Below are 56,621 nucleotides of genomic sequence, written 5' to 3'. Positions count from 1 at the left end.
GAAATCCCATTTTTAACAACGCATCAACCATACCAAGTGCACTTTCTTGAGTTATCCCTAATTCGTTTCCTATTTCGTATGTTTCTTGAATTAACTCTGTGTAGTCTATGCCCTCATAAGCTTGAGATATAACGGCTGCTCCTTTGGCAATTGCTGCATTCGTTTCGTCGCTTACATCTTTATTTAAAGCCCATTGTCTACGTACACCCTCTAAAGATGCTGCTGTATCAACTCCATACGCTTCTACACTTCTAACTGCTGCTTCCACAGATTTCTTTGATTCTTCCGGGACATTAAAAGTTATATCAATCTTTGTCTTTAATTTAGAAGTATCAAGTGCGGTTTCTAGTGTTTTACCTATACCAGCACCAGCTGCACCAGCTGCTAACACGTTTTCTATTTCAATCTTTAAATCATTAACTTCATTTCCTGCTTTTTTTGCTTCTTTCGCGACGTTATTTAGTTCTTGTTTTACAGATTTTAAAGAAGCCCCATCATCCACAGATGACAGAGCTTTTTTCATTTTATCTATATCAGCACTAGCGCCAAGTGCTTCTTTGCCGATTTTACTTATAGCATCATCAAGTTGTTTACTTGTGGCTGTTCCACTTATAATTGCATTCACAAGACGATTCCCTAATGCTCCTGCAAAATCGTCAACACTTTTTCCTGTAGCATGGAATAAAGTTTCTAACTGTCTGGTTGATCTTGCTACATTTTCTTGCTCAGCTTTCATGTTTCCGAGTTTGTTTTTTAAGCCATTAAGTGACCCTTCTGTAAATTCAATTTCACGCCTAAATGCTCGATACTGTTCTTCTGAAATTTTTCCGTTTTGGAATTGCGCTTGAACTTGTTGTTCTGCTGCCTTTAATTTATCTAGTTTTTGAGTGGTATTTTCAATTTGCTGCGTGAGTAATTTTTGTTTTTGAGCTAAAGCTTCAACATTACCTGGATTGAACTTCAAGAGTCGTTCAACATCTTTTAACTCTTTAGCTACGGCCTCACTTTGTTTGTTAACATCTTTTAAGGCATTTTGTAACGGTTGAGTATTTCCGCCGATTTCAATCGTAATTCCTTTAATTCTTCCTCCTGCCATAATCTCACCTCTCTTTCTTAGAAGGCGTTAAAGTCTTCTTGAGTAGCTTTTCTTGATTTTTTATCTTCTTTATCTGGATTATTAATCTGAACAAATTCTTCGATATAATCTATACAGTCACCAATCGTCATTACTTCTAGATCTTCACTCGTTAATTTAGATAAATAACAAAGAGCAAGAAACGTATCAGTAGAAAACTCGCCATCAACGTCTTGCTCTTGTCCATCTTCATTTATTTTTTTTTTGATTGAACAGTACTTTTAATTAAGTCTTGAATTTCATTAATAATTTCAGCAATTGGGAACTCCTCAAATGTATCAAGCCATGTTAATGGATCCGGAATCTCTTTATCTGCTGTTTTAGCAAATACCCAAACTAAATCGTAAATAACTTCGAAATCTAATTTACTTAGATCACTGTTAGAAAAGTCTACTTGGTCGCTTTCAGATGAAATAACAGCAGAAAGTACTCCTAAACCTAGCATATCCGCTAATAAATCACGCTTAAATTGAGATTTATATCTTTTAGCTGTACCGCCAGTACTTTTTAAACGAACGTCTTTCCCATCAATTACAATTGTTTTTTCCATCTAATTATGCCCCCACAACTTTCTCATATACTTTTGTATACCAATCATCATAAGTTTTCGCTGGTGTACCAACTGTTGTTGATGTCTTAACTTTATAATTAACCGGATGTTGTGCTGCTACGAATGATAATTCTGTTGTATTTGGTTCAGTTTTATCACTCTTTGTGGAAGAGTTAGCACCAGGACGTGATACGGATACGTTATAAAGTACATGACGTGTTGCCTTCACATCGCCATCAAACTCAAACATAAGGGCGATTTTCTTGAATTTCGCATTTGAAACCTCTGTAAGAACTTTGTCTACTTCATCTAAAACTTCACCTAAAACTTCAGTGCGGAATGCTTCGGTAATATTGGCAATAGTTAGTGTACCTTCATAACCTTGGTTGCTTGATTCAGTGTAGTAGTTGCTATCGTCTGCGTAAAAATCTGTTTGTTCACCTTTAGGCTCTAACTTCATTTCAACCGCACCAGGTAGCTTAGCTGGTGTACCATATGTGATTTTTCCAGTCTCATCTTCAGAAATGACACTATAATGTACTTTCTTTAGACCAAAAACAACTTTATTCTCAGGCATTTATATCAACCTCGTTTCATATATTTTTTGATACATTTTTTCGGATTCAATAGGCCCCTCTATTTGCGATTCATAAGGAATTTCACAATCATCTAGGACTTTTTCGAGTTTGGCTTCTGCAGCTAAATCTTTTTTAGTTGTGTAAAGCTCTATACTTAAATCATTTATCTTGTGATATACCATGTTGTCAGCCATTAAATTCGCTGAACCATCAGCAATAAAACAAATATATGGCGGTTTCGGTACTGGATTATTTGGTAAGGCTGTGAAATGCGAATACGCCACAGGATAACCTGTAGCATCAAGGATTTTCTTTAATTCAATTAAATTCATTGTTGAATCGCCCTTTCAACTCGCTCTACAAATTCATTTATTGCTTTTTCTTCAGCTGGAGCAATATGGACTTGAGCCGGTACACGTCCGCCATTTTCTTTTGCATGTCCTTTTTCTAACAAGTGTGTAAGTTGCGGTTTTAACGCATTATGAACAACAATTGCATTACCAACTTTCTTCTTACGCCATCCTTTACGATACTTACCTGTATTCTTTGGGCTTTTTCGTTGTAACTCATCCACAAGATTCTTTGAAACTTCTTCTTTAGCCACTTCAAGGTCCTCTTCTACTAAATGAGTGTATCTTTGTAATTCCCTTGTAATTTCACTAGTAAAATCGTTAATACTAGCCACCAGCTTTCACCTCACAATAAAGCTCGATTTTTTCATCATCTCTTTCATACATGCGGTAAATGCTGTATTCTTTATCTCGATACTTTACTTTTCGTTCATCTTGGTAATCCAAGATATGAACAATCAATACATGACTAGCTTTGATATTACTTTGCCCAGCCTGAAAGAATTCTGATTGCGGGACAGATTTCTTTTTACAAAATACTTGTCTACTAAACGTTTCTTTTTCTTCTTTTTGCCCTAATTCATCCTCAACAATTGTAACGATTGGAAAAAATAGAATATCGTTCATTTGTAATCACCTGCTAATGTTAGGTGATTTTTGAGCATGTTATAAGATAATTGAAAGCGTTCTGCTTCTTTTGCATCTAGAATAAAATTAGCTTTTACATAAGTGATAATTGCTCGTTTAATAAGTGGATCAGTATCCACACTCGCTTTTATAGAAGAAACGCCCGACAACATTAAATCATGCCAGGCCGCTTCTATTAAATCTGAAATTTCATTATCAAGAGCGTTATGTGAAATACGCAATGCTTTCTTTACAACATCAAGCATCTTTTTTCACCGTTTTCTTAGGTGGTGGACTTAAATGTCCTTCTTTAACTAAAAAGGCGATACGTTTAGAATAAACTGATTCGTACATATCACCTTCTGAATAGCCTGTTTGTGTATCTTTATCGATAAATGGCTTAATAACTAAGCTTTTCATCTGTTATCAGCTCCTTAAACTGCCGCTGCTTTCTTAAGAACTACAAGAGAGTTCACATTAACTGCTTTACCATCAACAACCATAATTGCTTTTGTAACCATGTCGTCAGTTTCGTTATCTTCATATTTTTTAACACCCATTTGATAATTAGTGTTAAGAAGATAATCACTGAAGTTGAATAAGAAAGCAAATGGTTTGCCAGTTGCTGCAGTAGTGAAACTATCAATATAGTTGCAAAGTACAACTTGACGTCCTAATAAAACTCGTTCTGCTTTACCATTAATACCGTAATTCGTTCTCGCAATAGGCTGTCCGCTTGTATCTACCATCCCAGCAAACGACATAAACGTTTTCTTTGTCATGCACCAAACAGCACCATCTTCATATTCAAGTGGTAATGCTGCTTCTGCATCAACCAATGTTTTATACTCAACTTTAGCAACATCTAATGCTTGTCCTACAACAGGTGTTTCAGCCAAGATGCCTTTTGGTTGTCCAGTTCCAGTGCCATTGATAATTGATTGTTCAATTGCTTTTGTCATTGCTTCCACAACGTTATTGATTAAAGTAGATTCAAATACCGCTAGAGCCATAGTGTCAACCTCTAATGATACTGCTACTGCACAACGAAGTTTATTGTAGTTAAATGTGATAGCACCTGTTGTTTTCTTTTGCTTATCACTTCCAGCACTTTCAGCTACCCATGAAGCTACTGGTTTAACAGAAGAAATCGGAACACTTACTCCGCCTTTAATAGCTGTACGAGTAACTAATGGAAGAATCATTCCTACAGCTTCGATTTTTTCCACAATCTTATCTAATACAGTTTGTGGAATAACAGAACCAACATCGCCTGTTTTTGTAACAGCACTTGCACGTAGTTCATTTGGAATATTTTCACCGTTTAATACGTAATTCATGAAAGCATTACGATATTCAAGAGAATTCGTACCAAGTTCACGCTGCTCATTTAGTGGATCTGTATTAAAAGTTTCAATTTTATGAGTACCAGGTGCATTTCCCTCATTAATAGACCTTGCTTCCTTTAACAGTTGTTCACGTTTTTCAATTGCGGCTAATTGCTCATTGATTTCTCTTAATTCTTTTTCGATATCATTTAAATTATCGATAGAACGAGTTTCATCACCTAGCAACTCACTAATTTCAGATTTACGTTTTAATAATTGTTCTTTATTCATTTTAAGTTTCCACCTTTTTATAATAATGTTTGTAAATAAAGTCTTTTACGCTTTTCCGAGCGGTTTCTTTCTTCTGTAAAATGTTTATAAGGATCATATCCCCTGGCACTTACCTCTGAATCTGGATAGGCTGGAAAAGCAACAGCACTTACTTCTAATAGCTTTGCTTTCGTAACAGTTCGTAGCATGAGATCATCATCTGGTTCTTCAATATCCTGGTTTATCATGCTAAATCCAAAGGAAACACCATCGACATCTCCACGTTTAATAGATTCATAGGTATCATTGGCTAATGTTGTGTTCGGTAAATCCAATTCGAATCGTAAACCAACCGCATCCTCGCTTAAACGCAAGGTATTATTTTTAGTTCTGCCTAGAACCTTTGATGTATCATGGGACCATAAAAAACGTTGGTCATCATTTTGCAATGACTCTGTAAATGCTCCATTTTTGAATTGTTCACGGAACTTACGATAATAACCCATTACTAAAGATTTCTTTTCCCACTTCACAGCGTAACCAGTTAGAGTTCGATTACCGTTGTCATCTTCTCTAATTTCAATCTTCTGTGTTACTATTTCCCTCATTTCCGTCTTGTCCATTCTTCTCACCTCTTCCACCAGTAACATTTCCATCTTTAACTAATGCTGTATCTAATCTTCTTATTGGCTTATCCCCACCTTCAATCGGGCCCAATGAAAGAATAGAACGCCATTCATTTGGTAACATTGCTCCCCTATCGACCATTTGAACTAAATTCATTTTTGTTGACATGGAAGCGTATTGAAGACTTGCTGCTTCAAAGATTATCTTGTTACCAAATCCACGTTCACGACGTGAAAAAAGCTTCCTGGTAAATTCTCCAGCAAGCTGCATCGCCAATGGCTCAATTTCAGATTCATAGTAAGCATTCCATTCATCCTCTGTGTACTTACTTTGTATAATTTTTTCATTTGTATTAAAGAAGTTATAAATCCTTTGTGTCGTTTCATGCATTTGCTTAGAATCTGGAACAAAAGCTTCTGGTTTGACCTGCTCTAAATCATAACGAGGATCGGATGAAGCCGCTCCACCATTCTCATTATCAATACTCAAGTAATTCTTTTTGAAATTTTGAACTTGCATATCAATGTCTTCTTGCTTTAAAACTGATTTAAATTTTAATATCCATTTCACTACCGCACTATTTTTAATTGCTTTCACAATTCCTTGATCAGTAGTTGTAACAATGTCCATTAATGAAGATAATGATTTACCTGGATGTTCACCAAAAAAATCATCTTTGTTAAAATCTTTTCTAAGATGGATAACATCGACATAAGGAACAGTCATTCTCTTGCCGTTTTTAAAGTAGAAAGTTAGAAAAATATCACCTTCTACCCCTTCTACAACTTCCACAGTTACACATGGTATAGGATAAATTTCTGCTGGAAAACCAAGCTCATCACGCTTTATATAAGCGAATGCATTATGATTTAATTCTAATTGTACAGTCATTTTTTCTTGAAATATTTGACCCGTCATTAACGGATTTGGCTCTTCTAAAATAAATCTAATATACGGCTCTGGATTTACTTTAAATTCATTTGAATTGTCCCTTATATGCTTAGCAACTAATTTACCAACAGCCTTCGCTTTTGGACGTATACATGCTCTGATAATATCACTCTGATAGATATCTCCATTCCACGCAAAAAAGCCCCCTCCATTGTCGTTTATCATTTCAAAACGAGTTGTAGTAGGCGGTTGTTTCTTTCCGAATACCTTGTTAAATAACCCCAATTTCTCACCTCCCTTAAATCATATTTAGATAATCATTTCGTTTCTCTTGAAGTACCACATATGCATTTAAAAGTGCTGCGGTTCCATCAATCCTTCTACGTTGATTATTTGTTTTGTTCGGCTGTATATTAAGGTTCTTATCAACATCAATGGCTGTATTCGATAAACACCATTTATCAATGCTGTTATTGTTGTAATTTACTAATTTAGACTCTAAATCTGCTCCTAATAATTTCATAGGACTAGAAAGGGTTTGTTTGCCCTGGGCAACTGGAATCATTGCTTCTTTGCCAAAGTAGCCTTCCATTTCCTCCACCCAATATTTTGCGGACCATCTATCATAACCGATCCACGGAATATAAATACCGTATTCATCACGTATTTCTAAAAACCATTCAGTCACAAATTTATAATGCACTGAGTTGCCTGGTGTCGTTCTTAATAATCCTTGTTCCTCCCATAAGTTATAGGGGATTTTATCCTCTTTACTTCTTTGCTCAAGCAAATCTTCAGGAAGCCAATACATTTGTAAGACATAGACATGTGGATCGTTTGGAAGCATAAAAATAACCTTCGCTGCGGTTAAATCGGTTGTTGAAGATAAATCACAACCACCAATCCCATAAGAAGGCTTTAATTTTTCTATATCAAAGATAGCTTTATTATTTAATTGTTCAAATGTTAACCAAGCTTCTGTACTTGTTTCACGAATATTAAAATCTTTTGTTAATAAGTTTTTAGCTAATAACGAATTTGCTTTTGCTTTATTTACTTTTGTTTCAAGTTGATCCGTCTTTTTTATCGTACCTAAACCAGGATTAGCTTTTGCCCATTTAGTATTATCAGTCCATTCATCTCTTTTATCCAATTCATATATAATCGGCAAGAAACGATCATCTTTATAACCATCTGGATCATCTAAACCATTTAAAAGCATCTCTGCTTCTTCATATTTCATATCATAAACAGATTCACGAATGGTTCCAGCTGTTGTAATCATAAATATCATTGGTTGTTCCCTTGAAGAAGTACCATCCACTATAACGTCATATAGATTCTTATCTTTCCAAGCATGTATTTCATCCATCATCGCTCCATGAACATTAAGACCATCAAGTGTTTCTGAATCACTTCCCAAAGGTTTAAACGTACTATCATTAAAATCTGCGTTCAATTCACGAACAAGAGGTTTAATTCGCTTTAATAATACGGGAGATTTCTTAACCATCCTTTTGGCATCTAACCAAACTAATTTTGCTTGGTCTAATTTAGTAGCAACTGCATAAATTTCTGCACCAGGTTCTCCATCGGCTACTTGTAAGTACAATCCAATCCCAGAAGCAATAGTTGATTTTCCGTTTTTACGCGCCACAATTAAAAGCACTTCTCTATACTTTCTTGTACCGTCAATCTTATGAACAAATCCAAATGAAGCTGCTAAAAATGCTTTTTGCCAAATCTCCAATTCAATTGGCTTGCCGCCCCATCTACCTTTTGAGTGTTTGCAAAAATTCTCAATGAATTCTATTACATGATTCGCTTTCTTAGCATCATACTCAAATACAGAAGAAGTATCATACACATCGTCAACAAGCTTCTTATATATTTGCCTAACTTTATTAGATACAATTACTTCTCCAGATTCGATTTGATTGTAATACTCAATGATTGGATTATAAGTTAACGGGTATTGCTTTCTTACTCGTTTACTCATTTATCAGCCACGAATTCATCAAATCCATCATCCTCTTCTTTAGGTTGCTCTTTTGGTAACAAATCTGTTAATTGCTTCATGACCTGGACATGATTTTTTATCATAGTATTGTATACTTCTACTGCTGAGGATTTCTTAATACCATATTGATTCGCTCCATTTTGATATTGTTCCGTAACACCATTCTTATTAATTTCTTCTTGTAAATCCTCTAAAGTGACAGCCATAAAAGCAGCATTTTTTATGAGTGAAGAAACAGCCCTTTTTTTCTTCGGATCTAAATTCTTCAATAAACTGTTTAATCGCGTCATTTCTCTCTTAATTCGTTTTTCTTTTTCTATATCTAGATTATCACTCATAAAATTCCACTCCTTTCATGACCACACCCCCTATAGAAATAGCTCGTGTGTTACGTGAAGCTCCCCTCTCGGACCCCTATAGACTCTTTATTTATTTTTGAAAAGGGGGGGATTGGTTCCTTTTGTTCCTGATTCTTTTCTGCTAATAGTTCTTTAGTTAACGCTTGACCATTACTCAGCATCCTATTCCCTCCTAATCAAATCACCATTCTCATCAAACATTACATCTTCTCTAATCAATACAGCTTTACCAAACGTCTTAGTGTTATGACAAGGTAAGCATAAGTATTGTAGGTTCTCATGATTCAATGTGATATCTGGATTGTCTATAGTCTCTGGCGTTATCTCAATAATATGGTCAACGATGTATCCAGGTTCTTCAGTACAATGCTCACACATACCATCTAATGTTGTAGCTATGTATGATTCTCTACACTTTTTCCATGCTGTAGACTTATAAAACTTCTTTGCGTATTCTTTTGCCATCTTTCACCCCTTATCATTTCTTAACCATTGCCATAACACTTGATAAACAAAAAAACATCCATGCAATAAACCATGTAGTTAAAAAAGGCTGCTCATAAATTATCTCCATTATTGTCCTCATTTCTTCTTGATTTCGTTATAATATAATAAAAGGAGGTGAACCACTATGGAAATTAACGTAATCCCAAAATTTCTTGATGAAGCAGTTACACCAATTGCTCAGTCAGTCGGAAATACACTATCCTCTATATGGACAATTGTATTCGGAGGAATAGATAATTACGCGCAAAAAACTCAGCACAAACGAGTAGTTGCGCTTAATAAATTCAAAGAAGAACTAGAACAAAAGACTTCTTCTGTTCCAGAAGAAAATATTGTTGAACCACCACTACATATTGTTGGTCCTAGTTTAGAAGCATCTAAGTATTATTTTGAAAGTGATGAGCTAAGAACAATGTTCGCAAATCTTATAGCTGCATCTATTAACCGTGATACAATCGCTAAAGCCCATCCATCATTTGTAGAAATAATTAAACAGCTTTCTCCATTAGATGCAATAAATTTAAAATTATTTAAAACTACTAATAGATATCCTATAGTAAGATATGATTTCCTTAATACTAATAACAATGGAAGCTTTCCATATAAAACAAATGTATTTCTGGAGAATGCAGAGACTATGGATGTCGACTTAAATGCAACATCTATTTCAAATTTAGATCGTTTAGGCTTGGTTTCGATTACTTATAAGACGTATCTATCAGATGATACTTTTTATAAAAAATATCTTGATAATCCGTTTTTCCAAAAAACTAAACAAGAATTCGAACAGTACAATTTAACTTTGAATCCTGCATCCATAAAATTTAATGATGTGAATATTCGAAAAGGAATAGTTGACATTACACCACTTGGAGAAAGTTTTATTGAAATATGCATTTAACAAATCTAAAAATCCTCTTTTTATTAAAGGGGATTTTTTATATACAGAAGTTTGTTTTCAGTCACTTCCATCCCCCTTCCTATTCGAATGCCCTTTTTTTACATAATAAAAAGCAACTATACATCAGTTGCCCTTTCGTCAAAATCTACCTTACCTTAATTTATCAATCTAATTCTTTAACTTCCTTTGCTTTGAGGAATTGAATCATAATTATTAAGCAGACTATGAAGCCTGTTCCACATCCAAGAAAATAACTAAACCAATTCATGCCATCACTCCCTCCTCCAAAATAAAAAGCATCCACTATGTGAACACTTCATGTTATTATGGTTAAGCTATATTAATTCAAATTGATATGTAGGTGAAACAAATGGAAAATGGAGAACCTGAACAAAAATACGATTTAAGTAAAATATACACATACAAAGAGTTCCCTGATAAAATTAGCGGTCGCTGTGATAATTGCGGCAATACCGCATTCAAAAGTTCCGTTAAAGATTTCATCTTCTTAAGAGAATGTCGTCAATGTGGTATGAAGAAAATCATCTAGCCCTATCACGGGCTTTTTTCTTTGCATAATAAAAAGCACCCGAATGGATGCTTTGAAATAGGTTATTAATTTACATTTCAATTACGGTACGTGAAGTTTCAAACTTCTTCCAATCACCTAATGATGCTCTGCTGATATGTATCAACAATATTAAGTAACTGGAAGAAGAGCAAAAGCTCTCCGACGGTAACATTCAATCAGTACCATCTGCTGGTTTCGGATTTTATGTGCCGCTATAATGAAGCCGTTTAGAAATTTAGAAACAACATAGTGAGTTGTGTTTTCCGCCACTTCTCACAATACAAATATATCACGTTGATTCCAAAACAACCGGCACATTTCCTGCCAAAAAGCGGTCACGACTCTGCCATATTTTTAAAGTTCAGCATCCTTTATCTTAAAGTATCTTAATACCAAGGTGGATTTGAGTAATTGGAATAACTTTAATACTTCTTCCTTGGTGATAGAGTCATAATCATGGAATCCATGCGCTATTGAATTTCGATTAAGTTCTTGACATAATTCCTTCGGAACACTTACAAAGGTTTTTCCTAACATCCGAAGAACAGATAGTGAAAAAACTTTAATATATTGTTCTTGTTCTATATCAATATATTCTTCAGGTTTAATCCTCGCGACCCTATACCTTTCTGGCTTTTGTCTGACTGATACCAGATTAGTATTTATTTTACCATCACTCCAAGTTGCAAGAACATGTTCAAATGCAGCAAATAACGGCATAACACATAATTTATATAATCCTCCTTTATACGCTTCATAAGTCTCCTTAATTAAAGTTTCATGAAGTTCATACATAGGATCTTGTGTTATAACTTCTACATAAGATTCGAGATTCTGACTTATATATTCTAATATATCTTCATCAGTTACCTCTTTGCCTTCAAGCGCATCAATGATTTCCATATCTAGACACAAAAACTCCTTTTCTAGTTCCTGCAATAAATTATCAATCCCTTTTATTCTTGTTGCTATTTTATCATCAAGTAATTCCCAATCAATGCTGTCCACTATTCCTTTTAAATGTGCGTTAAACTCTTTAAAAATGTGCGTATTATCTATACTCTGTTTTAATGCATGCTGAGCAATTTTTTGCATTTCTACTATATTATTTCTATATGCACTCTGAATATTTTTGAGCGCTTTATCTACAGATTCCTTCATTGCAAGTGTAACTTGCACAGGGTTCATCATGTTTTGTTGTAGTTCCTTAAACTCAAAGCTATTATTTTTGAACTCTTCTAACACCATTTTCTTTTTGTTTTCAAGTTCTTTTTTTCTATATTCCTCTTCCATTTATGGCACTCCCTTCTATATTTAATATTCTATCATTAAAATAAAACAAGGTAGACACCCTTTCTTTGCAAGTTACCCATATCTTATATTGTGTGTAACTGACCCTATCACGAAATCCCTTGCTATCATTGACTTCATAAAACTTTCTCTTTTGAGTTACACAGTACGAAATTTATGAGTAACTGTATAAATTTAAAAAAGAAAAAGCAATGATTAGATTTTAAACCTAGTCATTGCTTTATCCATTGCATCTTGGTTTACACCTATATAACGTAGCGTGACCTTCTCTGACGAGTGATTGAATATCTCCATAAGTAATGCTATGTTTTTTGTTTGCATGTACATGTGATACCCGTACGTCTTTCTCAACGTATGTGTTCCTATTTCATCTAATCCAAACTCTGCCGCTGCTCCACTGAGTATCTTATATGCCATGCTACGACCGATAGGACGGTTCTTACCTTGTCTACTCTGTAATAGATACTCGTTGTCTTCTCTTTCTTCAATAAACCATTTTAGTTCTCTTTTCAGTGCTACTGTAATTTGTATTCGTTTTTGTTTCCCTGTTTTCTTTTCCCTCATAGAGATATGACTCCCTTTGACATCTCCTATCTTCAATTTCAAGATATCAGAGATTCTCAGGCCTGTATTGATTCCCATAATGAATAAAATATAATTACGTACACTCTTTTCCCTAAAATACTCTTTTAGCTGCTGTATTTGTTCTGGATCACGTATTGGCTGAACAAAATTCATTATTCATTACCTCCAGTCTCTTCTGTCTCGTAAACTTCTAATCCAAGTGCAAAAGCAAGTTTATAAAACGCTTTAGACTTCCAACGTCGATAAGTGCGCTCCGACATTCCTATTTCGTTATAAACCATGTAATCACATACATCCTCTTCTTCTAAATAACGTTTATAAATAATATCTCTTTGGATAATTCCTGCACGTCCGTTTCCTAATCGATTTAGAAACTGATCAATACGTAATGATATTCTTTCGAGCCACTCTTCTCGTTTGCTTTGTTGAATATTCGCTATAGCAACATCTTCTAACGGCTTTCCAACTACATGTGTAGGACCGTGCTCACGCATTTCATAAGAAGGAGTGACTTTCATTTCTTTACGCATCATCCCAAATTGCCTATGTATACGTACGCTTTCCAACACACCTTCTAATTCCTCTTGTGTTGCTGTTCTATCGATTTTTGGTAAAAAAGATAATTGTTTAGTCATGTAAGACCACTCCTTTTTATTTTTAAATTACTTTTGTCTCAAAGCCCCACGTCTACGTTCATAACGAGGGCCACGAATTCCCATTAAATCTTCAATATCACGCGTGCTTAACTTCTCTTTTCGTTTTTTCTTATGGTTCTTTTTCGCTTGCTTAGATTGCTTTTTCCATTCACGTAATTGATCTTTTAGTGCCTTCATTCCCCACATCCCCTTTCAAAATAAAGAGGACACCATTTCTTAAAACAGCTTGATTGCCGCTCTAAAAATTGGTGTCCTCTAGTTTTCTAGCCGGACTATATTTTGTTATCATTTACTTTAAAAAAACAGTTCGCACAAAAATGTTTCTCCAAGCATTATCCACCCTATATTTTTCAAAAGCTTTTGCACGCCGAGCAATAGCCATTCTTGTTTTCCTTTTCTTTAAATTAGCCATTCTCCTAACCTCACTTTCTTCTAAAAGGATTATTTTGTTTGGTTTTCTTAATAAGGACCAATAATAAACATGTCTATTACCCTGTTTACTTGTTTTTTATCCATCCGATTCAAGATATTTTTTAAAGATATCGCTGTCATTTCAGCAGATATACATTCACCTTTATCATCAAATAACTGTAATCCCAATTCCTCGAACATTCGCATATTGTGTGAATTCTTTGTTTCCTGTGTATAAATTACAATTTCTTTTAGATTGATTTGAAAAGATATCATTCTCATTTCCCTCTCCCCCCCGAATAAAAATCAATATTCCGTTAATACTGTAGATACATGGTAATCTTTTCTCCGTTTTCCTTGGGTGAGCAGTTAGCTTTTGCTATCTGCTCTTTTTATGTTTACGCGAATAAAATTCTAAATATTGTCTAACACTGTACATAAGACTTTAAAAAGTCGATTTCTCCCACTCTAGCTTTCTTGGCTGAGAACCGAGCAGTTAGCTTTTGCTATCTGCTCTTTTATTTCGTTCCTGCTCCTGTTTCTTAAAGAATTCTTTAACTGCATTTTCCCAATAAGTACACATTCTCCATCCCTCCTTGAATAAATCCCCAAATCTTGTCCATGCTATAAATACACTTAATTATTGAACTTCCTTCTTAGTTTTCTTAAGAGAGAGCAGTTAACTTTTACTAACTGCTCTTTTAATTGTAAGGATGTCCGCTCCCGTAGTATGTTACCTTTTCACTTTCCACTTCACTCGCCATTCTTTTTAAAGCGATTAATACATCATCCAATGTCTTTTGATCTCCTAAAACTTTTCTATTTGTTTCGATATGCCAAACCACATTTTCAAGCTGTTTTTTCACATCCATATCCATTCCCCCTTTTCTACAAAATGAAATTTTTATTAAGTTTCCTTCATTCCACATAATATTTCCAAACCCGTTTATACTAAAACTGTAACTTTAAGTTACAGTTCATGAAACATTGCTTGTAGGGCCTAGTTTCTTTTGTACAACGAGTAGTTAGCTAATTGAGCTAGCTACTTTGTTGTGCCAAATGAAGTTTTTGTTAATTTTTTTCACAATTACATAACATGAACATATAATGTAAAAAACTCATAGGCATTTTTACCTTTCTAAAGAGCACTTATATGGTGCTCTTTTTATTTGCTACTAAAATAGCGTTTTTGTTTAGTTTCACTCTAAAAGTAAAATTTTCATTTTTTCATTCAACCAAGTTCATAACATATTCTTTTCCCCCGATAAAATAATGATTAGGTGTCCCATGCGCATTTTATCCACTGGAAATAATACCTTTCACGTACTTACGTATTAGAAACTTCATTTCTGCTTCTTCTGCAATAGCAATTTTGTTCACTTTTTTGATACATTTATGAAACATTCACATGTTATCTTCAATATGTTCTATTCTTTTTGAAAAACCATGTGAGAATACCAAAACAAGAAGCCCTAGAGCCCTAACTCTAGGGCTTCTTGTTTTCAAATAAGGATTTTATTAAAAACTACTTTCTTTCACATCTTAAATTTCTGCTTTTTCGACCCTAATTCTCTCTCATAGCAAGGTAGTCTTCTATGTTAGCCCTATTAAAAATCAACCTAAATATGGTAAAATTTAAATAAGGCAGGTGAATATAATGGGTGGATTTGTAATTTGTACACTTGTTAGCTTAATTATCATCATAAGTGGTTATCTAATTCATATTAAAAAGTACTTATTCCTTATCGCCGGATACCAAGAAGCCACTTTTATTGGTGATAAAGATAAACTAGCTAAATTATTTGGAACATTCGCTTATATAGTAGGAATTGCCACTTTTCTACTCCCATTCGGGCTTGAATTCTTGGGTGACATAAGCGGTATGATTTACGCAATCTGCATTTGTGCAGGTACAGTATTTGTTTTGGTTCGAAAGCAAATGATTAATAAACCTTTTTAAAAAGAGTCTAAATATGGCTCTTTTTTTGTTAATATAACCGCTTCAAATAACTATTTTATGAAGCTTTTAAATATCCGATTTCCCTTGCATATTCACGCATCTTTTTCATTCCTTCTTCTGACCAACCCCAATGAGTACAGTACAATCCACCGTAACCATTTTTACCGTTCGAATTATCGTTACCGAATATAAAGTCTGTGAAATCTCTGATTAGCCCCCACATTGTTCCTCCACCAGAGAAATTATGCTCCTGTTTCTTGTTCATGTAAGAACTTCTAGTCATATACATCGGAACATTCGTCCCGTGGTCAACGTACCAAAGGTTTCTACCATCGTGTATAAAATGAGCCGTTCTATGTTTGTAACGAAAGAACTCTCTCTCATGATCTGCAAGATACTTAATAAGCGAATTTACGATTTCAATCCGTTTTTTCTTGTCCATCTTTCATTCCCCCTTTACGAATAATCTTGTTTAAATCACACATACTATCTACAAGTCAGCTTCCCACAGCTACTCTCTTTCAAATCGGAGTTCGTTACACTCCGTATCGTTTGTTGCACGGCAGGTAACTTAGTCAATTACCTGCCATTTTCTATTCAAATAACGCTTTTGTATAATTTATATTTTTAAAATTCATTTTCATAAGGACTGCCCTTATATGCTATACTCATTCTTAAATAATTGTATAAGGAATGTTAAAAATGAATGATAAATCCTCAAGGCAATGGAAAATGCAACAAAAGTTAAGGGCATTGAAAACAAAAAACAGAAATGATACAAACCCTTTGTTTACTGAATGTCTTGAATCCTTAGGAGACAAAACTCTAATCTTCTCTCAGGAGAAAAGCCAGCAGATTGCTAGTAATTTAATTAATTTATTTCCAATAACCGTCTCTGGAAAAATAGATTGGGAACAGATAGACAATCAATTAATAGCTTCAAACAAAGAACAACTAATTTACCTTATTAGAGCAAACCAACTAGATTTTGATGAACAGATTTTTATATTATGGGATAACTATGAAATCCCTGTAGTAAGTACAAATCTTGATAAAGTATTCCAATCACTTGTTGACGTTGATGCAGTCAGTTTTTATTACTGGCTATTAGATAAAGAATATAGATTCGTAATTGAAATAAAAGATGAAGAAATAATTAGAGTTGGGTTTCGCTAATACTCTAATCATCTTTCCTCATTATGCTGTTCTACAAAATTCAAATTCGGTTTTATTATCCGAACGTTCATAAAAATCACTTAAGCTTCTCAATGTATGTTGTTTTTACATGAATTGCTTTTCCATTAACCCAAATCACCATTTGTTCTCCATATCCAGTCTTAGGTTGTTCATAAGAAGTAACTACACCCTCATTCACCACAAAAATTTGATTTTTTGTTACATCAATTTCAGCTTTCATTTTTATCTGTTCTCCTTTTTCTATTTCATATACTCAACAACATTTGGATTAAATCCACTACCTAAATAAACCCTCACTGGAATGGCTTCTTTTTTATCACGTGCAGCCTTGCATAATTCTTCAGCAGATTCCCAATTAAACAGCTTATCAATTGCACGTTGAAACCTCCAAATTGCCATTGCGTACTGTTCAAACGTTTCATAACGATCGTCTGGATTTGTAGTACGCGGAAGCTCGTCCGTACATTTTGCGTTTCTAGGTATCTGGACACGTATATCTGTATATAGAACTCTTCCAGACCTCTTTTTTACATTAGCTTTTGAGACATCAAATTTAATAATTTCTGGTTCTACCTCGAAAATATTTAGCTGTTTAACCATGCACCTTTCCACTCCTTTTAATGAGTTCTAATAACTCACTTGCCCCCTGCTTACTTAAAAACATTCGCTCGTCCACTTTTCTTGCAATACCTGTATTTTTTTCATCATTAATCCCCCTTTTTAAAATTGCGTAATCTATAATTATCACCATACATTTCTAACATTTCGGCATTTTCCATCATCCGACTAAAATCACGTTCCCCATACATTCCTGCTAATTCACCGATAGTAAAATTAGTAGTAAACAAAGTACTCTTACCTATACGACTATCAACGATTTCATTTGTTTTTGTTTGCTTCCATGTAACCCCTTCTTTATCTTTTTCCGTGAATTCTGCTCCGAAGTCATCGATAATCAAGACATCAACTTTTGCTAGAAGGGACATAAGCTTGTCCTCTGTCATTTCACTGTTTTTATTCCAAGTGGATTTGATTTTGGTAAATAACTTATTCATTTGAATAAACATTGCACTGTGACCCTTTTTCATAAGTTCTTTAGTGGCCGCCACACACAAATGACTTTTTCCTACTCCATAATCGCCTGTTATAATCATGCTTGTTGGTTCTTCTTTATTGAATGAAGTAACAAAATTCATAATCGTTTCTTTCGCATTAGCCAATTCCTTTTTAGGTGGTACATAATTTTCAAATGTGGCTTTTTTGAGTTTGTCATTTATTAAGCTGTTATCAGCAAATGAATCATATAAATGAATGATTTCATTTTTCTTTTTTATAGCTAGTGTCTCTTTAGCTAATTTCTGATCTTCGTTTTCTACCGATCTACATTGAGGACAAAATTCCTCATTTGTTTCTATATCTATCAACATGCGTTTGCTGCAAACGTCTTTAAAATTTTCTTGACCTACTAAAAAGACATTCTTACATCTTTTAGGAGACAATACATATCTTTGACTAGCGTTTCTTGAAGTCGTATTTGTCGATGAAACTACTATCTTTTTTATTGCTTGCATTAGCTGGTCCTCCTTTAAATGTTCCTTTTCGTTGTACAGGTTTTTCATTTAAATAACTTTCGAATTTAGTTCCAAATAATGTGATAGGTCTCAAATATCCACTCATCTCCGTATTATCAATCCATTGTGAAGTCTTAATGTCAATCACCTGTTGAAAATGAGTTAATCCGAATCCTTCTTTCCACCTTGCTTTGATTAGATCCTGTGTTTTTTTAGATGTATGTTTATAATTGGTATTTGCTTTCATGTTGAGGTAATCAACAATCTCTTGATACGGAATAGATTGAGCGTTGTCCTTAGATTTTTCAGGGCTATATTCTTTTTTTATTTCTTTATCTAAATCTTTATCTAAATCTTTATCTATGTCCGTTACGACATCGTTACATGTAACGTTACAACTAAGTGTTTGTTGTTTTTTTCTTTCTCGGTGTGCTGCTACACGTTTCCTAGTGTCTTCCTTAATCTTTTCTAAACGGTCTAGATTCTGATGTTTTCCCCAATTAATGACATTGATGTAATGATTTTCGTCAATATCAATCATCCCGAATTTTTGAAATACACTTAGTGCCATCCGAACTGTATTTAGGGAGCGATTAAAGAGTGTTGCTAGCATATCTTCCGTATATGGGATATTCTCGTTTAAAAAAATATAACCACTTGCATTTGTTTTACCAGCTTGAGCTAACAACTTAATCCAAATAATTAATAATGTATCGGCTTCAGGCATGCTCTCAATTAGGCGAATTTTTTCATCCTCAAACATCGTTGTCGAAAGTTTAATCCATTTCACTTTTACTTCAGACATATTCATTACCTCCTTGTACAAACTGCTATGTGTGCTTGTCCACTTTTGATAATTCATTGAATATCATAATGCGGATAATCAACACTGAAGTATTGCTCAATCATCTGTTTTAATTCTTCTTTGCTTTTTGCTAATTCCCAGAACTTATTAGGTAATAGTACTTGATAAACAACTAAATCCATGTACTATTCCACTTCTTTCCGTGATATACTTATAACAACTTATTTTTTTCTAAAGGACCCACTGCTATGGGTCTTTTTATTTTGTTTCACATCACTCCAAGCCCATTGTTTTATTGGTTGGTAAGTAATGTAAAACAACCATACACTACATGCGATTAACATTCCGAATAAAGCTAACGATGTTGAATCTTCCACAAAATCACTTCCCTTTTAAATAAATTCAGCGTATTATTAATCATCAATTTCAACTGTTACATAGTGAATTTGTGTTTTTAGGGGAACCTGTTGTGTAAGTATGATAGATGATGTTGGTTCACCATCTTCAATTAACCTCTTAATCTTACGAGTTGCTTCAGTTTTTGATTCACACTCGTAAGCGTTTAGACCATATCCCCTGTTGTGAAGTACAAAATATTTAGTTTCTCTCATTTTCTTTTCCTCCTATTGAACTTCCGCCATATTTATCTGTGCATTTGTAGCCGTGATTTCTTCATCCAAAATTGTTGGAACTGAATATTCTTCATTAATGATTTGAATTGCTCTATCTAAATGATGACGTTTAATAGCTTTATAGCTATTCACACCAAACTCTCTATGTAGTTGACCATAAATATCGCTATATAACTTTCTTCTAATGCCAATATCCTGGTAAGCATTAGAATCTTTTCCACCTAGCAGAAGAACGCCTAACTTTCTTACAGCTCTTGATATTTCATCACATTCAACTGCATATAAAGGAGCATTTTCACGTAAATCCTTTACATCAGATTTAATATGCTGAATTTCTTGTGCTTGTTCTTCTAAGGCTTCAAATGTTAATTTCAAAACACTCATTGGATCTTTAGGTACTTTTTGTTGAATTTGCATATATTGTTTCATACGTTTGAATTCTTCAATAAACTTAATTTTCATTTGGACAGCTTCTTTTGTGTTGTAACTCATAACAACCAATGTAAAAGCTTCTTCTGTTAAATCACATTTAGGATAAAGACGTCCTCTATTTTCATAAGTTCGTTCCTTAAAATTTAGGAGTGAAAATTCTATTCCTGTATAATCCATTTGAGTCCTGATATCAGACATAACATTGTCATGACGTTTATTGAATACTTCTGCAATCATCAAACTATCTGTAACAATTTCACCATTGCTTTCAAATACGAACTCACTATGTACGGATTTTTCATTTACTACTGTTAATTGATCCATGATTTTTTCTCCTATCTATAGACTCGGAATGATTTTAGTTTGATTTGCATAGCGATGTATCAAATGCAATTCACTATTTACTTTTTTGAAAATCAACCAATTATCAGGATTTAACTTGTATGATTCAATATGAATTTTCTCCTTTTTAGTTGGTTTTTTGCCGTTCTTTAATTAATCCACTTCCTGCCATTAGTTACTATGACCTGCACTTTCTGATCTTTCTTTAATTCTTTGAGCTGCTATTCTTGGAACAGACGTCCTCATTAAGAACGCTTTTAAAAGCTTTAATGCTTCTGGGCTCGGACCATCCATTTTAATTTGTTGTTTAGTTAGTTGGTTTGTCATTTAATATCTTCCTCACATATTTCAATGCCTAAAGTTTCTGCAATTCGTTTTTTTTGTTTTTTTCCTTTCCTAGATCCTTTTAAAATATCCGATAAATAGGAAATTGAAATTCCTAACTCGGAAGCGAATGAACTAAGAGTTAAATCTCGTTTTAATAACTCCGTCCTTACCTTTATTCCGAAATTTGAATATTGCACTTTGTTACCTACTTTCTATTGCGAAAATTTGCGCTAAATTATTGACTGTTTATTAGCAAATATGCTAAATTGAATGTATGGAAAAAAGACGCAAAAATCCCAAGTTAATCGCCCCCCAGCGATCACTACAACTTTAATGCTACGGTATTTTTACGCCTTAATTCCGCTAAATAATTAGCTTACAGGTATATATTAATAGCATATTTGCTAAAAGTCAATATTTTTATAGCATATTCGCTAAATTTAACCTACGCTAAATCAGAAAGGTGATTACTATGACTTTAGTTAACACAATTAAAGGTCTATGCGCACAAAGAAAAATTGCACTCTCAGCACTAGAACGTGATTTAGAATTTGGAAACGGAACTATACGCAGATGGGATAAAACATCACCATCGGCTGAGAAACTACAAAAGGTAGCTGACTATTTCCATGTAACAACTGATTATCTACTAGGAAGAGAACCGTTAAATCAATTAAACAATAAGGACGAAAAAGATATTGAAAAAAGAATGGAAGAAATAAAACGTGACCTAATAGACTCACAAGGACTTATGTTCTCTGGTGAGCCAATGAGTGAAGAAGCTGTAGATTCTTTGTTAGATGCAATGGAATACATTGTACGTCAAACAAAAGTTATTAATAAAAAATACATTCCTAAGAAGCATCGTAAAGATAATTAATGTAAGTTCGGGAGTGATCACATTGAAATTCGTAATAAACAACACAGTCAATCAACTTTGCAAAAAACATAATACCAAAGACCCCTTTGAACTTGCACAATGTTTAAATATAAATATCTTTTTTTATGATCTACACGAAGAAATTAATGGATTCTACAAGTATGAAAAGAGAAATAAATTTATAGCTATTAATAGTAATTTATCTTCAACTATGCAAAGAACAGTTTGCGCTCATGAATTAGGACACGCTGTCCTGCACCCTCAAGCGAATACACCGTTCTTACGAAAAAATACGTTTTTATCCGTTGATAAATTAGAAATTGAAGCCAATATATTTGCTGCGCTTTTGTTAATAGATAAGGATAGCATTACTCCAGGTGATACAAAAGCATGTATAGCATATAAAAATAACATTCCTGTTGAGCTTTTAGAATTTTACACGTTCGCCAGCAAAAGAAATAATTTAACAACAAATTGAAAGGTGGAATAAAAAGTGAGATGTGCAATTTATGCTCGTGTTTCAACAGAGGAACAAGCTGTAGAAGGATATTCCATCTCCGCTCAAAAGAAAAAACTTAAAGCGTATTGCGATGCACAGGACTGGGATGTTGTTGGTTACTATGTAGATGAAGGTATATCCGCTAAAAATACTAACCGTCCAGAATTGAAACGGATGATAGAACACATAAAAAAAGGACTAATTGATTGTGTTTTAGTTCATCGATTAGATCGTCTTACAAGATCTGTACTAGATTTATATACACTATTAGATGTATTTGAAGAATACGATTGTAAATTCAAAAGTGCTACAGAAGTTTATGATACAACAACAGCCATTGGAAGATTATTCATCACCATTATTGCTGCGCTAGCCCAATGGGAACGTGAAAACATTGGCGAACGAGTTAGAGTGGGACAACAAGAAAAGGTTAGGCAAGGTAAATATACTTCTCCAAGAAAACCTTATGGATACAATGCAGACCATAAAAAAGGAGTATTAACTATTATAGAAGAAGAGGCAAAAATCGTTCGTTCTATTTTCAATGATTATTTAAAAGGGCATAGTGCTATGAGAATTAGCAAAAAACTCAACACCATCGGAACGCCTGGACGAGACTATTGGAATGAAAAAGCTGTAATGTATATTATAGAAAATCCACTATATATCGGGACTTTACGCTGGCGAAAAGAAACGGAACATTATTTTGAGATTCCAGATTCTGTACCAGCTATTATAGAGAAGGAATTATTTGATAATGTTCAAAAATTAAGAGAATCAAGAAGAGAATCCCATCCTCGTAGTCAATATGGTAGTTATATTTTCTCTGGCATTATAAAATGTCCTCACTGTGGTAGGTCATTAGTAGGAAACTATGTAACATCAAAGAAAAGAGATGGAACTGTCACTAAGTATAAACAGTATTTCTGTAGAGGTCGGAAATTAAACGTTTGTACTATGGGCAGTATGTCGGAACGTAAATTAGAAAAAATTATTATTCCACATATACTTTCCTTCCACATAGATGCAACAGATGCAGATGTCACAACTGGAACAAGTAACATGGAAGATGAGATCATACAAATTAAAAACGAGCTAAAAACTATTGAGAAACGGCGAAAAAAATGGCAATACGCTTGGGCAAATGACCACTTAAAAGATGAAGAATTTACAGAACTTATGCAAGAAGAAAATGATAGAGAAAAAGTTTTAACGGAAGAATTGTATAAGCTAAAACCAACTGAAAATAAAAAGCTCAAGAATGAAGAATTAAAAGAAATTTTGAAAGATATGAAACTTAACTGGAACAACTTAAATGATGAAGAAAAGAAAATGTTCATGCAAATTATACTAAAAAAGATAGTTGTTGAAAGAAGTGATGAATTGCAGGCTTATGAGTTAAAAGTAGTAGAAATGGAGTTTAATTGATGTTATATTTGATTAAAATTCATTTATGTATTACAAGATGTTTTGCCCCAAAAAACTAGAACCATGTTTCCGACAACTTCTTTCTATAATATCAAGTGGCTTTTGAAATACGAAAAAAGAATCTTCCATTTCAACAATTCGCGTAACGACCTTTTTTTCACTTAGAACAACAGGAAGTAAGGCCATCGTATTTTTGCTTACAACATAGTTTTCGACATAACGCTCTACTTTACTTTCCATAGTCTACTGTCTCCTTTTTCATTTTCCATTTATAGTAGCAGCTGCATAAATAATTGTAGCATCTGTAAAAAGGAAATGGTTTACATTCTAAAATTCTTTACAAACACTTATAATTTATCAAACACACTATAAATTCATTAATAATAATATACACATAATGTTGAAACAACCTATATAAAAAGAGGATTCTATATGTAAAAAAAAAGAATTCATGCCATTTGTAAGATGCAATACATTCCTTTTTTCATATAATTACAGCAGTTCTTTTTGCTATAATTGAAGTATAAATTCGATATGTGGAGGTCTCTCATGGAAGAAAGGCATGATCATCCAACGATCCAAATGAAAAATAGCAGCATTGTTATCGTAAAAAATTCAGCTAGTATTATATTTGGTTTATTTTTTATATTGCTGCTCTTTGCGAAACCTTTTCGTAAATCTAAATGCCCTGAATGTAAGAAACGTGAAAAGAAAAGAGCTGTAAAAGAACACTAAAAGGCCTTCCTTTATGGAAAGCCTTTTTACATACCGATTACCATTTCCTTCACTCTTCTTCATCCCCAAAAAAACCTACTATTTTTTCTTCTTCTTCATATTCATATTTTCTTCCGAGATTCTCTGTGTCTCTTTCAACTTGTAATATGATTATATATTGTTCTTCATCTAAAAAATTAGAGTGTGGTTTCTTCAAATCAATTACCGTCACTTTATCATTTTCATAAGTTTTCGAATACGCCTTTATCTCTTCAATCGTGCTCTGCAAACTTTCTTCATTACCACGATAAACATCAAGTATAACTTTATTTTTATGCTTTTCAATCATACATATCCCCCTTCCTTTATTCACCAGAAGGTTCGCCTTTATTACCAATATAATAGTCACGTACATATATCTCAATAAAAAAAAGGATGGCATAAGCCATCCTTTTTTCCATCATAAACTATAAAATTATAGTTTGATTACGTTTTTAGCTTGAGGTCCACGGTTACCTTCTTCGATTTCGAAGCTAACTTTTTGACCTTCTTCTAAAGATTTGAAACCTTCAGTTTCGATTGCAGAGAAATGTACGAATACATCGTTTTCGCCTGGAACTTCGATGAAACCGAAGCCTTTTTCGTTGTTAAACCATTTTACTTGTCCTGTTACTGCCATGATTATTTCCTCCTAAGAAAATACAATTTTTTTAGTCTTCCTGTATAAAAAAAGAATCCACACATTATCAAACACGAAACATAAACTAGTTCTCACATACTTTTTCTCGTTCGTTTTCGGCACTTGATAATATATGGATTGCTTAATTTAACTATTCAACTGAAATTATCATAGCATACTTAAAATAAAATGTACAAGCTTTTTTGAAAATAAAATTTCAAAATTTTAGTATTTCTTATAAAAAAACTATGCCAATTTCAATAAAATAGAAGTAGGTGCCCATAATAGGCACCTACTTCTATCTTTATTTCGTAAACTGCGCTTCTTCCGTAGATCCTTTTAATGCTGTCGTTGATGAAGTACCACCTGTAATCACTTGTGCTACCTCATCAAAGTAACCTGTTCCAACTTCGCGTTGATGGCGCGTTGCAGAGTAACCATGTTTTTCTGCTGCGAACTCTGCTTGCTGTAATTCAGAGTATGCTGCCATACCACGCTCTTTATAACCGCGCGCTAATTCAAACATGCCGTAGTTTAATGCATGGAATCCAGCAAGCGTTACAAATTGGAATTTATAACCGTATGATGCAATTTCTTTTTGGAAGCTCGCGATTGTTTTTTCATCTAGTTTTTGTTTCCAGTTAAATGAAGGAGAACAGTTGTAAGCGAGTAGCTTCCCTGGATATTTCTTATGAATTGCGTCCGCAAAGTCCTTTGCATCTTCTAAATTCGGCTCAGACGTTTCACACCAAACGAGATCTGCATACGGTGCATACGCTAAACCACGCGCGATTGCTTGATCAAGTCCTGCTTTCGTACGATAAAATCCTTCTGGCGTTCTTTCCCCTGTAATAAACTCTTGATCAACAGGATCGATATCGCTCGTAATTAAATCTGCCGCATCTGCATCTGTTCTTGCGACGATAATTGTCGGTACCCCCATTACATCCGCTGCAAGACGTGCCGAAATTAAATTACGAACCGCCGTTTGCGTCGGCAATAGTACTTTACCGCCTAGATGTCCGCATTTTTTCTCTGAAGATAATTGGTCTTCAAAATGCACGCCTGATGCACCCGCTTCAATCATACCTTTCATTAACTCAAATACGTTTAATTGTCCACCAAATCCCGCTTCTGCATCAGCCACAATTGGTACGAAATAATCTGTATCACCGCTTCCTTCCATATGTTGAATTTGATCAGCACGTTGAAGTGTTTGGTTAATTCGTTTTACAACAGCTGGTACACTGTTCGCTGGATATAAGCTTTGGTCAGGATACATATGTCCAGAAAGGTTCGCATCTGCCGCTACTTGCCAACCGCTTAAGTAAATTGCTTTTAATCCCGCTTTAACTTGTTGCATCGCTTGGTTTCCTGTTAATGCCCCAAGTGCATTAATATAATCTTCTGTATGAAGTGATTGCCAAAGCTTCTCTGCACCGCGGCGTGCTAACGTATGTTCAATATCAATAGATCCGCGCAGACGAATTACATCTTCAGCTGAATACGGGCGCTCGATCCCTTTCCAGCGCTCATCTAACTCCCAGCTTTCTTGTAATTTCTCGATTCTTTCGTTTTTCATATGTTCCATCCCCTTTTCTTTTTTTATAAAATTTCATAACCCGGTAATGTTAAAAACGGTACGAACTCATCGTTACGAACAAGATTTGTAAACAGTTTTGTTGCCTCTTCAAATCTCCCTTTCTGAAACGCTTCCTTACCAATCTCTCTTTCTATTTTCGCTAATTCTTCTTCTTTCAATTCTTCCATCAATTTAAAAGTAATATTACGGCCATCATTTAGCTTTCCACCCTCATGGCGAATCCACTGCCATACTTGTGCTCTTGAAATCTCCGCTGTTGCCGCATCTTCCATTAAGTTATAAATTGGAGCTGCTCCCCGTTCACTTAACCAAGATGCAATATATTGAATACCGACACTAATATTCATGCGAAGGCCACCTTCTGTAATCGTTCCCACTGGCACTTCTAATAAATCCCTTTCTGTTATACGTATTTCTTCACGTTTTCTAAAAATTTGATTTGGCGTTTTCATAATGTAATTAAATACTTCCATCGCTACCGGTACAAGTCCCGGGTGGGCAACCCAAGTCCCATCATGACCATCTAAAGCTTCGCGCTCCTTATCAGCACGCACTTTTTCAAAAGCTGCTTCATTTGCCTCCAGATCATTTTTAATTGGGATTTGTGCTGCCATCCCTCCGATTGCTGGTGCATTACGACGATGACACGTTTGAATAACTTTCAAAGAATACGCGCGCATAAATGGCGCTGTCATCGTGACTTGCGCTCTATCCGGAAGTAAAAATTCATTATGATTACGGAAGCTTTTTAAGAAACTAAATATATAATCCCATCGTCCACAGTTTAAACCAGCAGAATGATCTCTTAGTTCATACAAAATTTCATCCATTTCAAATGAAGCGTGAATCGTTTCTATTAACACAGTCGCTTTAATCGTTCCATTCGGAATGCCGATATACTTTTGAGCAAATACGAAAACGTCATTCCATAATCTTGCCTCTAAGTAACTTTCCATTTTTGGTAAGTAAAAGTACGGGCCACTTCCTTTTGCTAAAAGCTCCTTCGCATTATGGAAAAAGTACAGACCAAAATCTACTAAACTGCCAGACATGTTCTTCCCGTCAACTTGCATATGTTTTTCCTCTAAATGCCACCCTCTCGGACGCACAATTAATACAGCTGTTTTACTATTTAAATGATATTCTTTTCCGTTTTCATTTTTATGTGAGATCGTTCCCTTAGCAGCATCTCGTAAGTTAATTTGACCTTTGACAGCATTTCTCCAAGTCGGTGAATTCGAATCCTCAAAGTCTGCCATAAAAAGATGTGCTCCTGAATTCAAAGCGTTAATGACCATCTTTCTATCTACCGGTCCAGTAATCTCCACACGACGATCCTCTAAATCTTTCGGAAGCTGGGCGATTGTCCAATCCCCTTCACGTATATGCTTTGTTTCTTCTAAAAACTTCGGAAACTCCCCTGCATCAATTCTTTTTTGTTTCTCCACACGTTTTTGCAAAAGTTCCGTGCGGCGTTCATTGAAATTTTCATGTAGTTCCTTTAAAAAACTAAGCGCCTCAGGTGTCAATATTTCGTTGTACGCTGGTAATATTTCTCCGACGAGTGTAACCCGTGAAGTTTGCGTCGACATATTAGCATCCCCTTCTTAAACTGTTTTATAACAGATTTGATTTTATGTTTTATATTATATAACAAATCTTCAGAAAAGGAAGTTTTTTTTGAAAATTTAATGTTTTTTTACAAAACTGTGTTTATCCATTATGATTTCAACACAAAAAAGAGCCAGTGTTGTATAACACTGGCTCTTTTTTATAAATTATTGTTGCTGATCATTTAAAATTGCTTTGTATAGGAACTGTGCATATTGTTCACGTGTTACTTTCATACCTGGTGCAAAGTTACCTGAACCGTCACCTGCTGAAATACCATTTGAACCTACTGCATTAATTGCCTTAGCTGCCCAATGTCCTGCTGGTACATCTTTAAATCCTGGTGTACCTTTTACTTGTAATTCAAATGTTTCCGTTAAAATTTGTGCCATTTCTGCACGTGTTAACGTATCTTTTGGTCTGAAGTTTCCACTATCATCACCTTTAAAGATTTCTAGTTCTGTTAATGCTAAAATTTCAGTTGGGAACATTGTTGAGTTATCATCAACAATATCGTTATATGTACTTACAAACTCATGATCTTCATCAAAGTATTGGTCCCCATCAATCGCACGGTAAATTAACGCCGCTACTTGCTCGCGTGTTACATTATCACCAAAACCGAATCTTCCATCTCCATAACCAGCAATAATTTCCCAGTTTTTTAGGTTTTGAATTGCTTCATAAGACCAATGTCCTGCTGGTACATCTTTAAATGTGCCAGGTACAGCTTGTTGTTGTTTCACAGCTACTTCAGCATTCGCTGTACTACCTTCTGCGCTTAATACAACTCCACCCATAATTGTTAAAGCTGTTGCTACTTTTAAAAACTTTTTCTTCACCGCATTTTCCCCCTAAAAACATACTTTTTTTCTAATATAAAGAATTAATGATAAAGTAACAATATACTTATCTGTATAAATTTTGTCTAATTTATGAACTATATTTCACATACTTCTCTTTACACGTCATTGATAATAAAGTTACTAAATAACATCTATTTCTCGTGAAATGTCACCTCGAAAAACCTATTTTTTCCATCCGTAGTCAATTCCCGATTTGCATTAAGGTGAATAAATATACGTAAAATATATAAGAAAAAAGCGCAAAACTTTTGCGCTTTTTCCAAAATAACATATTACTATAATTGAAATATTTCCACCCTACTATTTTCTTTTTTCACCTCTTTTTGATTATATTGAAAACTCCAAAACCTCACAATGTTATTCAATTATCATAATAAATCATGCTTCTGAGTACACTTTCACTCTTTCATCCCTCGGCTTCCAGAAAGTAAGCGCCATTCCTACAAATATAAGAACAATCCCTACAATTTGCATACTAGTCGGTTTGAATCCAGTAAAGACGGTATCTAATAAAATTGCGACGCCAGGATCTAAAAATACTAATACAGAAATAAGTCTCGTCGGTAACTCTCTTAAACTGTCAAAAAATAAGTAGTACACGAACCCTGTATGTATAAGTCCTGTTGCGAGAATCATCGTCCAGTTAGTTTGTGATAGTCCTTGAAACGCCCCGAAATCTATAAATGGTAATAATAAAAATATGCCTAAAAATGTTTGTAAAAATGTCATCGCATATGCACTCGTATGCTTAATTCCTTTTCCTAGCAACGTTGTAAAAGCATAAAATAACGCTGCAAGAAGTGCCCACACCATTCCAGATGACATTAACTTTTCTAACGATACATTCCCATCTACACCAGCTACTAAAACTGTACCGATAAAACAAATAACGATCGACATAACCGCAAATACTGTTAGCCTCTCTTTAAATACGATACTGCCAATCATTAATACGATGATTGGGGCAAGATGATAGACAGAAATCGCAATTGTAATCGACATTACTTCAAATGCTTTAAATAAAAATACCCAGTTAAAAACGAGAAATACACCACAAGCTAATATTTGTATAATTTCTTTTTTGTTCCATTTCTCACTTTTATATTGCCCCGTTACGAACCAACATAATGTTAAAAATAAAGTCGCACAAATACAGCGAATAAACACTAATTCAAAGGAAGGTAAACCTGTTTGTACTGAAAAAAATCCAATCGATCCGAAAATAGACATCGAAAGAATCATTTTTATAGCCGGCATTGATTTTTTATTAAACAACCTTCTCCTCCTCCAATTGCTTTTTATAAACTAAAAATTCTAAAAACATTACATATTATTATATATTACAATTAAAAAACTGTAAAAAAAAGAGAATGTCAAAGGTAGGATCTATCAAAAAATCCCATGAAAAAATCATCCTTTTTTTCTTACAAAGGATGATCTTTTATTATTTATTGAGAGGAGTTTCACCAATATATATACTTAAACACATTACTACTTTTGAAGAGTAAATTGGGAAACAATCTGTTTTAATCCCCCTGTTACGCTGTGCAGATGTTCAATTGAAACCGAGATTTCTTGAACAGATTTTTTTTGTTGTAGAATAGACTCTTTTACCCTATCAGTTCGATCAGATGATCTTTGAGAAATTCGGGTCATTTCTTCTGCAGAAGCAGAAATCTCCTCACTACTCGCTGCAATTCCATCTGTAGACATAGATACCGTTTGAATTTGTTCAGATACTTGTTGCACTTTTTCTGTGATTCTTCCAAATACTTTTTCTGTGTGCATTACTACTTGTGTACCTGCTTGCACCTCATTATCTACTTTTCCCATCATGTCTACCGTATGATTCGTTGTTCCCATAACTTGAGTAATAAGCTTCTCAATTTGTTTTGCAGAATCACTAGATTGTTCTGCTAATTTTCGTACTTCATCCGCTACAATTGCAAACCCTCTTCCACTTTCCCCAGCACGTGCAGCCTCAATTGCGGCGTTTAATGCTAATAAATTAATTTGAGATGTAATACCTTGCATAACATCAATGATTTTGACAATTTCTTCTGATTGTTCCTTCATAGCCTCTACTTGCTTAACACCACTATATACTGAAACTTGACTTGTATCCATTTGTTGAATCATTTGCTTCATTAACTTATTACCACTCTCTGCGTCTAATGCTGATTGTGCAGACAATTCATTTACAAAGGAGGATGTATCCACTATATTTTGCATTCCTTGTGTCAATTCTTCCATTGCACCCGCCGTTTGTTCCATTGCTTGTTTTTGGCTCTCTGCCGCATTTGCAACTTCTTCAATATATATAGTGATTTTCTTTGCTGCACTGCTAGATACTTCTGATGCAGATACTACTCCATCTGCATGTTGGAATAAAAGCTGGATATTATTATCTACTTCTTGCATATTCGTTCTTAGCCCTGCAATCATCTCGTTAAAATCACTTACTAATACACCTAATTCATCTTTGGCATTATAATCACCATGTACAGTTAAATCTCCTTCTTTTGCTCTTTCCATCATAACACTAACCGTTTGTAAAGGAGCAACTATGAGCTTGCTAATAATATAACTTACTATACATATAACGATTGTGATAACTACTACAAGAATTATAAAAGTAATCATGGACCGATCTATCATTTTTTGAGAATCTTTAAATACTTGGTCAGCTAAATTTGAAACATACGCTTCTAAATCTACAGCATGACCAGCTAGCTCTACTCCCTTTGGTTTTAATTCCTTTTGAAATTCGTTTACCATTTGAGATTCGTTTGTTACCTTCGCTTTTTCAAACAACTTTTTATATGTATCCATATAACTTGGTAAAGACTTCTTCATCTTTTGGAACAGCTCATCCTCTTGCTTACTTAAATCGAAGCCATCATCATATTCTTTTAATAAAGAATCATATTTTTTAAGATCCTTTTTAATATTACCAATAATTCCTTCTTTATTCGCCCCCTCATTTTGTGACACTGTAATTAATTCTAGTAAGTTATATTCTAAAGAATTTTGTGTGCGAAGCATTCCTTCTAATAAAATTGCAGAATATTGATAATCATCTACTACAACCTCTGTATCCTGCTTAATCTTATTAATAGAATTAATTGCTACACAGCTCATAATTACCATGCCCAAAACGGCTAATGAGATAAGCGAGAATAATTTATACTTCACTTTTAAATTTTGTAAAAAATACATATTTCCACCTTTATTCCTTTATATACAGATTTTTAGAATTTTATAGCTTATTATTTACAAAATCACAATAAAAAACAATGATAAATATTCCCAATATCAAACTTATATTTCTATAAAAAAGAAGTAGCATAATCGCTACTTCTTTTTGCTTTGTTTCCCATATTGTTCGAACGTATGAATTCTTTCAAAAATCGGCGGATGCGTGTATAAGAAAAACTTCACTAATGCCGGCGGGTTTACTTGGCTTAAACTTGTTTTTGATAAGTATTGAAAAGTTTTCACCCCTGATTTACCATCTTTCGTCATGTCTAAAGCATATTGATCTGCCGCTCGTTCTTCTATACGAGATACGTAATTTGATGCAGGGCTTACCGCAAAAGATAATATAGAAGAAATTAAGAAAAATAAAGGTAAAATTGAGAAACACGCCAATTTTGAAATTTGCAATGTATCTCCCCATTTTCGAATACACATATTTAAAATACGACTAATTAAATACATACCTATAAACGATATCAAGACATAACTCGCAACGCCCCAATATATATGTTTCATTACATAATGTCCCATTTCATGGGCCATTATAAATAAAATCTCTTTATCTTTTAATTGCTGAAGTGTTGTATCCCACATTACAATGCGAGCATTAGGGCCAATTCCTGTTACATATGCATTTAACGCATTCGTTTTTTCCGACATATTTACTTCATATACGTGTTTAGCTGGAATGTCTGCTTTGTCTGCTATAGCTAAAATTTTCGTTTCCAATTCTTTATTTTTCAGCGTCGAGAAGTCGTTATAAAGTGGATCAATAATAACAGGCTGTATGAATGTTAAAAAGATTGTAAACGGTACAGAGAGTGCCCATCCTGCTAACCACCATCTCTTCGGGAATTTACGGATGAGCCATAAAAGAACAGAAACAATGAGTAACATCGTAGCATAATTCACCCAAAAATCGATGACATGATCTTTTATCCAGCTTTGTGTACTTTGCGTTGAAATTCCGTAATCAACAGATACTTTACGCCCGATCCATTGTACTGGTAATGATAGTGCTGTTGTAAGTAACGATAAATAAAAGAAATAAATCGCGACTTGCAAGACGCTTATTTTAGTCGTTTCCTTCGACCATTTCTCAAATCGTCTTGAAATACCGAGCACGAGCACAAACAGTAAAATAATCCATTCAAGAGGTGTTGCTAAAAAGAAAAGTAAATTTTTCACGCGCGAATAATCTTGGCTTAGCGTAAGCTCTCTTGCATTCATAAATGTTTGTGGATCTGCACTCGTTCCTTTATACATGTCCGGAATAATTTCATGATTCCATCCAAATAAATACCAGTATATAAATAGCGCAAAACCAACGTACAAAAAAAGCGACCACCTAATAACTTTCCTCACGTTATTCCCTCCTCTATGCTGCCTGTCTATTATTATTGTAAGTTCGTACTTTCTAAATTAGAACAAGCTAATCGTTAGAATTGTTCTAGCTCCTTCTATTTACATAAAAAAACTCTTCTATTACAAGAAGAGTTTCACCTATTTTTAGACACTTTCTTTGGTTCATAATCTGGTATAAGAAACGCACTTACAAACCAGCACCTTTTACATAACGTACATATTCATAGTCTTGGAAAAATAGCGTCGTTATAATAATCGTAATAAAACCGACTAAAACAAATATATATCCTATTTGCTACTTCGATAACATAGATAATTATCCTCCTTAAGGAAGCACATCTATTAATAAACTAAAATCTTGCAAAGAAAAAGAACTATATTTCATAATACCTTGTACAGCTAAAAGTAAAATAAGACCGGTCACACACATGTAGTTAACACTTTCTTCTTGCTTTTTCTGAGCAACTATTCCACCACTTATACATAAAACCCCTAATAAATGGAGCGCTAAATACATGAAAAAGTAAGCTTCCTCCCAGCGAAGAACAACATTTACTGTCGTAATCAGCACTAAACTAAGTAGAATCAAATAAAAAAACTTATTTGACGATATCGTTTCATTCATATAAATTTATACACCCCTTTCAAATTTCGAATTAATGATGCTTTAGTTTTCATAAAATAAAACAAAATGCAAGCCCCCATTACTTTTCAAAAATTTTATGAACCCTAACATACTTCTCTTCATTTTTCACATACTGTCTGAAGATGCGCTTCATCATTTCTTCTACAATAAAATTGACTATTATTAATGTCCCTAAAATAAGACTCCTGAAAGACGATTGTATCTACTACAGGATCTCTTCACAAAAGCTTTTACATTTCCTCCAATATTTTCTCAAACGTCTGCTTCATCTTATTTGTCTCCCACTGCGTTTGAAAACCTTCTTGCCTTCTCCGCATATATAGCCGGAACTTCTTTACTCCAATATTTGCGATTAACAAATAAAAAGATGAGTACTAAATTCAATCCCGCTATAAAAATAATTAGTCCCGGAAAGAATGTCGTATAGTTCGAAAAATCTGCAAAACTCATTATTTTTTCTCTGCTTACTAGAAAAGAAGCACCGAGTACAAACGCATTATTTAACATATGAATAGCCATTGGCATGAGTAAGCTTTTCGTACGAATATATACAATTGATAGTACGATGCTAAACACGACTGCACCGAGGAAATCAACATGTAAACAAGCAAATAAAAGTGCTACAGCAATCATCGCTATGCTAGTTCCCCATTTTGCTGCAAAACGCTGAAGTAAAAATCCTCGAAAAACAAATTCACCAATAATAGGTGCAATAAATACAACCATAATAACTTGGTATAGATATCCCCCTGTACTATCTATAATTGGTTCATGTAGTGCATTCATAATAAAATCTGGTGTAATCCATGCAAAGCTGTACATGTACAAAATAAGATAGCCGTAACTAAAAGCACATAGTATAATCGCGATATACAAAACTTGCACCAGGTTAAATGCTTCGTTTTTATTAATAAAGTGTACAAATGAAACACGGTGCTTTCTATACTCATAAAAGAGCCACATTATCGGAAGGATATAAAATATAAGAATACTTATAAAAGAAGAATTCTGTATATGAAATGTACTTTCTAGCAATTCATTACTACTTCGTGCTACCAAAATTAATAGTGCAAATACAATTAAAAAATATCTAGCTCGCATCGTTTGAAACGGATTCACACTCATCTCCTCCCCATGTTACTTTTATCATATCATTTGAATCTTAATTTTTTGTGAAAGAAAACCTTAAAATTCCCTTAAAAATTCCATAAGTTACAAAAAGATGATATGATATTCGAGAAAATTAGGAGGGATTCATATGTATCATGCAAGCATTTTACTCGTTGATGATGAAACAGCAATTTTACAATTACTAACTACCATTCTTGAAAAAGAAGGGTTTTCTCATATTACAACTGCAACATCTGCGGAAATAGCTTTATCTCTCATTGAACAAAATGAATATGATTTAATTATTTTAGATGTAATGCTTCCTGGACAGTCCGGCTTCGATATTTGTCCTATCATTCGCCAAAAGACAGATTGTCCTATATTCTTCCTAACAGCGAAAACATCTGATTTAGATAAAATATCTGGATTTTCATACGGTGCGGATGATTACATTACGAAGCCATTTAATCCGCTAGAAGTAGTGGCTCGTATGAAAGCCCAACTTAGAAGACATATGAAACCAAGTATACAAGAACAAAAAACACACTCCATTTCATTTGGGAGGTTTGAAATCGATCAACATTCTGCGGAACTAACAATAGATGGTAGCATTGTCGAATGCTCCGCCCAACTCTTTCAACTACTACTCTTCTTTTGTGAGAATCCAAACTACGTATTTTCGAAGGAAGAAATATATGAAAAAGTGTGGGGAGCGCCTGCCTATAATGGAGATGATAATACTGTTATGGTTCACATTCGAAAACTACGTGAAAAAATTGAACAAGATCCAAGTAAACCAGAATACATAAAAACAGTTCGTGGACTTGGCTATAAGTTCATTACAAAGTAGGTTGGTCATATGAATTTAAATAAAAGACTTATTATTCAATTTATACTTCAACACGTATTTGTTTTAGTTACATTACTTATTGCTGTAGTCGCTGCTTTCACTTATTTAAGTTTTCTTGTTTCTAGCACTTCATACGAACCTAATATTCCAGATTCTGATAGTTTTACAATTTCCAGATACATCTCTTCAAAAGATGGCGATATTTCGTTAAAAACTGAAGTACAAGACCTAATAAAGGAAAAAAGCGACTGGCTTCAAGTTGTAGATGAAAATGGAAAGGTCCTCTACCACTTTAATACACCAAATGATGTCCCGAATTCTTATACGAAAACATCTTTACTTGCATATGTACAACATCATATGGAGAGTAATTACAAATTTACATATTGGGAAATTGAATTAGAAGAAAAGAAAGTACTTGTTATTTACGGTGGTATGTTAAAAAGCAATACATTACTGAAAACCATTCAAAAAGGGCATCCTTCTTTAACAATGGATTCGTTCGCATTAACAGATCAAGAAACACAGTTGCTTTCTAAAGAAAAAGCAACACTTCAAATATTTAATAAAGATGGCGAGGAATTATTTTCCTATCCAACTGAAGAAAAAAAAGCATTTTCAGCAATTAAGACTGCCCTTAACGAAAAAGAACCGTGGAATCATAAAGAAAACACGTCGAGCTTTTACGACGCAAATAGCGGTCATCTTCTCGTCGTAACAGCAAAAAATGAGCACTACTACCCAGATGACGAAATTGAGGATGTATTTACTAAAAAGTTTCTAATCGGATGCGGATTAATCCTTCTTATCGTCTTTGTTTATTTAGTCATTCTATCTATTTGGTATGGAAATAAGTTTGGAAAACCGCTATTACATGCGATGCGCTGGCTTAAAAATATCGCTGGTGGAAAGTACGAAGAGCCTGTTAATAAAAAAGGGAAACCTGTTCGATTCAGGCGATCCGGTAAAGAAAAATGGTCGTTCCGCCTATTTAAAGATGTTACAAACTCACTAGAGCATCTTTCTATTACTTTGAAAAAGAACGATGCAATGAGAAAAGTACTGCAACAAACACGTGAAGAATGGATTACTGGTTTGACGCATGATTTAAAAACACCGCTTAGCTCTATATACGGCTATGCATTATTACTAGAATCGAAGCAATACAATTGGACTGATCAAGACATTCAACAATTTGGTCATGTAATGAAAGAAAAATCTCAATATATGACTACATTAATTGACGACTTAAGCTTAACGTATCAACTAAAAAATGATACTCTTCCTGCGCAACACGTAAATGTTGAAATTAATCAGTTCGTCCAAAAAGTACTATTACAATTTATTAATAACCCGACACTACAAAATCAAAACATTGAATTTGTGCCAAGTTCAAGCAAAATCCAATATTTTATTGAGGAAAAATGGTTCCAGCGTATTATCGAAAACTTATTAGCAAACGCTGTAAAACATAATAATGAAACGACAAACGTAATCGTAAAACTTTCGCAAAATGCAAATTCATTTACACTATCTATTTCAGATAACGGAAAAGGAATGGATGATAAAACGAAAGAACTTTTATTCGAAAGATATTACAGAGGAACAAATACAGAAGAAAGCAACATAGGAACCGGGCTTGGCCTAGCCATTACAAAGCAACTCGTTCATGCCCATAACGGAACGATTTCCATTGATAGTGAACTTGGGAAAGGAACGGCGATTATTCTTGTGTTTCCGTTTCATTCGTAGGAAAGGCGCTATATAGTGCCTTTTTATATTTCTCCTATAACTACAATTAACAGCTTCCGCGCCTGTTCATATATATTAAGTTGACGAGTCAGCTCCGCATATTGTTCCGTGTTACCCAAAAACAAATATTCCGGATAAGTTTGTAAAAAGCTTTCATACAACAACTCTCTTTGAAACTTCGGAATCTTTTTAGAAGCAAGAACATAACTCAAACTTCCATCTATTAATGACGTATAATTATAAAAATCATCCGCAAAAGACTCTGTCTTATATTCCTCTTCAATTCTTTCTATATCTTCTGATGGGTATGGAATTTCTAATTTCCTTTTCATACATTCAAGTTTTTGACAAAGTTCTAATCTAATTTTCACTATGTCCCATTCCCATTCTCCCCTTATAAAAAAGCGAACCATCTCTCAATGATTCGCTTTTCTCCTATTATTTCTTCTTCACCGGGATCCAAAGCTCCACTTGAGCGAACTCACTCTTATCTTCATGGCAACGCTCATCGTATAGTTCAAACTCTGTAACTCCGCAATGTTCATATCCTGAATGCGGGAACCATTCTGAGAATACTGCATTCCACGTTTGATGGATAGAAGATACCATTTCTTCATGAGGAACTTTCGGTGTTGTAAATACTGCATATGTTGCGGCCGGGAACGTACGCTGTGCAATTGTACTCGGTACATTCTCAAAATCTGTAACTTCCATTCCGATAATATATGTGAAGTCCCCTGTTTCTAAATTAAAATCTGTACATAGTCCAAGCTCTACCCATTGGCTCGTATCTTTACGATTCGGAATCGTCGTTCCAAGATCCTTTTGTAAATATTCCTGCCAAAAGACCGGGATATCTTGATGATTTTTCCCTTCTTTACTCGTTGTCTTCAATTCATATCCAGCAACTAAAAATTCCGGTTTATTTACAATACGATATTCCATTTGTATGCCCCCTAAATATGGATTTAATTTTCGTTGTTTTACATTGACTCTATAATACATCGGTGTTTCAATTTCTTGTTTTCGATACTCACTTGGTGTCATTTGAAATAATTTTTTAAAGGCTCTCGTGAACGTTTCATGAGATTGGAAGCCATGTTCAAATGCGATATCAATAACTTTTTCATCCGTATGAGAAAGTTGATAAGCTGCCCGGGCTAACCTCCTCTTCCGAACATACTCCATTACTGTATCACCTACTAACGCCTGGAATACTCGATGAAAATGCGATTCAGAAAAACCTGCAATACGAGCTAAATTACGCAGCGTTTGTTTTTCCATTACATCTTCTTCAATATAATCAATTGACCTTTGAATTTGTGTTTCATAGCTTTCCATCTCTATTCACCCGCCTTATATGTATTATGATAAAAGAGAACTCTATCCAATTCTTGACGTTTTTTACTATAATTCCATAAAAAGTTGTAACTTTTTTATATGTATTTCGTTGTTATTTATGAAGGGAGGGAAATGTAGTGAAACAAAGTCAAACATTAGAAGAAATTTACTCAGAGCATATGCATGATTTATTTCACTATCTTCTCTCCCTAACCGGAGATTTCTACTATGCAGAAGATCTCATGCAGGAAACATTTTACCGAATGCTCGTCCACATTGACTATTATAAAGGAGAAGAAATTAGGCCGTGGTTGTTTACAATCGCCTATAACGCCTTTATCGATTGGTACCGAAAAGAAAAGAAATATAAAACAACTACAGTTGAAGAATTCCATTTACCAAACGTGCCAAGTACAGAGCATGCATATTTCGTAAAACATGAGATTACTAGTTGGTTACAAAGTTTATCCTCTCTTCCGCTCGAAAGACGAAATGTGTTACTACTACGAGATTACTACGGATTCTCCTATAAGGAAATAGCAGACATGATCGGTCTCTCGTTAGCAAAGGTGAAAATTGAATTACACCGAGGACGAAAAGAAACAAGAAGTATAAAGGAGTGATACTGATGGGTTGTGCAGAGTTTAAAAAACTGTGGGAGAAATATGAAAAAGGAACGCTCACACATGATGAACAAGAAAAGTTAGAAAGTCATATTGAGACATGTGAAGAATGTGAAGCTCATTTGAGTGAGTTGTTAGCAAAAACAGAGCCAGTTAAGAAAAAGTTACCGCCAAAAGATCTTAAAGTTCCTTTTTGGAAAATTAAGTGGAAACATCGTTTGCAAACGTTTGGTTTTATACTAGCAATTTGTATCGTTATATATATGATCGGCGGGGTATTATCCGCCTTTTATTTTCAAGCTGATAATGACAAAAGGCTAGAAGAAATTAGAGAGGTTCCTTCTCTTGCACTTGAAGCGACCATTCCAAATAGCCGTGTTATGGGGGGCGGAACAAGTGTAGAAGCTTTCTTTCGCACAAATAGCCACTTTGATTTAGTAAAAACCGTCGGTAAAAAAGAAATGCCACTCGGTACAGTAGAAACAAAAAGCTTCTTATCATCTGTAGATGTCACGAACCAAGCTTGGATGAATCCATTCTATCAACCAAAACTATTCTTTGTTCATCCCAAAACAGAGCAAGGCGATTATTTAAAGGAATCTTCAAAAAAAGTATGGGATACACTTACAAAAGTACATGATGGAACCGTTGCAGAAATAGCAATATCTTTTGACAAAGCTTACACTTTAAAAGAATTAGAACCACTTTTATATAGCGTATTTGAAGCACAAGAACTCCCTCCAACTCCTGTATGGTACGCTTTAGAAACAGGAGAAGAGAAAAAAGATGTAGAAAATTTCATCCTACACAGCGGGGAATCTATCGGATTTCCAGAACATATAAGATTCCTTGATAGTGAAACAGACCAGCAGAAAACGCAAGAAGATAAAGTAATCGAAATGATGCGCATTCTTTCTACACATAAAAAAACGGTAAGCAAAGTTGCTTCGCTTCAAGAAAACGAACTGAACTTAGATAAACGTTATAAATATGTAAAAGATAACGGCGTAAAAGTATACGGAATTGTCATTACTGGACCGTCGAAAGAGTTATTAAAATTACAAAATTCACCGCACGTACGTTATGCGACTCTTGGAGATATTGAAATTTGGAATTGGTTTGACAATTAATAAAAGAAGTAGCGCATAAAAAACAGTGCGCTACTTCTTTTTTAATTCGAAATCACTTTCACATACATCCCTCTTACCGCTTTTTCATAAGCGATATCGCTCATCTGCCTTATGTTTTCTGATACGACAGACGCCTGAACGATTTTCCCTTCACGAAGTAACGGAGGGTCAATAAGACGCACTTTATTTTTCTGATATAGATCATAATCATTTCTATCTTCTTTTACTTCTACACTCGGATGGACTTTTCTTAATAAAGCATCTACTTCTTGATCTTTACATAGCTTCAATTTCAAAATTAGTTCCTCATCTTCAAGAAGAAAGTCATCTGCATGAATGACCTTTTTATTAAGAGCCAACTTTAAAGTTTTAGCTAACATATCATTTCCATAAATATTAATTGGCTTCATAAAGAAATCGATTACTTCTTTGTAATACGTCTTCGTAAACCATTCTGCGATTTCAATGTTTCGAAGAACCATTTTCCCATTTACTGCGATTAAATCCTTTAAAAAATCTTGAGCTTCTTCTAACGAAATATATCCATATGTATACATATCTCTCAATGTGTAATCCACTCGGTCCGCACATAAATCTGGTGCTGATCTTTCCAGTAAAGTCCACTTTGAATCATCTAATAAAATATCTTCATAGCGATAGCCATGTTTTGAAAGAATCGCCGGAATTTCTGAGTTTTTAACGACAGAGCTAAATATCTCTTCATGATAACTTTCATTTTCGTTATCAAAAACGTAATCAATCACATGAGAAAAAGCAGTATGCGATACATCATGCAGTAAACCGGCAATCTGTTCTTCTACTGAACCACCAAGTTTTTTAATTAACAGCATAACACCAACTGAATGATCAAAACGCGTTACATTCCATTTCTCGTTCATTAAGTAACTTGCTCCGGCCTGATGAATCCCTTTCAGCCTTTGTACAGGTTTACTTAAAATTAATTCTTCTAACACTTGATCTACTTTAAACTCACCGTATAGTACATCTGATATGACCACTTATAATCCCCCTTTTTCAAGCAGAGTCTTCTTATAGTATCTCTTTTTCCAGGGAGAGTAAATATACTATTTTGCAATCCAAATACGAACGTTCTGTTTTAAAAAAATAGAGAGCCATTAGCCCTCTATTAAATACACTTATTCAAACGTAACTTCCACCTGCACAATCTCAGATCTACTTCCAAGTCTGAGCGGTGGTCCCCAAAATCCGAATCCAGAAGAAACAATGGCGTGGAATGCACCTTTTTGTGCGTATCCCCAGTCTAGTTCGTACATTCTTCTCGTTACAATATGATTCGGCGCCATTTGTCCGCGGTGCGTGTGACCGGATAATAGTATATCAACGCCGGCATCCGCTGCCTGCTTTAATTCAAATGGCTGGTGATCCATCGCAATAACAGGAAGCGATAAGTCCACAGTACTCATTAAACTTTCAAAGCTTTGACGATCTCGCTCTGTTTTATCTCTTCTTCCAACGAGATAAAAATTATCTTCAATTGTAATGACTTCATCTAAAAGAATACGAATATCAATCTTATCCATTTCTTGCAAAAATTCCGGAATCGCTCTACCGTAATATTCATGGTTTCCTAACACACCATATACGCCTAATGGAGCTTTCATTTGTTTCATAATGTGTCCCATGTTTTTTTGAATGAACACACCTGGATGATCATCAATAATATCACCAGGCAGTAAAATAATATCTGGCTTCATTTCATTTACATGGTGGACTAGTCTCTTTAAATGAGAAACACCAGATAGTTTACCGAAATGCATATCAGAAGCCATCGCAATGCGTAAACTTTTACGACCCTCTACTTTTTTCGGTATGTGTACATCATACTTTCTTACAACCGGGCTATATGCATTAAATACCCCATATGCGAAGATCAAGACGAACACGAGTAAAACGACCATTCCTGTCCAAATAATTGCTGTTTCTTTCTCCACTGAAAACTGTAATAATAAGACGGCAATATCGGCTAACGGCAATAACATAAGCGCATATTGTATAACCGCAAACCATATCGAACCAATCGTTCGTAGAAATGGAAGAAACTTAAACACTTGCACGAGAATATACGCATATGAGATAAAGCCAACTAAGAAAGCGTAATATCCCCAAGACTCCCAGCCGAATACTGTACTAAGCCAAACCCATCCGTTCCAGCCGATGTAAAACATAAGTAGTGTGTAAACAATTAATATAGTAAATATATTGAAATAACGAAGATTTTTCACAGCCAGCCTCCTTATTGATTTCTTCTATTATATCTTGTTATGCACGTTTAACGTAAATATTAAGCACATCAATCTCCACAATAAAAACCCCTAATTGCTAGATGCAAACCTAACAATTAGAGGTGCAATTCAAAACACAATTACTTTTACAGATTATTGATAAACACATTGTTTTTAAATTTTTAGGGGCCACTGTAATGGGGATTTTAGAATCTTACGTGTTAGAAGAAATTGATAGTGATGTTGAATATGTTGCGACGCAGGTTGGGGAGTTGATGAGGCGGAATATATATTTTTGTTATAACCGTAATAAGGAAAGCCGAACCGCCACTCTATGACGGTTTGGCTTTTATTTAAATCACAAAATCCTCCGGAATAAACACCTTTACTTCTTTCGGATGTACGTATACAGACTCACCCGTTTGAATGTTCAGTTGTCTAAACCGTTCTTTACTAATTTCTGCTTCTAAATATTCCTCTGTTCCCTCTCGTTTTAATTCTATATATACGACAGGGCCAACTACATGAGAATATGTTACTTTCGCCGGGATTGCCTCTACACTTTGCTCCGTACGAGAAATCGATAAATGATGTGGCCTTACATACGCTACTCCGTCTACGTTAGAAACGTGTGTATGCTCTGGTGCTTCTAGTTCTACAGAGCCTAAATCTAGTTTCCCTTTATGAACACGGCCATGAAATAAGTTTACGTTTCCTAAAAAGTCATATACAAACGGGCTTGCTGGATTTTCATACACTTCTTCTGGCGTTCCCATTTGTTCAATTCGTCCTTCATTCATCACAACGATGCGGTCCGCAACGTCTAACGCTTCCTCCTGATCATGCGTTACGAATACGCTCGTAATTTGAAATTCGTCATGTAATTTCCGGAGCCATCTTCGTAATTCTTTCCGTACTTTCGCATCAAGTGCACCAAACGGTTCATCTAGCAATAAAATTTTCGGTTCTACTGCAAGTGCCCGGGCTAATGCAATACGTTGGCGTTGTCCGCCAGATAATTGCGCCGGGTAACGTTTTGCAAAGCCATCCATTTTTACAAGCTTTAATAATTCTGTTACCTTTTCTTCTATTGCTTCTGCTGAAGGCCTTACACTTTTCTTCCTTACTTTTAAACCGAAAGCGACATTTTCAAACACATTCATATGTTTAAAAAGCGCATAGTGCTGGAAGACAAAACCGACTTGCCGGTTTTTCACGTGAATGTCTGTTAAATCTTCCCCATCAAATGAAATAGAACCTCCATCCGCTTCTTCTAGCCCTGCAATAATTCGTAATAACGTCGTTTTTCCAGAACCTGACGGGCCTAATAAGGCAACAAGTTCTCCTTTTGGAATATCTAAACGAATGTCTTTTAACGCTTGAAATGTACCATATTGTTTTGATACGCCGTGAATTTGAATACTCATCGCAATCCCCCCTTATTGTCGTTTTTCCATTCGCCATTCGATCCAGTTTTTTATAACGAGCGTAAGAACTGCGATGAATGACATTAAAGTTGCCACAGCGAATGCAGCTGAAAATTGATATTCATTGTATAAAATTTCAATATGAAGCGGCATCGTATTTGTAACACCGCGTACGTGACCAGACACAACGGATACAGCTCCGAACTCACCAATGGCGCGGGCATTACATAAAATCATGCCGTACAAAAGACCCCATTTTATATTCGGAAGCGTAACACGCCAAAACATTTTCCATCCGCTTGCACCAAGCGACAGAGCTGCCTCTTCTTCACTTTTCCCTTGTGCTTGCATAACCGGGATTAATTCACGTGCAACGAACGGGAACGTTACGAATATCGTTGCAATGATAATGCCTGGGACAGAGAAAATAAGTTTCACACCATGTTCCAATAGCCATCCGCCAAAAGCGGCTCTCGGTGTGAAAAGCAAAACGAACACTAATCCTGCGATAACTGGTGACACTGCAAACGGCAGTTCAATAAGTGATAATAATAACTGCTTTCCTTTAAACTGAAACTTCGTAATAAGCCATGCTGCTGCTATTCCAAATATCGTGTTAAGCGGTACAACGATTAACGCAACGAGAAGCGTTAATCGAATCGCCGAAAATGCTTCTTGATCTGTTACGGCAGCAATGTATACATCAATTCCCCGTTCAAAAGCTTTCATAAAAATTGTCACGAGCGGCAGTAGTAGAAAGAGAGATAAAAATAAAATTGTTATCGTAATTAATAGAATTGGTACAAATTTAGATTCTTTTTTAACTGACACGCTTTTTACTATTTTCTTTTCTAATAATGTTGGTTCCATTTTCTCCCCTCCTATTCATTTCTCAGTTCATGCCTTCTACTCCAAGTTTGAATCATATTAATAAGGAGAAGGAAAAGAAGAGAAATGATAAGCATCACAGCTGCTACTGCTGTTGCCCCTGCATAATCATATTGTTCTAGTTTCGTCATAATCATCAGCGGTGCAATTTCTGTCTTCATCGGCATATTACCTGCGATGAAAACGACGGATCCATATTCCCCTAACGCCCGTGCAAAAGCGAGAGAAAAGCCAGCAAGCAGAGCCGGAAATATTTCTGGTAAAATGATTTTCACAAATATTTGAAGGCGTGACGCCCCTAAACTAGAAGCTGCTTCTTCTACTTCTTTATCAATACTTTGCAGCACTGGTTGCACCATTCGGACGACAAATGGTAAGCCGATAAACGTAAGTGCAACAATAATTCCGAGCGGCGTAAAAGCTACTTTTATATGAAACACACTAAATATTTTTCCGATCCAACCATTTTCCGCATAAAGCGTCGTCAGTGTAATACCAGCTACAGCAGTCGGAAGAGCGAATGGTAAATCAATTAATCCATCTAACAATCGTTTCCCTGGAAATGTGTAGCGAACGAGTACCCATGCAATTAATAAACCGAAAATAGCATTTACAACCGCTGCTACAAGTGAAGTCGTTAAACTCACTTGATAGGAATGCAACACGCGCTCGCTCGTTACAACTTGTGCGAACTTCTTCCAACCTAGCTGTGAAGTTTGAATAAATACGATAGAAAGTGGTATAAGTACGAATAAACTCATATATAACATTGTAAATCCAAGAGATAATCCAAACCCCGGTAAAACACGCTTCTTCTTCCTCACAATCCTTCACCTCATCCCCCCTTATTTTTTATAAATTTGATCGAATACGCCTCCATCATTAAAATGCTTTTCTTGCGCTTTTCTCCAGCCACCAAACAGTTCATCTACTGTAAATAATTGAACTTTTGGAAATTGTGATGCGTACTTTTCCGCTACTTTTTCATTACGAGGGCGATAAAAGTTTTTCGCTGCAATTTCTTGCCCTTTTTCTGAATACAAATATTCAAGATACCCTTCTGCTACTTTTTTCGTTCCTTTTTTATCAACTACTTTATCTACAACTGCTACTGGCGGCTCCGCAAGTATACTAATCGACGGCGTTACAATTTCGAATTTATCTTTTCCAAGTTCTTTTTGTGATAATAATGCTTCATTCTCCCAAGCAATTAACACATCACCAATTCCTTTTTCAACGAAAGTTGTCGTTGCCCCGCGTGCCCCTGAATCTAGTACTTCTACGTTTTTATAAATTTGACCGACAAACTCTTTCGCTTTATCTTCACTATTGTTATACTTCTTCAGTGCGTATCCCCACGCCCCTAAATAGTTCCAACGTGCTCCTCCAGATGTTTTTGGATTCGGTGTAATGACAGACACACCTTTTTTCGTTAAATCATCCCAATCTTTAATCCCTTTTGGATTTCCTTTTCGAACGAGAAATACAATTGTCGATGTGTAAGGAGTTGAATTATCTGCAAGTCGCTTCTGCCAATCTTCTGCTAACTGTTTTTTCTTACTAATTGCGTCAATATCATAAGCGAGTGCTAGCGTTACAACATCTGCTTCTAACCCGTCAATAACAGAACGTGCCTGGCTTCCAGATCCGCCGTGTGATTGTTTTACATTCACTGTTTGCCCATGTTTCTCTTTCCAATACTTCGCAAAGTCTTTATTGAAATCTTGATATAACTCACGCGTTGGATCATATGAAACATTTAAAAGTTCAACTGTCTTCTTATCTGCACTTCCTTCAGAATTGTTAGTGGATGTTGCCGATCCACACCCCGACAAAAGGACAAATGCTGATAATAAAACACCTGTACTTTTCATTAATGCTGTCTTGCTCCACTGTTTCATATATAAAGCCCCCTTAGTTTGTACAATAGAAAAAGGCACACAATTCATTCACAAAAGTGAACGTTGTGCGCCTTCAGTTTCTCTGATTAGCTTCTATTGTATTCTATTTGATTTCTTTCCATTTTAATTCTGTAATTCGCATGTGTCAACTTGGAATTTAAATTTATTATATAAGAAACGCCATACACGCTAAAAATCAGCGGGAATGGAGTCCCACTGATTTTAGTTTCGATTTATTTCTTTAACTTATCTGTCTTCGCAATAAATTGAGCTGCTTCTGCACGGCTTACCGATTTATCTGGAGCCCATCCATTATCTGTTCCAACTGAAACATTTTCTTGGATTAAAATATTCGCATACTTCGTGCCCCAATGATCTTTTAAATCAGCAAACTCTTTTATACGGACTTATAGCTTAGCCAATTCTAAAAAACAAAAAGATATCCATCTCTATAACATACAGTCATAGAGATGGATATCTTTATTTTTATACTTGCAATGCTTTCTCTCTCAAAGCTCTTCTTAACAACTTACCAGTTGTATTCTTCGGCAGCTCTGTTAAAAACTCGATGCTCTTTGGTACTTTATATTTCGCTAAATGTAACGTACAGTAATGCATAAGTTCCTCTTCTGTTACGTTCGTTTGCTTCAGAACGACGTAAGCTCGTACCGCTTCTCCTAAGTTTTCGTCAGGAACGCCGATTACGACAACTTCAGCTACTGAATCATGGCCATATAACACTTCCTCTACCTCACGAGGATATACGTTATAACCGCCAACGAGGACGATATCTTTTTTACGATCAACGATATAGAAGTAACCTTCTTCATCCATTTTCGCTAAGTCCCCTGTATAAAGCCAGCCGTCTCTAAGTGTCGCCGCTGTATCTTCTGGTGCATTATAATATCCCTTCATAACGTTAGGCCCGCGAACAATTAACTCACCAACTTCACCGACAGGTACTTCTTCACCAAGTTCATTCACAATTTTATTTTCTACATGCCAAATATTTGTACCAATTGATCCTGGTTTACGAGGACGATCTAACGGGTTAAAACAAGTAACAGGTGATGCTTCTGATAAACCGTATCCTTCTGAAACGATAACGTTAAAACGTTTTTCAAAGTTTTTCAGAAGCGCAACAGGCATAGATGCACCACCTGAAATACAAAGACGAAGCGTCTTCACATCTTCTGCACTTGCTTCTTCAAATAAAAACAAGTAATTATACATTGTCGGTACACCCGCAAAAATCGTCGGCCCATACGTACGACAAATGCGAAATACTTCTTTCGGACTAAACTTTGGTAACATTAAAATGGTCGCACCATTCACAATTGGCGCATTTACCGCAACAGTTAAACAGAACACATGGAACATCGGCAGTGCCGCAACGATGCGATCATCCGCAGTATATTGTAAATATGACGCAACATCGTTAGCGTTACTATATAAATTTTTATGCGTTAGCATAGCACCTTTTGGCTTTCCAGTTGTACCTGAAGTGTATAAAATAACGGCTACATCTTCTTCATCTAGTTCAGGACCTTCGTATTGTAAATCTCCAGCCCCCACAAAACTAGTAAACGTTTTCATTTTTTCCGTTTCTGTATGAGTAAAATCTGATGAGGTTTCGCATATGATGATATTCTCAAGTGAAGGAAGTCTTGTTGTAAGAGATTGTATAACAGGTAGAAGGACGTCGAGTACGATGATTGTTTTTACATCTCCATTTTGTAAAATATAATGCATTTCATCTGCTGTATAAATTGGATTAATCGGAATGACAGTTGCGCCAGCTTTCATCGTTCCGTATAAGCCTACTAAAAAATGTGGCGAATTGCCAACAGCTAATGCGACATTGTCCCCTTTTCCAATGCCCATTTTAGCTAAATTGCTAGAAAACCTTGTGACCACTTTGTTTAATTGGTCATACGAGACCGACTGATCCATAAATATATAAGCCGGTTTATCCCCCTTCTTTTTTGCCGTTTCAGCCAAAGATTGAACGAGATTCACATAAATCCCACCTTTATAAAATTTAGAATATTTAAAAATTCTAAATTAATTATATTAAAAGAAAATTAAAGTAGCAAGTGATATTCCATTAACTGAATATACAATGGCTACTTTTCCCAGAACACTTTGGAAGGATAAGGGAATTATCTATACAAGAAAAGGATGTAAGCATATAGTTAAGCTATTGCTGAAATCATTTTAGGATAATATGCACTCGCTTTTTCAGATATATCGACCGTAACTCAATTTTTATTAGCGATTTCTTAAATATATCGATTTACCGACAAAAGACGACGATCTATACAAAAAGAAAGAGGCTGTCTTTTATGACAGCCCCTTCACTTTTAGAAGAATAAATGTAAAAAATCTTCTGTTGTTATATTACCGAAATAGCGTGCGATATCTACACCTTCTAAAGCTACAGCGAATGCATCTTTATCAAATTGTATGCCTGTTAAACGTTCTTCAATATCATGAACATCTAGTGAGCCAAAGAAATCGCCGTAAATTTTACATTCTGTTACTGTTCCTTTTTTTACTTCAAGACGAACGTCAACTTGTCCAACTGGGAAACGGTGTGAATGTTGCAAGTTGAACTTCGGAGATTTTCCGTAGTTCCAATCCCAATTGCGATAACGCTCTTCAGAAATTTTATGAATTTCTTTCCAATCAGCTTCTGTTAATTCGTACGTTGGAATTTCTGTTTCACCTTCGAAAATTGTCTCTAATAGAAGTTGTCTAAACTCTTCTGTCGTCATTTTTTCGTTTAAGAACTCTGTAATATTCGCAACGCGGCTACGGATTGATTTAATTCCTTTTGATTGAATCTTATCCATCTTCACTTTGAGTGCTGATACGACGTGATCGATTTCAGAGTCAAATAGTAACGTACCGTGACTAAACATACGACCTTTCGTTGAGAACTGCGCGTTACCTGAAATTTTTCTGCCTTCAGCTAGAATGTCGTTACGACCACTTAGCTCTGCATTTACACCTAATTTACCAAGCGCCTTCGTTACAGGTTCTGTGAATTTCTTGAAGTTGCTGAAACTATCTCCATCATCTTTCGTAATAAAGCTGAAGTTTAAGTTTCCTAAATCGTGATATACTGCACCTCCGCCTGATAGACGACGAACGACGTGAATGCCTTTTTCTTTTACGTAATCAGCATTAATTTCTTCCACTGTATTTTGATTTTTACCAATGATAATGGAAGGTTCGTTAATATAGAACAGTAAATATGTTTCGTTAATATCTAAATTCTTCACACAATATTCTTCAATAGCTAAATTTATAGTAGGATCTGTAATCCCTTTATTATCAATAAATAACATCGTATCACCTCATGAATTCCAAACGTAACCACTATGTGCAAGCGTAATGTGGCCACTGAAAATTTGTTTTGCTTCTGTTACTAAATCAGATGGATTGCCAGTATGCGGCAAGTGCGTTAATAAAAGTTCTTTTACATTCGCATCTTTTGCAATACTTCCTACTTCTGTACTATTCATATGCCCTGCTTTCGCAGCTTCTTGATGCGCATACATATTACACTCACAAATGAAAAGATCAGCATCTTTTGTGAACGGAATAAATTCAGGAATATAACTTGAATCAGCGCTGTATACAACGACATCATCGCCAGCCGTAATACGCATCGCAAAACATGTAACAGGATGAACAGTTTTTAAGAATGAAATGGAGAATGGTCCAATTTGAAGTGTTTCTTCTGGATTGTATGCGATTCCTTTCGTATGCGGTGCATGCGTTAAAGAATTAAATCCATTCTCATCAAACAGATGACCGTAAATTGGTAATTCCGGTAATTGTCCTTTCGTTGCACTCGTAATTAATCTCGCATATTGCAACACCCCAATGTCTGCAACATGATCGTGATGATAGTGCGACAGTACAACTGCATCTATATCAGATGGTGTTATATATTTTTGAAGCTGTGCTAGTACACCACTACCACAGTCAACGAGTAAACGAAAACCATCGTGTTCAAACAAATACCCCGACGTTGCTTCTCCCGCTTCTGGGAAGCCGCCCCAAAAGCCGACAACAGTCATTTTCATATGTATCCATCCTTTCTAAAACCGAGTAGCAATGCAGTTTTTCTCCGTACTTGAGAAAGTTTTTTACTTACATCCTACATTGTTAACTATAATCCATTTCCTAAACTTTTTCATTAATTTTCAATTTTGTTATAAAACAGTTATTGACTTTTATTTTTTGTACTAATACAATGATAGTAAGAAATGGAAATGGAGGGATTGACATGATCGATCAACCAATGGAGTTTTTCAGAAATTTACCAACGAAAACTTGTGCTCATTGCGGGAAGGAAATTGATGAGCAACACGAAGCATACCATAACAAATGTGACGATTGCGTTCACGAAGAATAGTAGTTTATGAACATAAAAAACCTAGCAGACATAGTCTACTAGGCTAATAACATCTTTTCCTTCATCGTTGAACCTTTCACCAAGAGCTCCAGTTCAAACTCATACAATTCTTTTTTTCGATAATTTTTCGTATGGATTTTATCCATCATTAAGTCGACAACTTTTCGGGCCATTTCATCAATTGGCTGTTCAATTGTCGTAATACCTGGCTCTGTAATCTGCGCTAAAATTTGATTATCAAAACCGATAACAGCGAGATCCTCTGGAATGCTCCAGTTATGGCGTTTCGCCTCTGAGATAATTCCAGCTGCAACCTCGTCGCCTCCTGCCAATATCGCGGTAGGATTTTTTTTGTCCTTTAATACTTCATGGAATATTCTTTTTCCATCGTCCCAAGAGAAAGCGTTTTCAAGAAAATCAATCGCTTCCACTTCTCTACTCTTTTCAGTAATAGCGCGTAAAAAGCCCATTTTTCGCTGTTGACTCACTACTTTCGTTTCGTTACCACGGCAAAAAATAAGATTACGATATCCTTGTTCTAACACGTGCTTAGCAGCTATGTATGCTCCTTGCGCATGATCAAATTTCACTGTTGGAACATTTGCTTCCTCAATATATTCATTACATAACACGATTGGACCGTGTTGTAAGTATGGTTCTACATCCTCCCACGGATTTTCTAGTGAACATAGAATAATCCCATCTACTTGTTTCGTAGATAATAATTGTAAATACTCCATCTCTTTTTCCGGTAAATATCTTGTTTGACAAATAATCAGTTTATATTTATGTTCAGAAGCAGCAATCTCGATTGCTTCAATAAATCTACTGAAGAAAGGATTTGTAATCCTTGGAACTAGCACCGCAATTGTTTCCGTTTTTTGTTTACGAAGCCTTCTCGCCGCAGAATTAGGAACGAAGCCTAAATGCTTCATCGCTAATTGAACCCTTTTTTTCTTCTCATCTGAAACATATGGATGATTATTGATCACCCTAGAAACCGTTGTCCTTGATAACCCCGCTAATTTCGCCACGTCCTCGATAGTCGACACGAAATTCTCCCCCTTTGCATGAAAACGTTTTCTTATCCTGATTATATAGTATATTATTGGAAACTGCAATATAGGTTCTTATGATTTTACTATATTAATATTATACATAGGAAAAAGTCTGTTAATTGCAGAAAGATATATACTACTTTTAGAATTTCACAGTACGAATATTTATAAAATAAAGGATGATATTTCATGAATCGGATGGATCGTTTATTAGCTATATTAATTGAACTACAAAGAAAACAAACTGTTACAGCACATAGTTTAGCCGAAAAATTTGAGACAAGTAAAAGAACAATTTATCGAGATATGGACGCACTCAGTGAATCCGGCGTTCCCATTTTTTCAATGCCTGGTCACGGCTATTCCTTAATGGATGGTTATTTCTTACCACCCATTCAGCTTACGCCCGAAGAAGCCGTTACTCTTTTATTAGGCGGTGATTATATTGAGAAAACTTTCACTTCTTCTTTTTCTGTACATGCGCAATCAGCAAAAGAAAAACTTGAGGTTGTCCTCCCTACTGATCAACAAAAGAAAATTGAAGAGCTGAGAGGAGCTTTCCGTTTCCTTTCTCCTATATTTTCACATCAGCAACCTGAGCGAGAAAAACTAGAAAACCTACTTTTCTTATTGCAAGAATCTATTCAGAAAGAGCAAGCTATCTCTTTTTCGTATCTTAAGCCGCGTGAAACTACGAAAATAAAACGAACTGTTCACCCTTATGGCTTAGTCAACATTTCAGGAATTTGGTACATCGTTGCTCATTGTTTACTTCGAAAACAAATACGTAATTTTCGTTTAGATCGAATGAATGAATTGCAACAAGAGCAAGCCTTCTTTACAAAACCTGAAGACTTTTCCTTACAAGACTATCAACCTGAAAACAATCGAACTGTTACGATTCATTTATTATTCCCACCCCATATTGCACATAAAATTATTGAATCACGGTACTTTTTTATAGATTCATACGAACATCGAGATAATAGTTTTCATGTCTTTTTGAAATCAAGAAATATAGATGAAGTCTTTCAATGGATATTAAGCTGGGGGAGCCAAGTGCAAGTACTAGAGCCAAAAATTCTTTCTGAAAAAATACGTGATGAAGCAAAAAAAATGTTAAAACTTTAATTTTTTCATTTTACTACTGACATAATGTTGTCAGCATCCCTCCTTTATAGTAAGTATCAACAAATACATTTTCATAAAAAGGAGCTAACAATATGAACAAATTTGAGGATTTAGCGACGTATTACATAGAGGAATTAGAAAAGTACTCTCTCGAACAATTTAGAATGAAACCTTCTACAGAAGAGTGGTCTCTTGGTCAAATGTATAATCATTTACTTTCGGCTACATATATGCAGTTAGATGCAATCGCGAAATGTAAAACTGAAACGCCATCTGTAACTAACAAAAAAACGGATATGGGTGAAAAGGTATATATAATGGGCGCTTTCCCTGACATACAAATAAAATTACCAGATCATCCGGGATATACACCCGAAAATCCACCTAACAAAGAGGAAGTACAAGAACATTTTCTGGAATTAATTACAGCTGTTAAAAACATTGAGCCAACACTTACTTCTATTCCAAATGATTGTAAAGTAGAGCACCCCGGGCTTGGTTACTTAAATGCGGCAGAATGGTTCCAGCTTATTTCTATGCATTTTGCACATCATCTTCGTCAGAAAGAAAGATTGGAGACAAAAGTTTTAGTGTAAAAAATTATAAAGTGAAACTTTAATCAGTGGGGGGTTTTGTTCATCCCCCACTGATTATTAGCCTTCACCAATCGGGCTTTTACGGACAGTTGATCTCCCACCTAACTTCTTTGCTCCAGCCGAATTTTGAGGTGGGAGTCTTACTGCCCGTTAATGCGGGATAAAAGGTGGTTTGTCCATACCTAAGCCACCTTTTTCATACAAGCGTCTAATTATACTTCCCACATATCTTTACGGTTTAGATATTTCCTGCATCAATCCAGCCATGCTCGCTAATAAGCTAGTAAAAACGAAAAGTACAAGAATAAGAAGAATCAGTTTGTCTTTATTTAAATTAGTTATCGTTTTTAAACCTATCCCTAATAAAACGTAATACCAAATATTAAATATATCTATTCTTTGAGCGATTGTATGTAGAATCATATTATCTGTTGCTATTGCACCTAAACCTGTATAAGATATCTCATATCCACTTAAAAAAAATGCAATTAATCCGTTTAAAATCATCCCTAATTTTAATACAAATGAAGCATAAATAATTATCGGGAATGTTTCTTTATAGTTAATATCAACTCCAAAGAAAATCATAATGTTCTTATAGAATATAGGTGCAAAAAGTATAGCTACGATTCCGCTGACTGCTGAAATTCCAAATGTAGTAAAGAAAGTTATGTATTTTGGGACAGTAAATCCCGTTTTATCATGAAACATACTAAGTGCAGGATTATTTAAAGAATTCCAAGACATTAAGGCACTTGAAATTATAATAAGTACAATTAAAATAGCTAATGGAAAGAATATATTTCTTTGATTCTTCATCCTTTCGAATTGCAGTGTTGGCGAAGTGAATATCCCAAAAATCGATGGTTTTCCCGAAATCTCTTCATGCATAAGACTACTAGCTTGCAAGAAAATTCCCCTTCCTCATTACATTTATAACTCTTCCCACTTCGTCCACACTTCTCTCTCATTTACACGATACATATTATCCTCGCGATCCATAAACCCATGCACGATAAACTCTCGTCTAATTGTACAAAAATCTTCATGATATTGTTTAATGAATGTATTCATTTCTTTCTCTGTATATTGATTCTCTGTATTTAATTTACTAACTAAATGCTCTAATAACACTAACTTTTTCTTTTTTTGACCTGGAATCGATTTTAAACGATCCTCTTTATCAAAAAAGTTACGAATGGTCGTATCTCGAAATTTCATTTCGCTTTCGGTCATTTTGTTACCCTCCATCAGTTTTTATATAATAAAACTTTGCTGTTTTTCTTTATTCTTTCACTTAAAATATCAATAAAGTAATATCCACTAATTAACACATAGTAGAATGTAAGCATTCCAAATATATCTTTCATACTTGTATATTCTTTTTTATTAAACAATATAGGTGATAGGATGAAAACAAGAAAGAAGATCAGTGGATATAAGATAAAATAATACGTAAGATTTCCTTTCATCATATCAACTCCCCTGTAATATGATTCTATCCAAATTATTGTGATTCCTTTCTTTCGTTTAGTCTACACATAAAATATAGTAAAATTAAGGAAAAGATATTCTTTGGAAAGTAATAACAATGCTGCGTAATATTCAAAAGACCATACACCAAATATG

General features: G+C 34.9%; 73 protein-coding genes and 4 pseudogenes (1 of these 77 running past the window's edge). 16 read left to right on the top strand and 61 right to left on the bottom strand.

Going from position 1 to position 56,621, the window contains the following annotated elements; all coding sequences use genetic code 11:
* The 16 genes and pseudogenes from U860_RS0112455 to U860_RS0112380 form a co-directional block, all read right to left on the bottom strand.
* A pseudogene (locus U860_RS0112455) lies at positions 1-1,096 on the bottom strand (replication protein) (its annotated part extends 116 nt beyond the left edge of the window); the annotation flags it as partial.
* Between the two features lie 17 nt (positions 1,097-1,113).
* Complete coding sequence (locus U860_RS36365; protein ID WP_240184463.1) at positions 1,114-1,332, bottom strand: hypothetical protein; 219 nt, start codon at positions 1,330-1,332, stop codon at positions 1,114-1,116.
* Positions 1,329-1,685 carry a hypothetical protein gene (locus U860_RS0112445; RefSeq protein ID WP_002171685.1) on the bottom strand — a complete coding sequence of 119 codons (357 nt, stop codon included), beginning with the start codon at positions 1,683-1,685 and terminating at the stop codon, positions 1,329-1,331. Before U860_RS0112445 ends, U860_RS36365 begins: the two co-directional genes overlap by 4 nt.
* 4 nt (positions 1,686-1,689) lie before the next feature.
* Positions 1,690-2,262, bottom strand: a complete 573-nt coding sequence (locus tag U860_RS0112440) for a major tail protein (RefSeq protein WP_025148781.1) — start codon at positions 2,260-2,262, stop codon at positions 1,690-1,692.
* Positions 2,263-2,595 carry a hypothetical protein gene (locus U860_RS0112435; protein ID WP_025148780.1) on the bottom strand — a complete coding sequence of 111 codons (333 nt, stop codon included), beginning with the start codon at positions 2,593-2,595 and terminating at the stop codon, positions 2,263-2,265.
* Positions 2,592-2,948 (bottom strand): HK97 gp10 family phage protein, encoded by a 357-nt coding sequence (locus tag U860_RS0112430; RefSeq protein WP_025148779.1) that lies wholly within the window; start codon positions 2,946-2,948, stop codon positions 2,592-2,594. Before U860_RS0112430 ends, U860_RS0112435 begins: the two co-directional genes overlap by 4 nt.
* Positions 2,941-3,240, bottom strand: coding sequence for a phage head closure protein (locus tag U860_RS0112425; RefSeq protein WP_025148778.1), 300 nt, complete (start codon positions 3,238-3,240; stop codon positions 2,941-2,943). The genes U860_RS0112430 and U860_RS0112425 overlap by 8 nt, the downstream gene beginning before the upstream one ends.
* On the bottom strand, positions 3,237-3,506 hold the full coding sequence (locus tag U860_RS0112420; RefSeq protein WP_025148777.1) for a head-tail connector protein: 270 nt from the start codon (positions 3,504-3,506) through the stop codon (positions 3,237-3,239). The genes U860_RS0112425 and U860_RS0112420 overlap by 4 nt, the downstream gene beginning before the upstream one ends.
* Positions 3,499-3,660, bottom strand: a complete 162-nt coding sequence (locus U860_RS35620; RefSeq protein WP_162790998.1) for a hypothetical protein — start codon at positions 3,658-3,660, stop codon at positions 3,499-3,501. The genes U860_RS0112420 and U860_RS35620 overlap by 8 nt, the downstream gene beginning before the upstream one ends.
* A gap of 14 nt (positions 3,661-3,674) precedes the next feature.
* The gene (locus tag U860_RS0112410; protein ID WP_025148776.1) at positions 3,675-4,859 is read right to left on the bottom strand and encodes a phage major capsid protein; all 1,185 of its coding nucleotides are present in this window, start codon (positions 4,857-4,859) and stop codon (positions 3,675-3,677) included.
* Between the two features lie 17 nt (positions 4,860-4,876).
* Entirely contained in the window at positions 4,877-5,461 is a 585-nt protein-coding gene (locus U860_RS0112405; protein ID WP_025148775.1) for an HK97 family phage prohead protease, read from the bottom strand.
* On the bottom strand, positions 5,418-6,641 hold the full coding sequence (locus tag U860_RS0112400) for a phage portal protein (RefSeq protein ID WP_025148774.1): 1,224 nt from the start codon (positions 6,639-6,641) through the stop codon (positions 5,418-5,420). The genes U860_RS0112405 and U860_RS0112400 overlap by 44 nt, the downstream gene beginning before the upstream one ends.
* Before the next feature lie 13 nt (positions 6,642-6,654).
* Positions 6,655-8,355 (bottom strand): terminase TerL endonuclease subunit, encoded by a 1,701-nt coding sequence (locus U860_RS0112395; protein ID WP_025148773.1) that lies wholly within the window; start codon positions 8,353-8,355, stop codon positions 6,655-6,657.
* A complete protein-coding gene (locus U860_RS0112390) occupies positions 8,352-8,714 on the bottom strand; it encodes a hypothetical protein (RefSeq protein ID WP_025148772.1) in 363 nt (120 codons plus the stop codon). The genes U860_RS0112395 and U860_RS0112390 overlap by 4 nt, the downstream gene beginning before the upstream one ends.
* Positions 8,715-8,764: 50 nt before the next feature.
* Positions 8,765-8,896: a hypothetical protein gene (locus U860_RS36835; protein WP_275887051.1), complete on the bottom strand. Its 132-nt coding sequence runs from the start codon at positions 8,894-8,896 to the stop codon at positions 8,765-8,767.
* A 1-nt stretch (position 8,897) separates the two neighbouring features.
* On the bottom strand, positions 8,898-9,200 hold the full coding sequence (locus U860_RS0112380; RefSeq protein ID WP_025148771.1) for an HNH endonuclease signature motif containing protein: 303 nt from the start codon (positions 9,198-9,200) through the stop codon (positions 8,898-8,900).
* Positions 9,201-9,366: 166 nt separating this feature from the next.
* Here U860_RS0112380 and U860_RS0112370 point away from each other — a divergent pair, with 166 nt between their 5' ends.
* Both U860_RS0112370 and U860_RS0112360 read left to right on the top strand, forming a co-directional pair.
* Entirely contained in the window at positions 9,367-10,143 is a 777-nt protein-coding gene (locus tag U860_RS0112370) for a DUF4393 domain-containing protein (RefSeq protein ID WP_025148770.1), read from the top strand.
* Positions 10,144-10,513: 370 nt separating this feature from the next.
* The gene (locus U860_RS0112360) at positions 10,514-10,693 is read left to right on the top strand and encodes a hypothetical protein (RefSeq protein ID WP_025148769.1); all 180 of its coding nucleotides are present in this window, start codon (positions 10,514-10,516) and stop codon (positions 10,691-10,693) included.
* Between the two features lie 375 nt (positions 10,694-11,068).
* Here U860_RS0112360 and U860_RS0112355 read toward each other — a convergent pair whose 3' ends face one another.
* From U860_RS0112355 to U860_RS35870, 7 genes are all read right to left on the bottom strand, one after another.
* A complete protein-coding gene (locus U860_RS0112355; protein ID WP_025148768.1) occupies positions 11,069-12,007 on the bottom strand; it encodes a hypothetical protein in 939 nt (312 codons plus the stop codon).
* A 213-nt stretch (positions 12,008-12,220) separates the two neighbouring features.
* Positions 12,221-12,763 (bottom strand): site-specific integrase, encoded by a 543-nt coding sequence (locus U860_RS0112350; RefSeq protein ID WP_001012174.1) that lies wholly within the window; start codon positions 12,761-12,763, stop codon positions 12,221-12,223.
* The gene (locus tag U860_RS0112345; protein ID WP_025148767.1) at positions 12,763-13,245 is read right to left on the bottom strand and encodes an ArpU family phage packaging/lysis transcriptional regulator; all 483 of its coding nucleotides are present in this window, start codon (positions 13,243-13,245) and stop codon (positions 12,763-12,765) included. Before U860_RS0112345 ends, U860_RS0112350 begins: the two co-directional genes overlap by 1 nt.
* A gap of 27 nt (positions 13,246-13,272) precedes the next feature.
* Positions 13,273-13,443: a hypothetical protein gene (locus U860_RS35875; RefSeq protein ID WP_033795418.1), complete on the bottom strand. Its 171-nt coding sequence runs from the start codon at positions 13,441-13,443 to the stop codon at positions 13,273-13,275.
* A gap of 112 nt (positions 13,444-13,555) precedes the next feature.
* The gene (locus U860_RS33200; RefSeq protein WP_081806703.1) at positions 13,556-13,678 is read right to left on the bottom strand and encodes a DUF3983 domain-containing protein; all 123 of its coding nucleotides are present in this window, start codon (positions 13,676-13,678) and stop codon (positions 13,556-13,558) included.
* A 47-nt stretch (positions 13,679-13,725) separates the two neighbouring features.
* Complete coding sequence (locus U860_RS31465; protein WP_033795417.1) at positions 13,726-13,959, bottom strand: hypothetical protein; 234 nt, start codon at positions 13,957-13,959, stop codon at positions 13,726-13,728.
* Between the two features lie 419 nt (positions 13,960-14,378).
* The gene (locus U860_RS35870) at positions 14,379-14,549 is read right to left on the bottom strand and encodes a hypothetical protein (protein WP_205206310.1); all 171 of its coding nucleotides are present in this window, start codon (positions 14,547-14,549) and stop codon (positions 14,379-14,381) included.
* Between the two features lie 785 nt (positions 14,550-15,334).
* Between U860_RS35870 and U860_RS0112310 the strand changes: the two genes are divergently transcribed.
* Positions 15,335-15,637, top strand: coding sequence for a DUF3784 domain-containing protein (locus tag U860_RS0112310; RefSeq protein WP_081806701.1), 303 nt, complete (start codon positions 15,335-15,337; stop codon positions 15,635-15,637).
* 55 nt (positions 15,638-15,692) lie between these two features.
* Here U860_RS0112310 and U860_RS0112305 read toward each other — a convergent pair whose 3' ends face one another.
* The gene (locus U860_RS0112305; RefSeq protein ID WP_025148764.1) at positions 15,693-16,079 is read right to left on the bottom strand and encodes a hypothetical protein; all 387 of its coding nucleotides are present in this window, start codon (positions 16,077-16,079) and stop codon (positions 15,693-15,695) included.
* A gap of 260 nt (positions 16,080-16,339) precedes the next feature.
* Between U860_RS0112305 and U860_RS0112300 the strand changes: the two genes are divergently transcribed.
* Complete coding sequence (locus U860_RS0112300; RefSeq protein ID WP_025148763.1) at positions 16,340-16,813, top strand: hypothetical protein; 474 nt, start codon at positions 16,340-16,342, stop codon at positions 16,811-16,813.
* Between the two features lie 76 nt (positions 16,814-16,889).
* On the opposite strand, the gene U860_RS33190 is transcribed toward U860_RS0112300, so the two are convergent.
* The 10 genes from U860_RS33190 to U860_RS0112250 all read right to left on the bottom strand — a co-directional run bounded on the left by U860_RS33190 (position 16,890) and on the right by U860_RS0112250 (position 21,140).
* The gene (locus U860_RS33190) at positions 16,890-17,054 is read right to left on the bottom strand and encodes a DUF3954 domain-containing protein (RefSeq protein ID WP_000642661.1); all 165 of its coding nucleotides are present in this window, start codon (positions 17,052-17,054) and stop codon (positions 16,890-16,892) included.
* Positions 17,055-17,074: 20 nt separating this feature from the next.
* The gene (locus U860_RS0112290) at positions 17,075-17,434 is read right to left on the bottom strand and encodes a hypothetical protein (protein ID WP_025148762.1); all 360 of its coding nucleotides are present in this window, start codon (positions 17,432-17,434) and stop codon (positions 17,075-17,077) included.
* A 107-nt stretch (positions 17,435-17,541) separates the two neighbouring features.
* On the bottom strand, positions 17,542-18,405 hold the full coding sequence (locus U860_RS0112285; protein WP_025148761.1) for an ATP-binding protein: 864 nt from the start codon (positions 18,403-18,405) through the stop codon (positions 17,542-17,544).
* Positions 18,347-19,210, bottom strand: coding sequence for a phage replisome organizer N-terminal domain-containing protein (locus U860_RS0112280; protein ID WP_025148760.1), 864 nt, complete (start codon positions 19,208-19,210; stop codon positions 18,347-18,349). The genes U860_RS0112285 and U860_RS0112280 overlap by 59 nt, the downstream gene beginning before the upstream one ends.
* A gap of 53 nt (positions 19,211-19,263) precedes the next feature.
* Positions 19,264-19,392, bottom strand: coding sequence for a hypothetical protein (locus U860_RS36830; protein WP_081806699.1), 129 nt, complete (start codon positions 19,390-19,392; stop codon positions 19,264-19,266).
* A 39-nt stretch (positions 19,393-19,431) separates the two neighbouring features.
* The gene (locus tag U860_RS35865) at positions 19,432-19,587 is read right to left on the bottom strand and encodes a hypothetical protein (protein WP_033795416.1); all 156 of its coding nucleotides are present in this window, start codon (positions 19,585-19,587) and stop codon (positions 19,432-19,434) included.
* 36 nt (positions 19,588-19,623) lie between these two features.
* Positions 19,624-19,821 carry a hypothetical protein gene (locus U860_RS0112265; RefSeq protein WP_025148759.1) on the bottom strand — a complete coding sequence of 66 codons (198 nt, stop codon included), beginning with the start codon at positions 19,819-19,821 and terminating at the stop codon, positions 19,624-19,626.
* Between the two features lie 12 nt (positions 19,822-19,833).
* Positions 19,834-20,598: an ORF6C domain-containing protein gene (locus U860_RS0112260; RefSeq protein ID WP_025148758.1), complete on the bottom strand. Its 765-nt coding sequence runs from the start codon at positions 20,596-20,598 to the stop codon at positions 19,834-19,836.
* Positions 20,599-20,787: 189 nt separating this feature from the next.
* The gene (locus tag U860_RS35860; RefSeq protein ID WP_205206309.1) at positions 20,788-20,943 is read right to left on the bottom strand and encodes a hypothetical protein; all 156 of its coding nucleotides are present in this window, start codon (positions 20,941-20,943) and stop codon (positions 20,788-20,790) included.
* Complete coding sequence (locus tag U860_RS0112250; protein WP_025148757.1) at positions 20,940-21,140, bottom strand: helix-turn-helix transcriptional regulator; 201 nt, start codon at positions 21,138-21,140, stop codon at positions 20,940-20,942. Before U860_RS0112250 ends, U860_RS35860 begins: the two co-directional genes overlap by 4 nt.
* Positions 21,141-21,415: 275 nt before the next feature.
* Between U860_RS0112250 and U860_RS0112245 the strand changes: the two genes are divergently transcribed.
* From U860_RS0112245 to U860_RS0112235, 3 genes are read left to right on the top strand one after another with little or no spacing between them, the layout of a single operon-like run.
* The gene (locus U860_RS0112245; protein ID WP_025148756.1) at positions 21,416-21,823 is read left to right on the top strand and encodes a helix-turn-helix transcriptional regulator; all 408 of its coding nucleotides are present in this window, start codon (positions 21,416-21,418) and stop codon (positions 21,821-21,823) included.
* Between the two features lie 22 nt (positions 21,824-21,845).
* On the top strand, positions 21,846-22,301 hold the full coding sequence (locus tag U860_RS0112240) for an ImmA/IrrE family metallo-endopeptidase (RefSeq protein WP_025148755.1): 456 nt from the start codon (positions 21,846-21,848) through the stop codon (positions 22,299-22,301).
* Positions 22,302-22,316: 15 nt separating this feature from the next.
* Positions 22,317-23,750, top strand: coding sequence for a recombinase family protein (locus tag U860_RS0112235; protein ID WP_025148754.1), 1,434 nt, complete (start codon positions 22,317-22,319; stop codon positions 23,748-23,750).
* 42 nt (positions 23,751-23,792) lie between these two features.
* Here the strand turns inward: U860_RS0112235 and U860_RS0112230 are convergent.
* Positions 23,793-23,990 (bottom strand): annotated as a pseudogene (locus U860_RS0112230) (competence protein ComK); the annotation flags it as partial.
* Between the two features lie 309 nt (positions 23,991-24,299).
* On the opposite strand from U860_RS0112230, the gene U860_RS0112225 reads away from it, so the two are divergent.
* Positions 24,300-24,485, top strand: coding sequence for a hypothetical protein (locus tag U860_RS0112225; protein ID WP_025148752.1), 186 nt, complete (start codon positions 24,300-24,302; stop codon positions 24,483-24,485).
* 49 nt (positions 24,486-24,534) lie between these two features.
* On the opposite strand, the gene U860_RS0112220 is transcribed toward U860_RS0112225, so the two are convergent.
* From U860_RS0112220 to U860_RS0112175, 10 genes are all read right to left on the bottom strand, one after another.
* Positions 24,535-24,813: a hypothetical protein gene (locus U860_RS0112220; RefSeq protein ID WP_025148751.1), complete on the bottom strand. Its 279-nt coding sequence runs from the start codon at positions 24,811-24,813 to the stop codon at positions 24,535-24,537.
* A 126-nt stretch (positions 24,814-24,939) separates the two neighbouring features.
* Entirely contained in the window at positions 24,940-25,143 is a 204-nt protein-coding gene (gene cspA / locus U860_RS0112215; RefSeq protein ID WP_000301522.1) for an RNA chaperone/antiterminator CspA, read from the bottom strand.
* A gap of 304 nt (positions 25,144-25,447) precedes the next feature.
* Positions 25,448-26,725, bottom strand: a complete 1,278-nt coding sequence (gene aceA / locus U860_RS0112210; protein ID WP_025148750.1) for an isocitrate lyase — start codon at positions 26,723-26,725, stop codon at positions 25,448-25,450.
* A gap of 23 nt (positions 26,726-26,748) precedes the next feature.
* Positions 26,749-28,338 (bottom strand): malate synthase A, encoded by a 1,590-nt coding sequence (gene aceB, locus U860_RS0112205; protein WP_025148749.1) that lies wholly within the window; start codon positions 28,336-28,338, stop codon positions 26,749-26,751.
* A gap of 186 nt (positions 28,339-28,524) precedes the next feature.
* Entirely contained in the window at positions 28,525-29,199 is a 675-nt protein-coding gene (locus U860_RS0112200; protein ID WP_025148748.1) for an S-layer homology domain-containing protein, read from the bottom strand.
* Between the two features lie 402 nt (positions 29,200-29,601).
* Positions 29,602-30,498, bottom strand: a complete 897-nt coding sequence (locus tag U860_RS0112195; protein WP_025148747.1) for a DMT family transporter — start codon at positions 30,496-30,498, stop codon at positions 29,602-29,604.
* A gap of 216 nt (positions 30,499-30,714) precedes the next feature.
* On the bottom strand, positions 30,715-32,442 hold the full coding sequence (locus tag U860_RS0112190; protein ID WP_025148746.1) for a HAMP domain-containing methyl-accepting chemotaxis protein: 1,728 nt from the start codon (positions 32,440-32,442) through the stop codon (positions 30,715-30,717).
* A gap of 135 nt (positions 32,443-32,577) precedes the next feature.
* Positions 32,578-33,846 (bottom strand): M48 family metallopeptidase, encoded by a 1,269-nt coding sequence (locus tag U860_RS0112185; RefSeq protein ID WP_025148745.1) that lies wholly within the window; start codon positions 33,844-33,846, stop codon positions 32,578-32,580.
* 325 nt (positions 33,847-34,171) lie between these two features.
* Positions 34,172-34,471, bottom strand: coding sequence for a hypothetical protein (locus U860_RS0112180; protein WP_025148744.1), 300 nt, complete (start codon positions 34,469-34,471; stop codon positions 34,172-34,174).
* Between the two features lie 291 nt (positions 34,472-34,762).
* Complete coding sequence (locus tag U860_RS0112175; RefSeq protein WP_025148743.1) at positions 34,763-35,611, bottom strand: type II CAAX endopeptidase family protein; 849 nt, start codon at positions 35,609-35,611, stop codon at positions 34,763-34,765.
* A gap of 139 nt (positions 35,612-35,750) precedes the next feature.
* Here U860_RS0112175 and U860_RS0112170 point away from each other — a divergent pair, with 139 nt between their 5' ends.
* Both U860_RS0112170 and U860_RS0112165 read left to right on the top strand, forming a co-directional pair.
* A complete protein-coding gene (locus U860_RS0112170) occupies positions 35,751-36,452 on the top strand; it encodes a response regulator transcription factor (protein WP_025148742.1) in 702 nt (233 codons plus the stop codon).
* Positions 36,453-36,461: 9 nt separating this feature from the next.
* Positions 36,462-38,204 carry a HAMP domain-containing sensor histidine kinase gene (locus U860_RS0112165; RefSeq protein WP_025148741.1) on the top strand — a complete coding sequence of 581 codons (1,743 nt, stop codon included), beginning with the start codon at positions 36,462-36,464 and terminating at the stop codon, positions 38,202-38,204.
* A 23-nt stretch (positions 38,205-38,227) separates the two neighbouring features.
* Here U860_RS0112165 and U860_RS0112160 read toward each other — a convergent pair whose 3' ends face one another.
* The gene (locus tag U860_RS0112160; protein WP_025148740.1) at positions 38,228-38,575 is read right to left on the bottom strand and encodes a YxiJ family protein; all 348 of its coding nucleotides are present in this window, start codon (positions 38,573-38,575) and stop codon (positions 38,228-38,230) included.
* Between the two features lie 67 nt (positions 38,576-38,642).
* The gene (locus tag U860_RS0112155) at positions 38,643-39,545 is read right to left on the bottom strand and encodes an AraC family transcriptional regulator (protein ID WP_002170763.1); all 903 of its coding nucleotides are present in this window, start codon (positions 39,543-39,545) and stop codon (positions 38,643-38,645) included.
* A 137-nt stretch (positions 39,546-39,682) separates the two neighbouring features.
* Here U860_RS0112155 and U860_RS0112150 point away from each other — a divergent pair, with 137 nt between their 5' ends.
* Both U860_RS0112150 and U860_RS0112145 read left to right on the top strand, forming a co-directional pair.
* Entirely contained in the window at positions 39,683-40,168 is a 486-nt protein-coding gene (locus U860_RS0112150) for an RNA polymerase sigma factor (protein WP_025148739.1), read from the top strand.
* A 5-nt stretch (positions 40,169-40,173) separates the two neighbouring features.
* A complete protein-coding gene (locus tag U860_RS0112145) occupies positions 40,174-41,298 on the top strand; it encodes an anti sigma factor C-terminal domain-containing protein (protein ID WP_025148738.1) in 1,125 nt (374 codons plus the stop codon).
* Positions 41,299-41,339: 41 nt separating this feature from the next.
* Here the strand turns inward: U860_RS0112145 and U860_RS0112140 are convergent, their stop codons facing one another.
* Together U860_RS0112140 and U860_RS0112135 are read right to left on the bottom strand one after the other, a co-directional pair.
* The gene (locus U860_RS0112140) at positions 41,340-42,317 is read right to left on the bottom strand and encodes an HD domain-containing protein (RefSeq protein ID WP_025148737.1); all 978 of its coding nucleotides are present in this window, start codon (positions 42,315-42,317) and stop codon (positions 41,340-41,342) included.
* Positions 42,318-42,455: 138 nt separating this feature from the next.
* On the bottom strand, positions 42,456-43,562 hold the full coding sequence (locus U860_RS0112135) for a metallophosphoesterase (protein ID WP_025148736.1): 1,107 nt from the start codon (positions 43,560-43,562) through the stop codon (positions 42,456-42,458).
* A 155-nt stretch (positions 43,563-43,717) separates the two neighbouring features.
* On the opposite strand from U860_RS0112135, the pseudogene U860_RS35060 reads away from it, so the two are divergent.
* A pseudogene (locus U860_RS35060) lies at positions 43,718-43,900 on the top strand (hypothetical protein); the annotation flags it as partial.
* 15 nt (positions 43,901-43,915) lie between these two features.
* Here the strand turns inward: U860_RS35060 and U860_RS0112125 are convergent.
* From U860_RS0112125 to U860_RS0112095, 8 genes and pseudogenes are all read right to left on the bottom strand, one after another.
* Entirely contained in the window at positions 43,916-44,989 is a 1,074-nt protein-coding gene (locus tag U860_RS0112125; protein ID WP_002170752.1) for a sulfate/molybdate ABC transporter ATP-binding protein, read from the bottom strand.
* 12 nt (positions 44,990-45,001) lie between these two features.
* Positions 45,002-45,859: a sulfate ABC transporter permease subunit CysW gene (gene cysW / locus U860_RS0112120; RefSeq protein ID WP_025148734.1), complete on the bottom strand. Its 858-nt coding sequence runs from the start codon at positions 45,857-45,859 to the stop codon at positions 45,002-45,004.
* Between the two features lie 11 nt (positions 45,860-45,870).
* Positions 45,871-46,701: a sulfate ABC transporter permease subunit CysT gene (gene cysT, locus U860_RS0112115; RefSeq protein WP_025148733.1), complete on the bottom strand. Its 831-nt coding sequence runs from the start codon at positions 46,699-46,701 to the stop codon at positions 45,871-45,873.
* A 21-nt stretch (positions 46,702-46,722) separates the two neighbouring features.
* Complete coding sequence (locus U860_RS0112110) at positions 46,723-47,778, bottom strand: sulfate ABC transporter substrate-binding protein (RefSeq protein WP_025148732.1); 1,056 nt, start codon at positions 47,776-47,778, stop codon at positions 46,723-46,725.
* 233 nt (positions 47,779-48,011) lie between these two features.
* A pseudogene (locus tag U860_RS33165) lies at positions 48,012-48,176 on the bottom strand (S-layer homology domain-containing protein); the annotation flags it as partial.
* Between the two features lie 88 nt (positions 48,177-48,264).
* On the bottom strand, positions 48,265-49,797 hold the full coding sequence (locus tag U860_RS0112105; RefSeq protein ID WP_025148731.1) for a fatty acid--CoA ligase family protein: 1,533 nt from the start codon (positions 49,795-49,797) through the stop codon (positions 48,265-48,267).
* Positions 49,798-50,141: 344 nt separating this feature from the next.
* Positions 50,142-51,131 (bottom strand): lipoate--protein ligase, encoded by a 990-nt coding sequence (locus U860_RS0112100; RefSeq protein ID WP_025148730.1) that lies wholly within the window; start codon positions 51,129-51,131, stop codon positions 50,142-50,144.
* Positions 51,132-51,140: 9 nt separating this feature from the next.
* Positions 51,141-51,875, bottom strand: coding sequence for an MBL fold metallo-hydrolase (locus U860_RS0112095; protein WP_025148729.1), 735 nt, complete (start codon positions 51,873-51,875; stop codon positions 51,141-51,143).
* 203 nt (positions 51,876-52,078) lie between these two features.
* On the opposite strand from U860_RS0112095, the gene yhfH reads away from it, so the two are divergent.
* Complete coding sequence (gene yhfH / locus U860_RS31440; RefSeq protein WP_000567010.1) at positions 52,079-52,207, top strand: protein YhfH; 129 nt, start codon at positions 52,079-52,081, stop codon at positions 52,205-52,207.
* Between the two features lie 38 nt (positions 52,208-52,245).
* Here yhfH and U860_RS0112085 read toward each other — a convergent pair whose 3' ends face one another.
* A complete protein-coding gene (locus U860_RS0112085) occupies positions 52,246-53,259 on the bottom strand; it encodes a LacI family DNA-binding transcriptional regulator (protein WP_025148728.1) in 1,014 nt (337 codons plus the stop codon).
* Positions 53,260-53,454: 195 nt separating this feature from the next.
* Here U860_RS0112085 and U860_RS0112080 point away from each other — a divergent pair, with 195 nt between their 5' ends.
* Together U860_RS0112080 and U860_RS0112075 are read left to right on the top strand one after the other, a co-directional pair.
* The gene (locus U860_RS0112080; protein ID WP_025148727.1) at positions 53,455-54,396 is read left to right on the top strand and encodes a YafY family protein; all 942 of its coding nucleotides are present in this window, start codon (positions 53,455-53,457) and stop codon (positions 54,394-54,396) included.
* A gap of 92 nt (positions 54,397-54,488) precedes the next feature.
* Positions 54,489-54,992 carry a DinB family protein gene (locus U860_RS0112075; protein WP_025148726.1) on the top strand — a complete coding sequence of 168 codons (504 nt, stop codon included), beginning with the start codon at positions 54,489-54,491 and terminating at the stop codon, positions 54,990-54,992.
* A gap of 231 nt (positions 54,993-55,223) precedes the next feature.
* Here U860_RS0112075 and U860_RS0112070 read toward each other — a convergent pair whose 3' ends face one another.
* From U860_RS0112070 to U860_RS0112060, 3 genes are read right to left on the bottom strand one after another with little or no spacing between them, the layout of a single operon-like run.
* On the bottom strand, positions 55,224-55,901 hold the full coding sequence (locus U860_RS0112070) for a Yip1 family protein (protein WP_025148725.1): 678 nt from the start codon (positions 55,899-55,901) through the stop codon (positions 55,224-55,226).
* 24 nt (positions 55,902-55,925) lie between these two features.
* A complete protein-coding gene (locus U860_RS0112065; protein WP_025148724.1) occupies positions 55,926-56,228 on the bottom strand; it encodes a DUF2087 domain-containing protein in 303 nt (100 codons plus the stop codon).
* Between the two features lie 14 nt (positions 56,229-56,242).
* On the bottom strand, positions 56,243-56,467 hold the full coding sequence (locus U860_RS0112060; RefSeq protein WP_025148723.1) for a hypothetical protein: 225 nt from the start codon (positions 56,465-56,467) through the stop codon (positions 56,243-56,245).
* Positions 56,468-56,621 lie beyond the last annotated feature (154 nt).

The organism is Bacillus sp. H1a, from assembly GCF_000633475.1.
Taxonomy (GTDB): Bacteria; Bacillota; Bacilli; order Bacillales; family Bacillaceae_G; genus Bacillus_A; species Bacillus_A paramycoides.
Note: the sequence above shows the minus strand (reverse complement) of the source record. Positions and strands in the feature narration are given on the sequence as shown.

Coding starts and splice junctions, on each gene's coding strand:
- U860_RS0112445 (WP_002171685.1), bottom strand. CDS start 1,685: ATGGAAAAAACAATTGTAATTGATGGGAAAGACGTTCGTTTAAAAAGT.
- U860_RS0112440 (WP_025148781.1), bottom strand. CDS start 2,262: ATGCCTGAGAATAAAGTTGTTTTTGGTCTAAAGAAAGTACATTATAGT.
- U860_RS0112435 (WP_025148780.1), bottom strand. CDS start 2,595: ATGAATTTAATTGAATTAAAGAAAATCCTTGATGCTACAGGTTATCCT.
- U860_RS0112425 (WP_025148778.1), bottom strand. CDS start 3,240: ATGAACGATATTCTATTTTTTCCAATCGTTACAATTGTTGAGGATGAA.
- U860_RS0112420 (WP_025148777.1), bottom strand. CDS start 3,506: ATGCTTGATGTTGTAAAGAAAGCATTGCGTATTTCACATAACGCTCTT.
- U860_RS35620 (WP_162790998.1), bottom strand. CDS start 3,660: ATGAAAAGCTTAGTTATTAAGCCATTTATCGATAAAGATACACAAACA.
- U860_RS0112410 (WP_025148776.1), bottom strand. CDS start 4,859: ATGAATAAAGAACAATTATTAAAACGTAAATCTGAAATTAGTGAGTTG.
- U860_RS0112405 (WP_025148775.1), bottom strand. CDS start 5,461: ATGGACAAGACGGAAATGAGGGAAATAGTAACACAGAAGATTGAAATT.
- U860_RS0112395 (WP_025148773.1), bottom strand. CDS start 8,355: ATGAGTAAACGAGTAAGAAAGCAATACCCGTTAACTTATAATCCAATC.
- U860_RS0112390 (WP_025148772.1), bottom strand. CDS start 8,714: ATGAGTGATAATCTAGATATAGAAAAAGAAAAACGAATTAAGAGAGAA.
- U860_RS36835 (WP_275887051.1), bottom strand. CDS start 8,896: ATGCTGAGTAATGGTCAAGCGTTAACTAAAGAACTATTAGCAGAAAAG.
- U860_RS0112380 (WP_025148771.1), bottom strand. CDS start 9,200: ATGGCAAAAGAATACGCAAAGAAGTTTTATAAGTCTACAGCATGGAAA.
- U860_RS0112370 (WP_025148770.1), top strand. CDS start 9,367: ATGGAAATTAACGTAATCCCAAAATTTCTTGATGAAGCAGTTACACCA.
- U860_RS0112360 (WP_025148769.1), top strand. CDS start 10,514: ATGGAAAATGGAGAACCTGAACAAAAATACGATTTAAGTAAAATATAC.
- U860_RS0112355 (WP_025148768.1), bottom strand. CDS start 12,007: ATGGAAGAGGAATATAGAAAAAAAGAACTTGAAAACAAAAAGAAAATG.
- U860_RS0112350 (WP_001012174.1), bottom strand. CDS start 12,763: ATGAATTTTGTTCAGCCAATACGTGATCCAGAACAAATACAGCAGCTA.
- U860_RS0112345 (WP_025148767.1), bottom strand. CDS start 13,245: ATGACTAAACAATTATCTTTTTTACCAAAAATCGATAGAACAGCAACA.
- U860_RS35875 (WP_033795418.1), bottom strand. CDS start 13,443: ATGAAGGCACTAAAAGATCAATTACGTGAATGGAAAAAGCAATCTAAG.
- U860_RS33200 (WP_081806703.1), bottom strand. CDS start 13,678: ATGGCTAATTTAAAGAAAAGGAAAACAAGAATGGCTATTGCTCGGCGT.
- U860_RS31465 (WP_033795417.1), bottom strand. CDS start 13,959: ATGAGAATGATATCTTTTCAAATCAATCTAAAAGAAATTGTAATTTAT.
- U860_RS35870 (WP_205206310.1), bottom strand. CDS start 14,549: ATGGATGTGAAAAAACAGCTTGAAAATGTGGTTTGGCATATCGAAACA.
- U860_RS0112310 (WP_081806701.1), top strand. CDS start 15,335: ATGGGTGGATTTGTAATTTGTACACTTGTTAGCTTAATTATCATCATA.
- U860_RS0112305 (WP_025148764.1), bottom strand. CDS start 16,079: ATGGACAAGAAAAAACGGATTGAAATCGTAAATTCGCTTATTAAGTAT.
- U860_RS0112300 (WP_025148763.1), top strand. CDS start 16,340: ATGAATGATAAATCCTCAAGGCAATGGAAAATGCAACAAAAGTTAAGG.
- U860_RS33190 (WP_000642661.1), bottom strand. CDS start 17,054: ATGAAAGCTGAAATTGATGTAACAAAAAATCAAATTTTTGTGGTGAAT.
- U860_RS0112290 (WP_025148762.1), bottom strand. CDS start 17,434: ATGGTTAAACAGCTAAATATTTTCGAGGTAGAACCAGAAATTATTAAA.
- U860_RS0112285 (WP_025148761.1), bottom strand. CDS start 18,405: ATGCAAGCAATAAAAAAGATAGTAGTTTCATCGACAAATACGACTTCA.
- U860_RS0112280 (WP_025148760.1), bottom strand. CDS start 19,210: ATGTCTGAAGTAAAAGTGAAATGGATTAAACTTTCGACAACGATGTTT.
- U860_RS36830 (WP_081806699.1), bottom strand. CDS start 19,392: ATGGATTTAGTTGTTTATCAAGTACTATTACCTAATAAGTTCTGGGAA.
- U860_RS0112265 (WP_025148759.1), bottom strand. CDS start 19,821: ATGAGAGAAACTAAATATTTTGTACTTCACAACAGGGGATATGGTCTA.
- U860_RS0112260 (WP_025148758.1), bottom strand. CDS start 20,598: ATGGATCAATTAACAGTAGTAAATGAAAAATCCGTACATAGTGAGTTC.
- U860_RS35860 (WP_205206309.1), bottom strand. CDS start 20,943: ATGACAAACCAACTAACTAAACAACAAATTAAAATGGATGGTCCGAGC.
- U860_RS0112245 (WP_025148756.1), top strand. CDS start 21,416: ATGACTTTAGTTAACACAATTAAAGGTCTATGCGCACAAAGAAAAATT.
- U860_RS0112225 (WP_025148752.1), top strand. CDS start 24,300: ATGGAAGAAAGGCATGATCATCCAACGATCCAAATGAAAAATAGCAGC.
- U860_RS0112220 (WP_025148751.1), bottom strand. CDS start 24,813: ATGATTGAAAAGCATAAAAATAAAGTTATACTTGATGTTTATCGTGGT.
- cspA (WP_000301522.1), bottom strand. CDS start 25,143: ATGGCAGTAACAGGACAAGTAAAATGGTTTAACAACGAAAAAGGCTTC.
- aceA (WP_025148750.1), bottom strand. CDS start 26,725: ATGAAAAACGAAAGAATCGAGAAATTACAAGAAAGCTGGGAGTTAGAT.
- aceB (WP_025148749.1), bottom strand. CDS start 28,338: ATGTCGACGCAAACTTCACGGGTTACACTCGTCGGAGAAATATTACCA.
- U860_RS0112190 (WP_025148746.1), bottom strand. CDS start 32,442: ATGTATTTTTTACAAAATTTAAAAGTGAAGTATAAATTATTCTCGCTT.
- U860_RS0112180 (WP_025148744.1), bottom strand. CDS start 34,471: ATGAATGAAACGATATCGTCAAATAAGTTTTTTTATTTGATTCTACTT.
- U860_RS0112170 (WP_025148742.1), top strand. CDS start 35,751: ATGTATCATGCAAGCATTTTACTCGTTGATGATGAAACAGCAATTTTA.
- U860_RS0112165 (WP_025148741.1), top strand. CDS start 36,462: ATGAATTTAAATAAAAGACTTATTATTCAATTTATACTTCAACACGTA.
- U860_RS0112155 (WP_002170763.1), bottom strand. CDS start 39,545: ATGGAAAGCTATGAAACACAAATTCAAAGGTCAATTGATTATATTGAA.
- U860_RS0112145 (WP_025148738.1), top strand. CDS start 40,174: ATGGGTTGTGCAGAGTTTAAAAAACTGTGGGAGAAATATGAAAAAGGA.
- U860_RS0112125 (WP_002170752.1), bottom strand. CDS start 44,989: ATGAGTATTCAAATTCACGGCGTATCAAAACAATATGGTACATTTCAA.
- cysW (WP_025148734.1), bottom strand. CDS start 45,859: ATGGAACCAACATTATTAGAAAAGAAAATAGTAAAAAGCGTGTCAGTT.
- U860_RS0112110 (WP_025148732.1), bottom strand. CDS start 47,778: ATGAAACAGTGGAGCAAGACAGCATTAATGAAAAGTACAGGTGTTTTA.
- U860_RS0112100 (WP_025148730.1), bottom strand. CDS start 51,131: ATGTTATTTATTGATAATAAAGGGATTACAGATCCTACTATAAATTTA.
- U860_RS0112095 (WP_025148729.1), bottom strand. CDS start 51,875: ATGAAAATGACTGTTGTCGGCTTTTGGGGCGGCTTCCCAGAAGCGGGA.
- yhfH (WP_000567010.1), top strand. CDS start 52,079: ATGATCGATCAACCAATGGAGTTTTTCAGAAATTTACCAACGAAAACT.
- U860_RS0112080 (WP_025148727.1), top strand. CDS start 53,455: ATGAATCGGATGGATCGTTTATTAGCTATATTAATTGAACTACAAAGA.
- U860_RS0112075 (WP_025148726.1), top strand. CDS start 54,489: ATGAACAAATTTGAGGATTTAGCGACGTATTACATAGAGGAATTAGAA.
- U860_RS0112065 (WP_025148724.1), bottom strand. CDS start 56,228: ATGACCGAAAGCGAAATGAAATTTCGAGATACGACCATTCGTAACTTT.
- U860_RS0112060 (WP_025148723.1), bottom strand. CDS start 56,467: ATGATGAAAGGAAATCTTACGTATTATTTTATCTTATATCCACTGATC.